The 57,368-nt window shown below is 53.9% G+C and carries 51 protein-coding genes and 6 pseudogenes (1 of these 57 running past the window's edge); 12 read left to right on the plus strand and 45 right to left on the minus strand.

All coding sequences use genetic code 11. The features are described 5' to 3' along the window. Positions 1 to 365 precede the first annotated feature (365 nt). From DW082_RS11165 to DW082_RS11200, 10 genes are all read right to left on the minus strand, one after another. Entirely contained in the window at positions 366 to 728 is a 363-nt protein-coding gene (locus tag DW082_RS11165) for a hypothetical protein (RefSeq protein ID WP_002561010.1), read from the minus strand. A gap of 12 nt (positions 729 to 740) precedes the next feature. Further along, a complete protein-coding gene (locus DW082_RS11170) occupies positions 741 to 1,976 on the minus strand; it encodes a site-specific integrase (RefSeq protein ID WP_002561011.1) in 1,236 nt (411 codons plus the stop codon). Positions 1,977 to 2,363: 387 nt separating this feature from the next. Continuing rightward, a complete protein-coding gene (locus DW082_RS11175; RefSeq protein WP_118458672.1) occupies positions 2,364 to 3,965 on the minus strand; it encodes a DUF6850 family outer membrane beta-barrel protein in 1,602 nt (533 codons plus the stop codon). 21 nt (positions 3,966 to 3,986) lie between these two features. Next, on the minus strand, positions 3,987 to 5,237 hold the full coding sequence (locus DW082_RS11180; protein WP_172970775.1) for a DUF4876 domain-containing protein: 1,251 nt from the start codon (positions 5,235 to 5,237) through the stop codon (positions 3,987 to 3,989). Between the two features lie 32 nt (positions 5,238 to 5,269). Beyond that, on the minus strand, positions 5,270 to 5,467 hold the full coding sequence (locus DW082_RS14575) for a hypothetical protein (protein WP_182424157.1): 198 nt from the start codon (positions 5,465 to 5,467) through the stop codon (positions 5,270 to 5,272). Continuing rightward, positions 5,422 to 7,758, minus strand: coding sequence for a TonB-dependent receptor domain-containing protein (locus tag DW082_RS11185; protein WP_182424158.1), 2,337 nt, complete (start codon positions 7,756 to 7,758; stop codon positions 5,422 to 5,424). Before DW082_RS11185 ends, DW082_RS14575 begins: the two co-directional genes overlap by 46 nt. Further along, positions 7,731 to 8,009 (minus strand): hypothetical protein, encoded by a 279-nt coding sequence (locus DW082_RS14580; RefSeq protein ID WP_182424159.1) that lies wholly within the window; start codon positions 8,007 to 8,009, stop codon positions 7,731 to 7,733. Before DW082_RS14580 ends, DW082_RS11185 begins: the two co-directional genes overlap by 28 nt. A 47-nt stretch (positions 8,010 to 8,056) precedes the next feature. Next, positions 8,057 to 10,642: a zinc-dependent metalloprotease gene (locus DW082_RS11190; protein ID WP_182424160.1), complete on the minus strand. Its 2,586-nt coding sequence runs from the start codon at positions 10,640 to 10,642 to the stop codon at positions 8,057 to 8,059. Positions 10,643 to 11,368: 726 nt separating this feature from the next. Then, complete coding sequence (locus DW082_RS11195) at positions 11,369 to 11,566, minus strand: hypothetical protein (RefSeq protein ID WP_101573832.1); 198 nt, start codon at positions 11,564 to 11,566, stop codon at positions 11,369 to 11,371. A gap of 121 nt (positions 11,567 to 11,687) precedes the next feature. Next, positions 11,688 to 11,990 (minus strand): hypothetical protein, encoded by a 303-nt coding sequence (locus tag DW082_RS11200; protein WP_101573834.1) that lies wholly within the window; start codon positions 11,988 to 11,990, stop codon positions 11,688 to 11,690. Positions 11,991 to 12,186: 196 nt separating this feature from the next. Here DW082_RS11200 and DW082_RS11205 point away from each other — a divergent pair, with 196 nt between their 5' ends. Then, positions 12,187 to 12,609, plus strand: coding sequence for a DUF6047 family protein (locus DW082_RS11205; RefSeq protein WP_145996578.1), 423 nt, complete (start codon positions 12,187 to 12,189; stop codon positions 12,607 to 12,609). Positions 12,610 to 13,615: 1,006 nt separating this feature from the next. Then, positions 13,616 to 14,746: an ATP-binding protein gene (locus tag DW082_RS11210; protein WP_101573837.1), complete on the plus strand. Its 1,131-nt coding sequence runs from the start codon at positions 13,616 to 13,618 to the stop codon at positions 14,744 to 14,746. 194 nt (positions 14,747 to 14,940) lie between these two features. Here the strand turns inward: DW082_RS11210 and DW082_RS11215 are convergent, their stop codons facing one another. From DW082_RS11215 to DW082_RS11260, 10 genes are all read right to left on the minus strand, one after another. After that, positions 14,941 to 16,002: an alpha/beta fold hydrolase gene (locus tag DW082_RS11215; protein ID WP_101573839.1), complete on the minus strand. Its 1,062-nt coding sequence runs from the start codon at positions 16,000 to 16,002 to the stop codon at positions 14,941 to 14,943. Continuing rightward, positions 15,999 to 17,138: a carboxymuconolactone decarboxylase family protein gene (locus DW082_RS11220; protein ID WP_153498123.1), complete on the minus strand. Its 1,140-nt coding sequence runs from the start codon at positions 17,136 to 17,138 to the stop codon at positions 15,999 to 16,001. Before DW082_RS11220 ends, DW082_RS11215 begins: the two co-directional genes overlap by 4 nt. 17 nt (positions 17,139 to 17,155) lie before the next feature. Continuing rightward, on the minus strand, positions 17,156 to 17,608 hold the full coding sequence (locus tag DW082_RS11225; RefSeq protein ID WP_101573841.1) for a nuclear transport factor 2 family protein: 453 nt from the start codon (positions 17,606 to 17,608) through the stop codon (positions 17,156 to 17,158). A 120-nt stretch (positions 17,609 to 17,728) separates the two neighbouring features. Then, the gene (locus tag DW082_RS11230; RefSeq protein ID WP_310648314.1) at positions 17,729 to 18,166 is read right to left on the minus strand and encodes a DUF4405 domain-containing protein; all 438 of its coding nucleotides are present in this window, start codon (positions 18,164 to 18,166) and stop codon (positions 17,729 to 17,731) included. 63 nt (positions 18,167 to 18,229) lie between these two features. Further along, positions 18,230 to 18,754 carry a Crp/Fnr family transcriptional regulator gene (locus DW082_RS11235; RefSeq protein ID WP_055206262.1) on the minus strand — a complete coding sequence of 175 codons (525 nt, stop codon included), beginning with the start codon at positions 18,752 to 18,754 and terminating at the stop codon, positions 18,230 to 18,232. 2 nt (positions 18,755 to 18,756) lie between these two features. Next, positions 18,757 to 19,563 (minus strand): AraC family transcriptional regulator, encoded by an 807-nt coding sequence (locus DW082_RS11240; RefSeq protein WP_118458682.1) that lies wholly within the window; start codon positions 19,561 to 19,563, stop codon positions 18,757 to 18,759. Between the two features lie 109 nt (positions 19,564 to 19,672). Next, the gene (locus DW082_RS11245) at positions 19,673 to 20,230 is read right to left on the minus strand and encodes a flavodoxin (protein ID WP_118458684.1); all 558 of its coding nucleotides are present in this window, start codon (positions 20,228 to 20,230) and stop codon (positions 19,673 to 19,675) included. 2 nt (positions 20,231 to 20,232) lie between these two features. Next, the gene (locus tag DW082_RS11250; protein WP_118458686.1) at positions 20,233 to 21,348 is read right to left on the minus strand and encodes an alpha/beta hydrolase; all 1,116 of its coding nucleotides are present in this window, start codon (positions 21,346 to 21,348) and stop codon (positions 20,233 to 20,235) included. Continuing rightward, entirely contained in the window at positions 21,348 to 22,370 is a 1,023-nt protein-coding gene (locus DW082_RS11255) for an aldo/keto reductase (protein WP_118458688.1), read from the minus strand. Before DW082_RS11255 ends, DW082_RS11250 begins: the two co-directional genes overlap by 1 nt. An 8-nt stretch (positions 22,371 to 22,378) precedes the next feature. Further along, positions 22,379 to 23,626, minus strand: a complete 1,248-nt coding sequence (locus tag DW082_RS11260; RefSeq protein ID WP_118458735.1) for a DUF418 domain-containing protein — start codon at positions 23,624 to 23,626, stop codon at positions 22,379 to 22,381. A 268-nt stretch (positions 23,627 to 23,894) separates the two neighbouring features. On the opposite strand from DW082_RS11260, the gene DW082_RS11265 reads away from it, so the two are divergent. From DW082_RS11265 to DW082_RS11275, 3 genes are all read left to right on the plus strand, one after another. Further along, positions 23,895 to 24,734 (plus strand): aldo/keto reductase, encoded by an 840-nt coding sequence (locus DW082_RS11265; protein ID WP_101573853.1) that lies wholly within the window; start codon positions 23,895 to 23,897, stop codon positions 24,732 to 24,734. A gap of 107 nt (positions 24,735 to 24,841) precedes the next feature. Beyond that, entirely contained in the window at positions 24,842 to 25,192 is a 351-nt protein-coding gene (locus DW082_RS15160) for a hypothetical protein (protein ID WP_259335613.1), read from the plus strand. Beyond that, positions 25,192 to 25,557, plus strand: a complete 366-nt coding sequence (locus tag DW082_RS11275; RefSeq protein WP_118458689.1) for an outer membrane beta-barrel protein — start codon at positions 25,192 to 25,194, stop codon at positions 25,555 to 25,557. The genes DW082_RS15160 and DW082_RS11275 overlap by 1 nt, the downstream gene beginning before the upstream one ends. 124 nt (positions 25,558 to 25,681) lie before the next feature. Here the strand turns inward: DW082_RS11275 and DW082_RS11280 are convergent, their stop codons facing one another. The 3 genes and pseudogenes from DW082_RS11280 to DW082_RS11290 form a co-directional block, all read right to left on the minus strand. After that, positions 25,682 to 26,557, minus strand: a complete 876-nt coding sequence (locus DW082_RS11280) for a bifunctional 5,10-methylenetetrahydrofolate dehydrogenase/5,10-methenyltetrahydrofolate cyclohydrolase (RefSeq protein WP_055205227.1) — start codon at positions 26,555 to 26,557, stop codon at positions 25,682 to 25,684. Between the two features lie 18 nt (positions 26,558 to 26,575). Beyond that, positions 26,576 to 27,903: pseudogene (gene ffh, locus DW082_RS11285) on the minus strand (signal recognition particle protein). 211 nt (positions 27,904 to 28,114) lie between these two features. Beyond that, a complete protein-coding gene (locus DW082_RS11290) occupies positions 28,115 to 29,485 on the minus strand; it encodes an aldehyde dehydrogenase family protein (RefSeq protein WP_118458691.1) in 1,371 nt (456 codons plus the stop codon). Positions 29,486 to 29,706: 221 nt separating this feature from the next. On the opposite strand from DW082_RS11290, the gene DW082_RS11295 reads away from it, so the two are divergent. Continuing rightward, positions 29,707 to 29,937 carry a winged helix-turn-helix domain-containing protein gene (locus DW082_RS11295; protein WP_118458693.1) on the plus strand — a complete coding sequence of 77 codons (231 nt, stop codon included), beginning with the start codon at positions 29,707 to 29,709 and terminating at the stop codon, positions 29,935 to 29,937. 56 nt (positions 29,938 to 29,993) lie between these two features. Here the strand turns inward: DW082_RS11295 and DW082_RS11300 are convergent. Together DW082_RS11300 and DW082_RS11305 are read right to left on the minus strand one after the other, a co-directional pair. Continuing rightward, positions 29,994 to 31,189, minus strand: a pseudogene (locus tag DW082_RS11300) (MFS transporter). A 781-nt stretch (positions 31,190 to 31,970) separates the two neighbouring features. Further along, positions 31,971 to 33,503 (minus strand): hypothetical protein, encoded by a 1,533-nt coding sequence (locus DW082_RS11305; RefSeq protein WP_172970777.1) that lies wholly within the window; start codon positions 33,501 to 33,503, stop codon positions 31,971 to 31,973. Positions 33,504 to 33,653: 150 nt separating this feature from the next. Here DW082_RS11305 and DW082_RS15165 point away from each other — a divergent pair, with 150 nt between their 5' ends. Beyond that, entirely contained in the window at positions 33,654 to 34,487 is an 834-nt protein-coding gene (locus DW082_RS15165; protein ID WP_259335614.1) for an acetyl-CoA hydrolase/transferase family protein, read from the plus strand. Positions 34,488 to 34,541: 54 nt separating this feature from the next. Continuing rightward, positions 34,542 to 34,970 (plus strand): annotated as a pseudogene (locus tag DW082_RS15170) (acetyl-CoA hydrolase/transferase C-terminal domain-containing protein); the annotation flags it as partial. A gap of 101 nt (positions 34,971 to 35,071) precedes the next feature. Here the strand turns inward: DW082_RS15170 and DW082_RS11315 are convergent. Continuing rightward, the gene (locus tag DW082_RS11315; RefSeq protein ID WP_055205221.1) at positions 35,072 to 35,653 is read right to left on the minus strand and encodes a DUF4251 domain-containing protein; all 582 of its coding nucleotides are present in this window, start codon (positions 35,651 to 35,653) and stop codon (positions 35,072 to 35,074) included. A gap of 19 nt (positions 35,654 to 35,672) precedes the next feature. Next, entirely contained in the window at positions 35,673 to 36,209 is a 537-nt protein-coding gene (locus DW082_RS11320; protein ID WP_055205220.1) for a DUF4251 domain-containing protein, read from the minus strand. A gap of 254 nt (positions 36,210 to 36,463) precedes the next feature. On the opposite strand from DW082_RS11320, the gene DW082_RS11325 reads away from it, so the two are divergent. Continuing rightward, positions 36,464 to 38,833 carry a family 78 glycoside hydrolase catalytic domain gene (locus DW082_RS11325; protein WP_118458697.1) on the plus strand — a complete coding sequence of 790 codons (2,370 nt, stop codon included), beginning with the start codon at positions 36,464 to 36,466 and terminating at the stop codon, positions 38,831 to 38,833. Positions 38,834 to 38,912: 79 nt separating this feature from the next. On the opposite strand, the gene DW082_RS11330 is transcribed toward DW082_RS11325, so the two are convergent. Then, complete coding sequence (locus DW082_RS11330; RefSeq protein ID WP_118458699.1) at positions 38,913 to 39,776, minus strand: glycerophosphodiester phosphodiesterase family protein; 864 nt, start codon at positions 39,774 to 39,776, stop codon at positions 38,913 to 38,915. A 68-nt stretch (positions 39,777 to 39,844) separates the two neighbouring features. Next, on the minus strand, positions 39,845 to 40,609 hold the full coding sequence (locus tag DW082_RS11335) for a M48 family metalloprotease (protein WP_118458700.1): 765 nt from the start codon (positions 40,607 to 40,609) through the stop codon (positions 39,845 to 39,847). Between the two features lie 283 nt (positions 40,610 to 40,892). Here DW082_RS11335 and dnaK point away from each other — a divergent pair, with 283 nt between their 5' ends. Then, complete coding sequence (gene dnaK / locus DW082_RS11340; protein ID WP_081032614.1) at positions 40,893 to 42,839, plus strand: molecular chaperone DnaK; 1,947 nt, start codon at positions 40,893 to 40,895, stop codon at positions 42,837 to 42,839. Between the two features lie 207 nt (positions 42,840 to 43,046). Next, positions 43,047 to 43,178: a helix-turn-helix domain-containing protein gene (locus DW082_RS15520; RefSeq protein ID WP_118458702.1), complete on the plus strand. Its 132-nt coding sequence runs from the start codon at positions 43,047 to 43,049 to the stop codon at positions 43,176 to 43,178. A 255-nt stretch (positions 43,179 to 43,433) separates the two neighbouring features. Here the strand turns inward: DW082_RS15520 and DW082_RS15525 are convergent. From DW082_RS15525 to DW082_RS11370, 5 genes and pseudogenes are all read right to left on the minus strand, one after another. Further along, positions 43,434 to 44,444, minus strand: a pseudogene (locus DW082_RS15525) (TolC family protein). Between the two features lie 96 nt (positions 44,445 to 44,540). Then, positions 44,541 to 44,761, minus strand: a pseudogene (locus tag DW082_RS15530) (biotin/lipoyl-binding protein); the annotation flags it as partial. Between the two features lie 618 nt (positions 44,762 to 45,379). Further along, a pseudogene (groL, locus tag DW082_RS11360) lies at positions 45,380 to 47,013 on the minus strand (chaperonin GroEL). 41 nt (positions 47,014 to 47,054) lie between these two features. Beyond that, a complete protein-coding gene (gene groES / locus DW082_RS11365) occupies positions 47,055 to 47,324 on the minus strand; it encodes a co-chaperone GroES (RefSeq protein ID WP_055205230.1) in 270 nt (89 codons plus the stop codon). A gap of 213 nt (positions 47,325 to 47,537) precedes the next feature. After that, positions 47,538 to 49,361, minus strand: a complete 1,824-nt coding sequence (locus DW082_RS11370) for a DEAD/DEAH box helicase (protein ID WP_118458704.1) — start codon at positions 49,359 to 49,361, stop codon at positions 47,538 to 47,540. Positions 49,362 to 49,642: 281 nt separating this feature from the next. On the opposite strand from DW082_RS11370, the gene DW082_RS11375 reads away from it, so the two are divergent. Then, positions 49,643 to 50,197 (plus strand): NUDIX hydrolase, encoded by a 555-nt coding sequence (locus DW082_RS11375; RefSeq protein WP_101573914.1) that lies wholly within the window; start codon positions 49,643 to 49,645, stop codon positions 50,195 to 50,197. Positions 50,198 to 50,212: 15 nt separating this feature from the next. Here the strand turns inward: DW082_RS11375 and DW082_RS11380 are convergent, their stop codons facing one another. The 11 genes from DW082_RS11380 to DW082_RS11430 form a co-directional block, all read right to left on the minus strand. Beyond that, a complete protein-coding gene (locus tag DW082_RS11380; protein ID WP_118458706.1) occupies positions 50,213 to 50,704 on the minus strand; it encodes a hypothetical protein in 492 nt (163 codons plus the stop codon). Beyond that, positions 50,679 to 51,176, minus strand: coding sequence for a transglycosylase SLT domain-containing protein (locus DW082_RS11385; protein WP_118458708.1), 498 nt, complete (start codon positions 51,174 to 51,176; stop codon positions 50,679 to 50,681). Before DW082_RS11385 ends, DW082_RS11380 begins: the two co-directional genes overlap by 26 nt. Then, positions 51,173 to 51,592, minus strand: coding sequence for a phage holin family protein (locus DW082_RS11390; RefSeq protein ID WP_055205235.1), 420 nt, complete (start codon positions 51,590 to 51,592; stop codon positions 51,173 to 51,175). Before DW082_RS11390 ends, DW082_RS11385 begins: the two co-directional genes overlap by 4 nt. 11 nt (positions 51,593 to 51,603) lie before the next feature. After that, positions 51,604 to 52,071: a hypothetical protein gene (locus DW082_RS11395; protein WP_118458710.1), complete on the minus strand. Its 468-nt coding sequence runs from the start codon at positions 52,069 to 52,071 to the stop codon at positions 51,604 to 51,606. A gap of 12 nt (positions 52,072 to 52,083) precedes the next feature. Next, a complete protein-coding gene (locus DW082_RS11400; protein ID WP_118458712.1) occupies positions 52,084 to 53,307 on the minus strand; it encodes a phage portal protein in 1,224 nt (407 codons plus the stop codon). A 73-nt stretch (positions 53,308 to 53,380) separates the two neighbouring features. After that, on the minus strand, positions 53,381 to 53,917 hold the full coding sequence (locus DW082_RS11405; protein ID WP_055205238.1) for a hypothetical protein: 537 nt from the start codon (positions 53,915 to 53,917) through the stop codon (positions 53,381 to 53,383). 23 nt (positions 53,918 to 53,940) lie between these two features. Next, a complete protein-coding gene (locus tag DW082_RS11410) occupies positions 53,941 to 55,185 on the minus strand; it encodes a hypothetical protein (RefSeq protein ID WP_101573877.1) in 1,245 nt (414 codons plus the stop codon). Positions 55,186 to 55,255: 70 nt separating this feature from the next. Beyond that, positions 55,256 to 55,522 (minus strand): hypothetical protein, encoded by a 267-nt coding sequence (locus DW082_RS11415; RefSeq protein WP_118458714.1) that lies wholly within the window; start codon positions 55,520 to 55,522, stop codon positions 55,256 to 55,258. An 83-nt stretch (positions 55,523 to 55,605) separates the two neighbouring features. Beyond that, positions 55,606 to 55,872, minus strand: a complete 267-nt coding sequence (locus tag DW082_RS11420) for a hypothetical protein (RefSeq protein WP_118458716.1) — start codon at positions 55,870 to 55,872, stop codon at positions 55,606 to 55,608. Positions 55,873 to 55,892: 20 nt separating this feature from the next. Next, positions 55,893 to 56,501: a hypothetical protein gene (locus tag DW082_RS11425; protein ID WP_118458718.1), complete on the minus strand. Its 609-nt coding sequence runs from the start codon at positions 56,499 to 56,501 to the stop codon at positions 55,893 to 55,895. Between the two features lie 3 nt (positions 56,502 to 56,504). Continuing rightward, on the minus strand, positions 56,505 to 57,368 hold the 3' portion of the coding sequence (locus tag DW082_RS11430; protein ID WP_118458720.1) for a hypothetical protein. Its footprint extends 1,509 nt past the window's final position; only the last 864 of its 2,373 coding nucleotides appear in the window; the start codon falls outside the window, past its right edge — the gene reads right to left on this strand; the stop codon is at positions 56,505 to 56,507.

The following is a 57,368-nucleotide window of genomic DNA, read 5'->3' on the forward strand; positions in this document are numbered from 1 at the left end:
TGAAGACGATTCTAAAGAGATTACAATCGTTATACAGGAATTTAACACGATAGGAATTGAATACCTTGAACAAAAAATACCTAAATCTCCATTCATTTGACAAATATATATTAAAACATTTTATGAACGGAATTCGTTGCATAACGACAAATCAAAAGAATACCTTGAACAAAAAATACCTAAATCTCCATTCATTTGACAAATATATATTAAAACATTTTATGAACGGAATTCGTTGCATAACGACAAATCAAAAGAATTAAATAATAGCCATATTATTACCTCTATATTTTTTGAGATATGATATGGCTATTTAGATAAGGATCCATATAGAAATTCTTTCGTATAATTTTCATTTGATATCTTCAACAGTACGCAGTTTTTCCGTTCTGTATAAACATCACGTATGTTTGCCGCTTCTCTTGTGAGAGAACCTTTCCTACCAGCCACATGCGGAACAGGTAGGTGTTGTAGGTGTTCAGCCGAAAAGCAATCAGAATAATGATTTCAGGCGCGTACACGTCCGCGTACAGCCCGTTTTCAAGCTGCATGTAGCGGCACACCTTGTAGTCGTTCAGCACGTCAGACTTGCGGACGGCTTTGATGACGGCGTTCACTGCCGGGACGGTCGTATGGAACAGTCCGGCTATTTCGGTGGCGGTCATCCACACATCGTTACCGGTTACGCTGACCGCCTTGTCCTCTATGATGATTATGTCACGTTTCATGGCTCCTCTTTTTTAGATGGTGCAACCTGCAAATTCCTCGACGTTGTTTAACCTTGCGGCAAGGTTTTCCATATCCTGATTGAGTTTTTCTTTGGTTATCTTCGCGTAAATCTGCGTCGTCTTTATGCTCTTGTGTCCAAGCATGGAGCTGACCGTTTCGATGGGTACGCCGTTGGAAAGGAAAACTGTCGTGGCTGCCGTGTGGCGGCTTTGATGCCACGTGATATGCTTGGTGATGCCGCAACGCTTGGCGACGGCACGGATACCGGCAAGGCACGTGTTATAATGCGGAACGGGGAATATCCTGCCGTTCTCGCATAGCCCACGGTATTTGCCGATTATGCGGTTGGCGATGTCAAGCAGGCGGATGTTGGACACCACGCCCGTTTTCTTGCGGTTGATGTTTATCCACTCGTGTTCGTCGAAATAGGTACGGATATTCTCTTCCGTGAGGTTGCGCATATCCGCGAACGACAATCCGGTGAACGCACAGAACAGGTAGAGGTCGCGGTACAGTTCCTGTTTGGCGTTTTTCAGTTTCCCCTCCATCAGCAGGCGTATTTCGTCTTTGGTCAGGAAACTGCGTGTCGTTTCCTCCTTCTTGATTTCATACTCGCGGAACGGGTCGCGTGTCAGCCACTCGTTGTTGATGGCTATGAACACCATTGTCCGTAGCGGGCAGACGTACAGCCACACGGTATTGGTGCAGCAGTGCTTGTCCGTGCGCAGGAACATCTCGAAGTCGGAGATGAAAGCGGGAGTAAGCTCTTTTAGGGCGATGTCCTTCACATGGTAGCGGATGTCGAGGAACTCTTGCAGGTGCTTGTAAACGACACGGTACTTTTCCAGTGTACCTTTTGCTTTCATGCCTGCTTCCACCTGTTTCTCATAGTTCTCGTTGTGCCGACGGAACACCTGCATCAGCGTGTGGTAGCGGTGTTCCAGTCCGAGAAAGGCGTTCTTTACCTTCTCCGCCGTGACGAAGTTGTCACGCTCCATGATTTCCTGATAGTGTCTGTTGATGCGCACCCGCATCTTGTCAAGCATACGGTTCGTTTCGAGTGCCGCCGCGCTTCTGCCCGTGACACGTCCCCCTTTGGTGTCCCACAGCTTCGGATCGACACTCAACTTGCAACTGAACTGCGTCTGGCTGCCGTCCACCGTGATGCGTCCCATGACGGGAACCGTCCCGTCCTTTTTCACTACCTGACGCTTGAGGTAGTAGATTACTGAAAATGTACTCTTCATCGTTCTTAATTTTTGGATTTCAAAATTAGTTGGTGAAGAGTCCGGTGTCGGTACGCAAAACGGGGAGGAACGGCGCAATCTTTTTTCCGTAACCGTATTTGTTACGTGAGTTGTGGGTAACTCACTATAACATAGTGTCTTGTTTCGCCATTCGTACCCGTTTGTCGCATTTTCGGACATGGTTACGAACAAGTAACGTTGCGGCGTCAAGATTTGGCTTCGGCAAGGATTGTAATGGCTTCACGAATTATCGCCACTTTAACTAAAACCCTTGTAACTCAATTCTATCACTATATCTTTCCGCATTTCACTTTTTTGTAGTAACTTTGCGTAACTAAAAAACTTTTTCATGTTCGTGTTTTCAATTTCAATATTCGATTCTAATTTTTATCGGGCCTCCGGATACCGTCCGTATCCCGTCAGAATGCCGAGCGACAGCCCTGCGAAACAACGGTTGCCCGCTCCGCCGGCATGGATGAGTCGGAAAGCCCCGGCCACAAATCCCCTCAATCCGCTCGTCTTCCGCAGTGCGAAATCATAGTCTACCGTTATGCCGCAAATGGTCAGTGCTCGGCCGAAATAGGCATACTCCGGGTCGATAACCCCGGTTTGCAAATCGGACTTCCCTGCGGTGTTGACCGTGAGCGAACGGCTGGGAACTGCGGCATAGGCGGCTGCTATACTTGCTCGGAGCTGGTGCGCCGCGCCGCGAACGAGCGGCATACCGGCCGATAGTTCGGCGCCGGCACGCGACGCGGCCAATGAAGACGCGGGCAGCACGTAACGATTTTCAAAATCGCCGTACCGTAGTTCGGCACCGACATGCCACCGGTAGCCGTTACTGCCGTCCAGCCGGTAATAACGCCACCGGGCGCCCGCTTCGTCGCGCGAAGTCCGGTATTTGACCGCGCTAAAAATCGTTCTCCAGTAGCTCGTAAATGAACCGTTGGGATTTTGTACGGTGACCGATTCTTGTAAGAACTCGTTGGCCCGGCCCGTCTTCGAGACATAGTGCAATTCGAACGCATGAAGCCCCTGCGGGCGTTCCAGCAGGCCTTTGATAGCCCCGCTCCATATCGTTTCGCCGTAATCGCCCGGACTCGCCTGATTCTGTCCTTCGACGCGGTCGCGCCGAACGGTCGCCGACGCCCGCACTATCAGCGAAAATCCGCCGGAACCGTAACGGTACTGCGCTTCGCCTCCGTAATAATTCGCCATAAAGCGGCGGGAAAACGAAAGCAAGTCGGGCTCGTCGTATTCACCCATCCCTTTGAATGCGTAATAGGGATACTTATCGTAATTGTCCGACTCTTTGCAAACGGGCTTGAGCATCTTTTCTTTGGCAAAACGGTACGACCCGTTCACCCCGACCGTACTGCGCGGCGACAGTTCAACGGCTATGCCTGGGCGAACGGCCAAATCGAGCGACTGCGTCCGCGTCCGAGGGTCGGATGAACGGGAAAAGTCGCCGGTGCTGTAATCCAGTGCCGCGCCGACCCACCACCGCCGGCCAATCCGGTGCGATGAGGCCTTCACATGAAAATCGACTGTCTGCTCTTGGTAGCGACTTGCAACGGCACTGCCCGCCGAATAGGGATTGCCGTTATACGGATCGCGGATGTCGGCCCAGGCCCGGTTGCGGTGCCATTTCTGTGTGAAATCGAATGCGCCCCACAGGTGTAGTCCTTTCAGCGACAGATAGCTGTCGGAATGAAATCCGGCGGACAGCGCCTCTGCGGCCTGTTGCGGACGACGGTACGCACCCGACTCGGAAGTAGCTCCGAGCCGGGTTGTCCCGTAATCGGGCATCGGACGGACGCCCAAAGCCGCCGGATTGGTTGAACCGAGCCAAAGATTACGCTCCTCGAGCAGCATACGCTCGGGAGTCGTTCCCGACGGAACGCACCATGTCCCGTCGGGCCAAAGGGTCTGTCCCCCGAGGCTCAACGAAGCAACCAGCAACCATATGCACATTCCGATCCGTTTCATCCCATTCTTTTCGTTTGGATGCTACTTATTCAGTACGGGTTTGTCGTATTGCCTCGGCACGAGAAAAGCGGGTGTACCGTCTACCGACGTCGAAACGACGAAATCGGCTCCCGAGTTATTCGTATCCTGGAGCACTTTGCGGCCGTCGGTTGCGGTATAAGCCACCTTGCGCTCGGCAATCACCGGCACCTCACGACCGAGGACGGCGGCCGAAGCGTCGAGCTCCGCATGCATGACCGGATTAGCGTCTTCCGCCTTGTATTGCTGTACGGCATCGATGATGATGCCGTTAGGAATCTTTAGGAACACGTTCGACGACGAACTGCCCGGCTCCGGAAGCTTTTCCATAGATGCGATCTCGGCGTCCGTGGCGCGGAATAGGATGACCGACATGGTAGCCATACCGAATACGCGGGCGCCGGCAATTGCCTTGTAGACGATCTCCATGTTTGGAACTGCCGTATTGTCCTGCGACATGTCCGAATCGGCATAATAGGTTTCGAAATCGGCGCCTGTTAGATCGATGTCCATCGGACGCTCTTCGGTAACGAAATTAGCGGCGCTCTGGGCGACGACGACACTCTCACCGGGGGCGAGCGGGTGTTCGGAACCCGAGCCGGGGAAACGGGCTGCCGTATTGACGAACACGGCATCCTTATACTGTTCGTAGAACGGATTGGTTACGGCCGCAGTGTTCGTATTGCCCCACAGGTAGGCCAGGCAAAGGCCGTCGAGGTAAACCGTTTCGGACGAATTGTTGAAAATCTCCCAGTACCGGTCGTTGAGGAACGTTTTGCCGGCTGTCGTTTTCGTACCGTTCGAATAGATCTTGCTGATCACCAGGCTGCCCTTGACTGCCCAATTCAGCGTTACTTCGTGCGTTTTGGCCGCATCCTCGTCGGTGAGCAGGTTGACAGACAGCGACAGGCCGCTCAGCACGACCTCGTTCTTCAGATCGTCACCCAGTCCAGGGGCCAGTTCCTTGAACTGGGCGGCTGTCAGCGTTTTTGACACGGAAAGGTCGTACACGCCCTGCATGATGTAAGTGAACGTCGCTATGCCGTCTTTCGCCTCGGTTGTATAGATCGTACCGGAATTGCGGTCTTTGAGTGTTACCTCTCCCTCGAAACGAGCCGAGGAGGAGAAGCCATCCGGATAGTTTATCCGGAATTCAGTTGACTCGATGCCCTTGAAATCCTCGTCCTTCTTACAGGACGTAAATGCCGCGAAAACCGCGAGCAGCATCAACGTAATTTGGGGTAATCTTTTCATTTTCATTGTTTTTTTATTGTTAATTGTGATTTTCAGAAACTTGCATTTATTTCGAATCCGTATGAGAACAGGTTCGAATTGCGCTCGACGAGCGTCGTCGAGATCGAACTCTTGTGCCACGGTTGCTTGAAGAACACGTTGTTGACATAGAACGAGAAGCCAAGACCGTTGCCGACTTCTTTGGTCACGCGCAGATTGACCGACCACAGCGGCGGCCATGTTTCAGGCAAGTTGCTGATCTGCGATTTGTAGATCTGATCCTTGACCATAAACCCCTCGAAACGAGCCTCGGGATCGGCGAGCTGCGCCGCGGTAAAGGTACGTAGACCGTCGCCCCGGGATGATTCCGGTCGACCGTCACGTATCCCACCGGAATCTCGGGAATGTTGATCGTCCGGTTGTACTCGTAGAAAATGGCCTGCACGGTAGCCGATACGACGAAACGGATCGACGGAATGTGTTGCACGATCCGTAGTGCCGTGCTGTAACGCCGATCGACCGAGGTCGACGATCCTTCCGGGTAAACAACCATCGTCTTTTGCTCGATCGTCGTGCTACCGACGGGCGTATTGTAGATTTTGTTCGACGAGTTGTTTCGCGTGACGATATAAGAGCCGTTCAGGTAGAAGCTCGTGCCGGTCGCCTCAATCCGTCCCAGTTCGAAATCGTACTCGATCCCCCGGCTGACCGAACGACGGCAGTTGCCCGGACGATCGATACGGTGCAGTACCGTATCGATCGAAGTGGGATTTTGGGGATCGTATGCGAGCTTCCCGTCCTCAACGGACACCGCCGAAGAGGCCCAGCGTGCCACTGTCGGCGCGATCCACTCGTCGGTCAGTGTTCCGAACCCGTCGTTCACGCGTTCGTGGAAAGCCGTCACCGAGAACCGCATCCCGTTGTGCAGCGTTACGTCGGCACCTGCTTCGAACTTGCGGTTTTTCATCGGTTTCAGCTGCTTGTTGGTCAGATCGTAGACCCGGGTCGTATAAACGACATAGGGAGTCCCGTCGATCGTCGCACTGATATTCTGCATGTCAAGATATCCAGGATCGGGATAGAGGTACAGCAAACCCGGCATTTTGGCTGAAATGCCGTAACCGAAACGAAACCGCAGTCCCCTGGTAGGCAGGTAGGCGGCATTGATCCGGGGCATCACACTCGACAAACTTTCCGTTCTACCGGGTTGCGCCAGTGTCCAACGCAGACCCGCCTGTACTTTCAGCTGGGTTTTGCCGATTTTCAGATCGAATTGGTCCTCGCCGTAAAGCGAAAATTGCGTCAGGAACGGGATGTCGCGAAAGGAACGCGAACGCAGCTGTGCAAGGGGCAGATTCGGATTCTCGTTGTAGAATCCGCGTCCGAGATTCCCCTCGCTGCGTAGTTCGGCTCCGATGGCGATTCGATGGAGAAATCCTTCCTGTCCCAGGTAAAAATCGTCGCCGAGCTGAACATAAAAAGAGATCGGGCGTCCTTCGGTACCGCCTCTGCCGACGTACTGGGACGGCAGGATTGCCGCCTGCTGGGTCGAGTTGCCGGTCGCGTTGAACACCGGTGCGTTATGGGCCGCCGGTGCAAGCATCTTGACTTGGTAATCGTCGTCGCGGCTGTACGAAAATCCGATATCGTAATGGAGACTGCGCATCAGCAGCCTGTCCGCGCCGAACCGCCCCGAATGGCTGAACGTAATTCCGTACTGACGGCTCTGCGCGTACATGCCGCGTACCAGTTCCGGCTCGCCGGGGTCGGCTCCGCTCCAGTCGCGGATCAGCTTCAGCCCCAGCCGGGTCGTCACCGCCCAACGGCCGTCGGCGAGATTCTTCGAATGAATCAAGGAGAGCAGCCCCCGGTTATAAGTATCGGTCGCATAGCGCGGGTCGGACTTGCCGTGCGCGTAATCGGCGCTCAAATTCAGCGTTCCGGCGCGGCCCAGATCGAAACCTTTGTCGGCATAAAGTTGCTGGATCCCGGGCATGATCCGCGCGAGCACTCGACCGGGTGTCCGGCCTACTTTGCTTTTGATTAGCATGGTTCCGCTGCTCATATCGCCGTACCGGGCCGATGCGATGCCCCGGATCACCTCGATTGACTCGATGTTGTCGGTACCGATACCGCGCAAGTCGATCCCTTTGCCTGCAGTGCTGAACGCCCCTGCCTCGACATTCAGGTTCGCATTGTTGGATAACGGAATGCCGTCGACGACGATTGAACCGCCGAAAGCGTTGTTGTTATCTGCTTCGAGCGTCCGGTTACGGAACTGTCCGGTGCTGATCAGCGACGGATTGCTGCCCAGAAAATTACCAGGGAGCAACTGGAGTACATCCTTGAGGCTGGTCGCCTGTAGGTGATCAAGCGCCTGACGGCCGATCGACGACGAAGTCGAGAGGCCGCTCTTGTTGTTCTCGGCGACGACAACGACCTCTTTCATCGCGAACGAAGAAGGCATCATCGCGATCCGGACGCTGTCTTCGGTTTCCGCTTTCAGCTCGACGGTTAGCGAGACCGTTTCGTAACCAAGCAACGAGACTGACAATTCGGCTTTCCCGGGCGGAACATCGGCAAAAAGGCTTCGCCGTCCGTCCCAGCCACCGCCCATAAGCCATACGGAGCGAGGGTCGTCACGGCCGCCTGCAACGGTTTGCCGTCCTTCGCCGAAATGACGCGTACGCGAAACGGCGCGCTACGAGGCGAAGCGGCTCCTGTAAAAGCCGCCCCGACCATCGGGGGCAGACACAACGTCCCCAACCATATCACGAACAATCGGAATCCCATAACAGTCCTTCTTTTCACACTTCTTCGCCCTGCTGCTGAACGGTCGTTCAGAGGCCTTTCTCCAAAGCCTTCTCGATTTCGTAATTCAGATAGCGGTAATGCTCGGCCAGCTCGTCCGTCGAACTCTGAACCCGGGCGCGCAGCAACTTTCCGAGCTTGCGCAATTGATTATAACACAGAGAAGTCGCATACAACTGCACATCCGTGGCACGGGTCGAACCGGTCATCTGGTCTTCGAAACCGTTCCCGTGCCGGCCGCATTCGATGTGGCGGCAGGGCCAGAATGCGCCTTCGTCTTCCGCAGGATAATCAGTCAAGCCGCGTAACGATGACTCCTTGTCCAGCGCGTCGATCCCGCGCAGCATACTCTGCACGAACGCATATTGCATCATTCGCTCACTGTGCGAAAGCGGCTTGTTTTTTAGCGTCGAAGCCCACACTCGGTTGTAAATGTCATCAACGTACTCCGACGCGGAATAGGCATCTTCAGGCGTCAACTTGGCATTGGTTTCCATGCGCGCGATCCGTCCGGGGAGCAACAGCGTGCGAACGGTGGACATCTGGTAATCGGTCACGTCCTCGTTTTTCGGCCGCGTCAGTTTTTCCAGTTGCGGATTGACGTACCAGTCGGGCAGTTCGTACAACTTATCGAAAATAAAGTTCAGCGCCTCTTTTTGTTTCTGTTTGGAAACCATCTCGAACGCGGGTTGGTCGGAGCCGACCATCGGATAGTAGCGGTACGAACCTCCGAGATAGACCATGACATGCCCCAAATAGCGGCGCGCCTGCTTGAAGACCTCTTCGTAAAGTTTTTCGGTGCGGTTGTAATCTTTACCCGGATAGGCGGTCCACAGGTGCAGGCTGTCGACAACGATCTTCAGGTTCCGAATACCGTATTCGGTAGCCTTCATCGCGTCGTCGCCGAGCGATTCGGTCTGCGAAGCGGGATCCGTCGCACCGAAAATAGCCTGTTCGCCGTAAATATAGATCGGATCGTCGGCCTTTTCATCGATCCAGCGGTTCAGCACGGGCACTTCCTCTTCGGGAGTCTTTGCTTCGAATATCGGTTGATAGGCCCATTTGATCGCGTAATAGTCGTATAGGCCGAGATGGGGTGGCAGCAGTTGCGTCACTCCGTCACCCGGTTGAGCGACGTAGTTGTTGCGGGCATAGTCCATGATCGAGGCCGTCGTGCCGTATTTCTCCGTAAATGAAGGCGAGCGCAGGGAGTCGACCGGATAAGCGTACGACCCGCGCATGTTGTGCATCAGGCCGAGCGTATGCCCCACTTCGTGGGCTATTACATAGCGCAGCATCGGCCCCATCGTTTCGGTGTCATACACCTCAGCGCGGGCTTTCGGATCGACGGCGGCGGTCTGGACGAAACGCCAGTTGTGCACTAGTTCGATCACGTTATGGAAAAAGTAGACGGACGCCTGTAGGATTTCGCCGCTGCGTGGGTCGGTCCACGACGGTCCCATCGCGTTGGCCACGTTGGTCGACGAATAGACAATGCAGGTGTTCCTGATATCGTCCGGATTGAACTGTGGATCGTCTGGATAGTCGCGGGCGACGATGGCATTTTTGAAACCGATCGCCTCAAAGGCTTTCTGCCAGTCTTCAATCCCTGCCTTGATATAGGGACGCCACTTGTCGGGGAAAGCCGGATCGACATAATAGACGATCTGTTTGGCCGGTTCGACCAATTCGCCGCGCTTGTACTTTTCGAGGTCTTCGTCCCGAGGCGCGATGTTCCAACGCTCGAGATAGCGGACGGTTTCCAGGTAATCCTTATCGGTCGAATACTTCACTTTGCGGCTGTTGAACAGACCGATGCGCGGGCTACCGTAGCGCGGGCGCATCGGAGTCTCGGGAAGTCGGATCATCGACACGGTCATCTCGGCCGTGAAAGGATGGTCGTAAACCGTATAAACCATCCGCGTTCGAAAATTGACGTTTTCCGGAAATGCCTGCATGGACACGACGCCGGACATCTCTTTCTGGAATTTGCCCTGCATCGATTCTCTCAACCCGAACAACTTGGCCAATGGGGAAGCGTCCAGAAACGGGCGGAAAGGTTTCTGGTCGGAGGCGAAAAAACTTCCGACCTCGATCACAACGGCCGACGAGTCGGGCGACACGGCGGCGATCGGGAAAGCCTGCATCACGGGATCGATCTTATTCCGTTCGAATCCCGGAGCGATACTCTCGGCCGAATCGCATACGGCCGAACAGTCGACCGTATGCAGATACACCTTGTCATCGTCGGCCGACCAGCGAATCAAAAGCGGATCGTGCGGCATCCGTCCCGCAATGATGTCCCGGTTGTTGCTGATGCCCGATACGCGGGCGGCCAGCAGCATTTGGGCGTCCATGACCGAATAAGGCAATTCCATATAATATTTCGATTTGACCTTATGCAGGGTCACCAATCCGCGGACGGTTTCCGCATCTGGAGTAATTACGGATTCGTACGGCTTGCGGCTTTTGTTTCTCAGGGAGTCGACCGTCGTATCTTTCGCCGCCGTCTCAACGACGGCCTTGCGCCTGCCGGATTTTTTGTCTTTGGCAACCGCAGCGGCTGTTACCGTCGTTGCGAGCAATAGGCAAGCGAATGTTTTCAGCATTTTCATCGTATGTCGAATTTGGTTTTTTTCGTGCCACAAAAGTATGGGCGACGCTCTCGGCGACCAATACTGAAAAATAGGGATAATCACCCCGGGAATACCTAATGCTTCCATGCGGGGCGCTAGAGTCTTTCCCTGAAAAAGTCGGCGACTTCTGGCATTTCAATCCTCAAATGTTAAATCGACAAGATGAAATAGAGTTAAGATATTAATATCTGATTCAAAAATTGCAGCGTAATTTAAATGGAAGGCATTCATATCAATGAATCTGATTCCTGTGCCTCGAAGGACTGACCATGTGATTGGAGAAACGAAAACGAAGCCGCATTTGCGACCCCGTTTAATACAATTTCAATCAAAATAAATTTTACGTGCTCTAATTGATTTTCATCCAATAATTTTGACAGGAATCTTTACATGTGTAATGACAAGTCTCAGGGCATGTATTTCCTCATGTGTAATTGCAGCTGCCGTCGCATGTGCCATTGCATGAAACGAGACAAGTTTTATTATCTCCACAGGTTACGCCGCAAGTCTGATTGCAAACAGAATCAGAAATTCCTCCACGACCATTGGAATTCTAAATAAGTTTCTGCTCCTCTTCTCAATTGATTCATTTCGTCGTGCTCGATCCTCGCTATGACTTCTTTTTTCAATATAAGTTTTCTTATAAGGCATAAAGATTAGATAGTTTTCCTACTCTTTTACAGATTTTCGGAATCCTCTGATTTATCATTTAAACACCATATGCAGATTGTCCGTGTAGATATGTAAGAATCCATACCTCTTCTTACTGCACACATCGTATTCGATATCCAGCTTCTCCGGAATCTGAAAGTCGAGATTATCGGTGTATTCGATTAGGCCCACGCCCCAGTCCGTTTCGATCACTTTCACGTCGCAGTGCGTGTGTCGCGTGTACTTTACCATCGATTTTCAGACCGTGCCCACCCATGAACCGTCGGGATGATCTTCGTTTTGGGAGGCTTCGCAGTCGGGCAGGCAATCGTGGATCACGACAACTCCGCCTTCGTTCAGGTGCATCAGCGAATTACGGATATCGCGGTCGGCTTGCGCTTCGAGGTAATACGATATCGTACTTTTTATCCGGATAAGCGGCAAAGAAATCGTCCGAAGTCATCCGGTAAGTCAGGTAGGGGAGAAACCGGTTGAGGTCTTCCTGCGTCCATGCCGCACAGAAGTTGCTCGACGGATCGTAAGGATCGACCGATTCTTTGAGTTCGCACCGGATTTTCGTGAAATTCGGTTCCGGATCGTCGAGCCCGATCTCGAGGTACGAGCGGTATCCCTGTTTCCAGATCAGATAATTGATAATGTCGGTTCGCGTAATCATGACTTTATTCGGTTAGTGGAATATATCAACTCATCATTAAGCATTCGTCCCAATCGGGTTCCCGGCCGGATACGGCGGCCATCAGGGCGAGACCGATACCGGCCAGTCCTTCCGACAGTCCCATGTGCAAGCCGTATAATCCGTTGTATGTGCTTATATCCTTGACCTACTGATCGAGCAATACCGTTTTCCCTCCATGAAAGAAGTTCCATCCCCGGAAACGATGTCTCATGAGCAGTACATCCGGGAAAAATTGCTGCCGGATGTTCGTGAAAATGGTACCGGGCCTAAATGTCACGTCGGATTGCGCGATGCCATGTATGCCCGGAGCCGGGATTCGAAAATTGCATACGTGATGAATCAACAACATCCGCAAGTGGACGATCCGTTTGACTATGTTGACTTCGTGAATGAACAAAAGGCATTCCGGCAGGCCTATCGCAACTGTCCGATAACGGAATTGCCGATACATGCCGTACAGACCGGTCGGGAGGTGTTATTTTTCAGCAACAGTCCGCTTGGACTGCAGGGGCTTAAACAATTCTATCAGGAATTGGTTAACGGATATTTCTCGGTGCACAGCGAACGTGACCCCGTCTGCGAATATTCGGTATCCTAATAATTCATGGGATTTAAATGCTTTTACCGATCGGTACTACCAAAAGGGGGGGGGGAGACGGTATGTATCGTTTTCATTTTGAAGATGCCCTTTATGATCGCAACCAGATTCCGGCGCCGGAGACCTGGATAGTCTTATAGATGTGGTGGTTAATTGCTTGTGGATAAGTTAGATGTCTGTTCTGTTCTTTTGGGCGCGGAACACAGGAAAAACAAAATTGTCAATTAAAGCCATTTTCCGATTTTTTATTTTCATTGCGTTTCTTACCTTGCACTTACTTCTACTCTCGACATCCTTCATCCGTTTTCGATACCATTTTTACCCCGCCTGTTTGAACGTCGTATCGTCGAATGATCATTGCAGCCAAAAGAGAAAAGCAAGTTTTTCGTGTTCCTCTGCAATGGTAATCATTTTCATAAAGCCATAACCGTACAGGCAGGCAAATGCCTACCTACTTATTTAATTTAGTTTACTTTACTTTACTTTAGCATATATAGAGGCTAACGTACTAAATTAAATTGTTTTTCGTGTTATCACGGCATTTTGCTAACATGGAAAGCATGAATGTTTTAGTCTCTGCCGCTTGTTTGACACTTCAAACCTTTTTATTCCCCCTTTTCGCTTTAATACTATTATGTCAATCGTAGCACCGGTTGGCATATTTGTTTTCCTCTTCGCTATTCGCTTTGTATTGGATAAGCCCTTTGCCTCTGTTTGCAGATTACATGGCAGTTCTCTCGACGACGAATGTCGGTCGGGGTCACTCCCTTAGTTCCGTGGCAGACGGGCAAGCCCGAACAAAAATAGCTTTGGCAAATGACTAATACCTGCAACGATGCGAATTGCCGATAAGTGTCCAATCGTAACTATACAAATTGACGTATTGCGACAACAGCTAAAAACGAGTTTCGATCTAAATCCTCGTGCTCCTAATAATTTTATTACTAATAATATTGTTAGTAATAAATATATTACTTATTTTTGTGCGGAACAACAATTAAAGATTATGGAGAACAAACCTTTTATATTCGGCATTGCGACATCGGGCGATAACTTTACCGACCGTGAGAAAGAAACGGAGCGTTTATTGCTAAATTTCCGGCACGGTGTGAATACGGTGCTGATTTCGCCCCGTCGCTGGGGTAAAACATCTTTGGTGCAAAAAGCTTGTCGTCTGGCACAGTCCGACAAACTGAAAATCGTTTATCTCGATATTTTCTCATGCCGTAGCGACCGGGATTTTTACGATGCCTTTGCTTCCGCCGTTCTCAAACAAACATCCTCGAAGGTGGACGAATGGCTGGAGAATATCAAACTGTTTCTTTCCCGTATCAGCCCCAAAATCTCGATGGGTGCAGATCCGATGACAGATTTTTCCATATCGCTCGAAATAGATCCCAAGAGCAACGATAGTGATGAAATCCTGCAGCTCCCCGAAAAGATAGCGCAGAAGAAAGGTTGCAATATCGTCGTCTGCATCGACGAGTTCCAACAGATAGCCGAGTTCAAGGATTCCAAGACATTCCAGAAACGGCTGCGTTCCGTATGGCAGTTGCAAAAATCGGTGTCTTATTGTCTGTTCGGCAGCAAAAAACATTTGATGAACGAACTGTTCGAGAAAAAGAGCCTGCCGTTTTACAAGTTCGGCGATGCCATTTATTTACAGAAAATAGGAACGACGGATTGGATCGACTACATCTGCGGACGTTTCGAGGCTACGGGCAAACAGATCTCGAAAGAGCTGGCCGAAAAGATTTGTCAAAGGGTAGACAATCACTCTTCGTATGTGCAGCAGTTGGCATGGCTGGTATGGGTTCATACGGACAAAATCGCTACGGAACGGGATTTCGAGGAAGCGTATCAGGATATTATCGACCAGAACACGCCGCTGTTCGAGAAGCAGACCGAGAGCCTTACGACCTATCAGATGAATTTCCTGCGAGCCATTTTAGACGGGGTTCATAGTGAATTTACCACACAGGAGGTACTACGTAAATACCAACTCGGCTCGTCGGCCAATGTCAGCATCGTAAAACGGGCGTTGGTAAAAAAAGAGCTTATCGAGATCGAAAAACGTCAAGTTATCATTCCCGATCCTGTAATGACGGTATGGTTAAAACGGGAACTTGGGGCATAAGCTTTTTTTTCGGATGAATCAGCTTGCTTGTGTGGGAAAACGTTGGTTCTGTCCTGTGGCACGCACGGCAGCCGATGTCTGAATGCGTCCGGGGAACAAGTATAGGTTTTGTGGGACACAAAACCGCCGATAGTGTCGGAGAACTTCCGGACACCGTAGTTTTTATACTCTATAATATATGACTATAATACAAGTCATTGTGCCAGCAATTGCTCTTGCAGCCATCTATTGAGTAAATCGGCCAATTCGTCATTATTCAGATCTTGCATCAGAAAATGCGTATTGCCATGTATACCGATTTTGGGTAATTCCACCAACGTTGCATTGCCTCCGTGTCGATTGATCGTTTCCACGAACTTGCGGGCCATTTGGAGCCGCACGCGCCAGTTCTCATCGCCGAGATTCTCGGACGGCGTTTCGGGAATATAGTCGCCGAAATAGAGGACGACAGGGATTTCCGTGAGCCGCTCGAACTGTTCCGTCGGAACGGGCGTTCCGGCTACGCCTCCCGTCAGCCCGTCGATACGTTCCGGGACTTCTCTTTCGGGGAACACGAATCCGCCCGGCTCATACGAAACGACCGCCTTGACCTGTGGATTTTGCATGGCAGACATCCAGCCGGGAAAACCGCCCGCCGAGTGGGTGACGAGAATATGGTCGCCGATACGGTCAGCCAATGCACCGAGGGCAGGTACATCCTCTTTGTGGTCGCTCAAATCGGGCGTCATTTCACGGAAAAATTGAGAAAGCGACACGGAATCTTTCGGGAATTGCACGCCCTCGTTATAATTCGGCCAAATGCCGATGCGCCAAATATCGAACCAGAACATCTCGTCGGTGACGGGCTTTACCGTCGTTGTTGCGGATGTGCGTCCGGCACGCCCCCTGCCCGGAAGATCCGCCACATAGCTGCTCCAGCCACGGCGTAGCATCAACGTAGCAAAGCCTTCCCGTCCGTCGGGGGTCATCTGCCAGCAAACGCCTGAGCCTCCGTAGCCGTGCACATAGACCAACGGCAGCTTTTTCGCATCAGCGGGTATCTGGAAATCCACGAAGGCATGATCGGCGCGATAACTCTGGCCGGTCTCTTCCTGCTCCACCCAACCGACGAATTTACGGTTGTCGTATGCTCCCGGCCGCTGTGTGGTTGTACCTCCTACCGAGAAGTGACCTTGTTTGACTATTGCAACAGGTTCTTGCGCTCCGGCTATTGCTGTAACTGACAGCAACAATACCGATAAAATTATCTTCTTCATTTCTTTTCCGTTATTTGATTCAACACTTTGCGAAGCGGTTCCGAATAGTTCTTACCGAGATTCATTTCAACGATGTTCAGCAATGCCGAGAGTTGTTCGGGCGTAATACCGAGATGCAGGCAAATAGACATGTGGCCGACAGCCATCGGTTCCACGCCGCTCACTCCTGCAAGGATGGACACCGTAGCGAGTTCACGTTCCCGGCAGGTCAGCAAGTCTCGCTCGAAAAGATCGGTAAACAAATGTTCTTTTAGAAAACGCTCGATAGTAGGGGCGAATACGGCATATCCTGCTTTCGGAGCATCGGCCGGCGTACCCGATATTTCGGCAAGCACGTCGCGTCCCCGCTCGTAGCGATTTCTGTCGTCCTTGACTGCGGATGCTTCCCGACCGACCGGGTCGTTTATTCCGGCCGCTTTCCGTTCGTCCACTACCTGCATGAAAATCTGGATTGCCCGCAGGCTGCGCGGAAACCCGCAATAGGCGTAGGCGTGAATCAACACTTCGTTTATTTCGTTAATGGTCATACCGGTTTCCAATGCCTGCGTAAAAGCCGGCTTCAGGTGCTCCAAATCTCCTTTACCCGTATAAGATGCCACTGCGACGATGGCTTGCTCACGGACGGTCAGCACCTCGTTCGCTTCGGCATAGCGGCTTTCCGCTTCAGTCGTGGCCTTACGGTACTCTTCGTCACTTACCGGTTCGAGCCATGCCGCCGCGTTGGTTTGAGGATTGGCGGTAATGGCTATATGGGCGAACCAACTGTCCGGTGCGGCCCCATGCCAATGCTCGACATCCGGCGCTATTTCCACGATGTCGCCCGGAAACAACCGACGGGCGGGCTCTCCTTTTTCCTGATAGTAACCGATGCCTGCGGTGGCTATCAACAACTGGCCGGCTTTGTGCGAGTGCCAACTGTTGCGGCAACCAGGTTCGAAGGTTACATTTGCCATCGGGACGTTCAATTCTTCCTTTTCGGTCAAAGGCGCAAGCCATACTTCGCCCGTAAAATTGGGGTTCGGGGATATTTTTTCGCCGAGCGGATAAGGCTGCCGGAAGGTTTCCGCAGTTTGCGCATAAATTATAACCGATGATATGGATAACATAGCTGTTAAAAATAAATTCTTAATTCTCATATCCGTTTTTTGTTTGATTATTTTCCTAATGTTCGTGTAAAGGCAAGCGTAGATAGCTGCCACTTGCCGTTCTCCATTACATATACCTCCGTAACGATAAACGGAAAGCGCACGGCGTTGCCGCCGACTACCGAGTGCAGATGAATCCGGCTGTAAACGGTAGCCGTTCCGGCCGCAAACTTCACCTGTACGTCGTGTATCTCGGTTTTCTTGTACCAGATGCCACCCGTGCGGATGGTGTTCAGCTCTTCCTGTTTGCCCCAATAGCCGCCCATGTGGACGAACTGCGAGTTTTCGTGAAACAGTTCCGCCAGCTTCTCCACGTTCTTCTCTGCCATCCATTCCCACTTACTGTTCGATAAATCAACTATCGCCTGTTCTTCGGCTGTAAATATTCTCTGATTCTCTTGCGCTTTTGCTCCGACCGTTAAGGTCAGAAACATAAATACCATAATGGCTATTGATTTCATATCTTTCCGATGTTAAGTTCCTACTACTCGCAAAAATAGCGGGAAGCCCGAAACTGGTCGATACAAAAAATCGGAAAAAACTGCAGTTTTTTCCGATTAAGCGACACCGTCTATCCTGAATTATCTTCTCAAAGAGTTGCGTAAGGCAGGAATGCGTTTAAAGACATGTCCGATGGAAAGGACCGATGTGATAATTCCAACCCTATAATGCCATAATCCTATTCGAGAGTTCGCCCCATTAATATTAAGCAAAACAATTCCCGTAACGGATACGAATAAAAATACGATAGATAGCGCCATCGTAACTCTGCTTTTTCTGCCTATCCCGTTTTTTACAACTCCTCTATACCAACTCCAATGTGTAATTATATGGAATATTACAGTTATAAGGAACAAAAAACTTGTTAAAACGTGAAATACGGCCCAATTATGCCACACCTCGTGGGCATTCCCGTGTCCGGCAATATGTAATCCTATTCCCGAACATGCAGACAGAGCGAATGTGAAAATTAGAATCCAATCTATTACAAAAATCTTTTTCATCTGTTTCCGATTCATACTATGTGACAAAGGTCGCCACTCCGATCGGACGCAGACGATAACAATTGTAAAGATCGAAGCCTAACGGCGATTTCTGATACGGGACAGGGAGACGGGGGTAATGCCGAGATAAGAGGCTATGTAATGTTGCGGAACCCGCTGAATGATATTCGGGTATTCCTTGAGCAATTCTTCATATCGTTGTTGCGGCGTATTTTTTATCCGCGACAGGAATAGTTGCTGATAGGAGTGGAACCGGTCGATGAGCTTTTCTTCATACGCTTGCCTCCACCGTGGGTCGTCTTTGATAATGGCGTAAAAATCATTCCTTTTTATCGCAGCGACTTCGGCAGGCTCAATGCTCTCTAAGTAGAAAAGGCTCGGCGTGCGCTTATATAGGCTATCAAACGAAGCGACAAAATCCCCCTCAAAAAAGAATTGGAAAGTAATGTCTTTCCCGTCGTTATAGAAAAACAGCCGTAGACAACCCTTACGGATCAAATAGAGTTTATCCGCAACTTTACCCTCTTCCAATAATATGGTTTTCGGGGGAATCGTCAACTGTTTTGCAACTGCGTAAAAATTAGACAGATAATCCGATGCCATAACTATTCCCTGTAATCCGTAGGTTTCATACCCAGATGTTGCTGCACGTAGCGGCTGAAATAGGCTGGCGACGAGAAGCCGAACAGATCGGAGATCTGCACGAACGTCAGCGATTTGTCCCGCAGCAGACGCGTGATGTCGAGGATCGTATAGCGGTTGATCCAGTAGTTGGCGGCATATCCGCTTACCTTTTTCGACACTTCCGACAGATATTTGGATGTAACGCACAGACGGTCGGCGTAATAGGTCACTTCCCGGTGCTCGCGGTACGTTCCTTCTTCCAGCATCTTAAGGAAACGGCTCATAACGGAAGCGTTCTGCGTGGAGATGTCGCTTTCGCCATAGATGCGGGCATGGAAATCGAAAAAGTCGAGGATGGCCGCCTGCATAGCATTAATCAATACCTCGCGGTAGAACCGGTGCTCCGTGTCTTTGATGCGCAGTTCCAGTAGGTCGAAATCGCGGCGACATACGATTTGTTGTTCGGGAGTCAGGTGCATGACGGGATTGAGAAAGAGCGCCAACGAACCTTTTATTCCGTAATTGCTCTGCGGCGTACACAAATTTATGAAACCGGGAGTCGCATAGATTATCTTGCACCGGAAGTCGTCCGACGGTTCTATCTTCTCCAACATTTTCCGTTTACGTACGATGGACACGTCTCCGGCATGCAGTTCAAAATCACGTCCGTTGAAACGATAGCGGCACGTTCCTCCCAGACAGAGCAAATGAGCCAGATACTCCTCTTCGCAATCCGTCCTTATGATGCCGAGCCTGTCTGCGACGATTATATCTTTCTGATCTTCCATGCCCTATCCGTTTATCCTCAAATACAAAAATAGAAATAAATCCGAAATGAACTTGCAATCGTGCGAACCACGACTGCAAGTCCTGCCGTTTTTAACACTATCCGACGGACTATCGTATGACATTGATCGTCCGCAACCAACTTTCCACTCCGTTTGTATCCTTTCCGGTGGTTCCGAATCCTTTCAGGTGTTCGGCGGCAGGGGTCAACTCCCTGATCCGCGCCAGCGTTTCATCGCGGTAGGTGGCTGCATAGGTGCAGAACGGCACGACGGTCTTGTCCCCGAAGTCGTAGCTTTCGGCAAAAGTGCAAATAATCATCGGGGCCGTCCACCACCAAACGGGACAACCGATGAATACGGTGTCGTATTGGTCCCAGTTATCCACTTTGGATTTGATGGCAGGCCGGGCATCGGCTTCCTTTTCGGCTTTCGCCACCTCGGTGCAGGGGCGGTATTCGGTGGGATAAGGTTTCATGGGTTCAATGCGGAACAGCGTGCCGCCGGTGAGCGAAGCGATGCGTTCGGCAACGTGCTGCGTATTGCCGCCCCAACTGAAATAGGCGACAAGGATTTTCTTCGCCGGTCGGGCATTCTCGGATGCGGTTTGCGCATCGGCTCCCGCCCAGCACAGCAGGACGGCGAGCAGGGTTATCAATTTCGTTTTCATACCTATTCCGATAATCCAAGGTTTTTACCGAAAAATTCCGTCAGTTTGCCCACTGCTTGATTCACATATTCCGGTACATAGTAGGTCTTGATATGCGTCGCACCGGGGATAAGGAACAGTTCTTTGTGCTGCGTGCCGGTCGCCTTGCTGTAACATTGCTCGGTCATGTAAAACGTATCGGCGATGCTGCCGGCAATCATCAGCAAAGGTTGTTCGATCAGATACATTCCCTCGCTGGCATCGAACGCCATCAGGTCGATCAGACTGCTCTTGGTGTAACGGAACGTGGAGTTGGGATGCGCATGGCTTTGCAGGTAATATTCGTAGCCGTCGCGGTAGAGGTCGAAAGGCAATGCGGCCGCCTGTTCCGGCGTCACGCCGCTCATATCGCCGACGTATTCGATTTCGCCGCTTTCGGCTTCTTTTTGGCGGGCAGCGCAGGCATCGGCGAGTCTTTCCTGCACGCTATTTATCTGTGAGTCGAGAAACCCGTTACGGCGTACCAGTCCCGTGTTGAACATGCTGAGTGTAGCCACCGCTTTGAACCGTTTGTCGGTCTGCGCGGCTTTCAGCGTGTAGCCGCCACCGCCGCAGATGCCGAGGATACCCACCCGCTGCGGGTCTACGCCCGGATATTGCAGTAGGATGTCGGCGGCCCGGCGGATGTCCTCGATGCGGTTGGCCGGCTTGTCCGCGTTGCGCGGTTCGCCCTCGCTGGCTCCCTGATAGGCGGCGTCGAATGCCAGACAGATATAACCCTGTTCAGCCATGCGCTGGCTGTAAAGTCCTGCTACTTGTTCTTTAACGCCTCCGTTCGGATGCGCCACGACGAGGGCCGGATAACTTTTCGCCGGATCGTAGCCCGCAGGAGTATAGACGTTGGCGGCGATTTTCAGGCCGTTCAGGTCGTAAGTAATGGGATGAATATTTACCGCTCCCGCTTTATTCTCTGTAATGGCGTCGGCATACACCAAGCCGAACGGGTTGCTGTTGTGGCTCTCGAAATTCGACATATCGGCCGCAGCGAATGCTTTGTTCTTTTTCATAGTTTCCTGTGCGTTTAATGTGCCGGACAGCAGGCTCGCCATGCTCAGCACGCAGATACATACTTTTTTCATTATTCTCCTTCTGTTTTTGGTTTCTCTATAATGGGTGAACCTCCGAACACCTCGCTCATTTCGATCGTATCGAGTTCGGCGTCGATGGCCCGTACCTCTTCCGCAGACAAGCGTATATCCGTTGCGCCTATGTTCTCTTTCAGGCGACAGAGGCAACGCGTTCCGGGAATGGGAACGATCCACGAACGTTTGTTCATCATCCATGCCAGCGAGATCTGCGAGGCGGTGGCGCGGTGTTCGTCCGCCAACCGTTCGAGCAGGGCGAACAGCGGACGGTTCTTCACGAAACTTTCCCTACGGTATTGCGGCATCGAGGCACGGTAGTCGGTTGCCGGATCAAACGTAGTTTCGGCTGTATAACGGTTGCTCAACAATCCGTTGGCAAGCGGCGAGAATGCGACGAACCCCACGCCCAGCTCTTCGAGTACGGGAAACGACGTTTCGTGTCGGCGGACCATCATCGAGTAGCGGTTTTGTATCGCCGTTACAGGACAGACACGGTGGGCGCGGCGCAGGTATTCTTCGGTCGTTTCCGATATGCCCCAGTGCAGGATTTTTCCCTCCCGGATAAGGTCTGCCATTACTTCCGCCACCGCCTCCGGTTCGATAGCCGGGTCGATACGGTGTTGGTAATAGAGGTCGATACGGTCGGTGTGCAAACGGCGGAGAGACCCTTCGAGCGAACAACGAATGGCTGCCGGACGCGAATCGGGGATCACGGCGTGCGTGCCGCTTGCTTCGGGACGGTCGAACGATATGCCGAATTTGGTGGCGATGACAACACGGTCGCGGAACGGACGCAGGGCCTCGCCCAGCAACTCTTCGTTATCGTGCGGTCGGTCGGCCGTGCCATACGCCTCGGCGGTATCGAAGAAGGTGTAACCCATTTCCACGGCATCGGCAAGGAGTTCCATCATTTCCCGTTTGTCGGCGGGAGCGCCGTAGGCGTGGCTCATGCCCATGCAGCCCAGCCCGACGGCCGATACCCTCAGCCCGCTCAATCCTAATGTTCTGTATTCCATATTTTCTATTATTTACGAAACGGTTGCCATTTAAGATAGGTCGCCGAACGCCAGAACCATTCCAGCGGGCCGTATTTGAAATAAGTGAGCCATATTCTACTGAATACGACTTGTACTATATAAAATGCAATTCCCAAACAAAATAATTCGGTAGCATGCCAACGGCCGAATATGGAGCCGAAACCCCAAAGCGAGAATATGATGGAGCCTATAATGCCTTGCGCTTCGTAATTTGTAAGTCCCATGCGCCCGTAAGGAGTCAATAGATTCAGGCATTTTCCTATACCTTTCATATGATACAGAATAACGAATCCCATCGTTATGGCTGCCGAGAAAAGAACCATATTCACATCGTTCAACGTCATGCGGAAAAGCGCTGTCGCAGAGGGGGTAATACCTTGCATGAAAGAGGTGTGTTCTTGCGGCAGGAGTCCGTTCATTCGACCGATAATCCACGCTCCGGCAGCAAACAATACGAATAGTGAGATGTTGCGGCGAGTGTGCAGGTGTACCGTTTCGAAAAAGCGGATACGCCCGACGACGAGTCCCAAAATAAAGAGGGCAAAAGTCAGATAACCACGACCGCCCCAATTGAACTGGTAATTTAATGTCCGCATTCGACCATCCGTGAGGTTGCTTTTGATGGTATTGGCAAGTGACGGAGTTTCTTGTGCGACGTCGGCCATTTGGCGCGGACGCTCGGCACGCACGCGTTCCGTTTCGGGGGCATTGGCAACTACGGTCGTTTCCCGAGGAGCCGCGATTTTATCGTAACCGAAAGATATCCAACGAGGAGCGCCTATCAGAATCAAGGATGCGACTACGACAAGTACTCTGGTCTTCAATGGATACAATAATACCAACACCAATCCGAATAGGGCATAAAACGATAGGATATCTCCCGAATAAAATGCGCTTCCGACTACGCCTATCAAAAAGAGTATTACCATACGCCAGATAAAACGCCGTCTGAAATCCACTCCTTTTCTCGCAGCACGATCCATTTGTATGAAAAAGCTCATACCGAAAAGAAATGCGAAAATATTTATAAAACGTCCCATGAGTACGTTGCGGGTCAACCAACCGATCCACTCGTCTAAAACAGGGAAAGCAGGTTCGGTTGGCGTAAATGCACCGAAATTAAAAATGCTGTAATGTTGCTGCATGTGTACCAGTACCACACCGAGTAAGGCGAATCCTCGCAGGGCATCGATTACGGTAATACGATTGTCTTTTACTGTTTGGTTCTGTCCCATAAATATAGCTAATGCGAATTTCAATTATTTGTCTTTAACCACGTTGTCCATGTTCGACATTGCAAAGTTAGAGAAGAACCTCAAACCGTAATTACAATAAATTCGGTTGGAACTACACTTATCTCGGTTTTTGTATCGTCCGATCCTGGACGATTGAATTTCAATGTAATTTACCGCAAAAAATGCAATCCAAACCGTATTTTTTATACTGGCAACATATGTGAATATGCCTACATTTACACAACTGTAAAAACAAAATAATTAGCGTATGGACACAGTAAAATTGAACAATGGCGTCGAAATGCCGCAGATGGGTTACGGCGTCTATCAGGTATCGCCCGCCGAATGCGAACGTTGCGTAAGCGATGCATTGAAAGTGGGTTACCGGATGATCGACACGGCGCAGGCATACCACAACGAAGAAGGCGTAGGAAATGCCGTCGGCAAAAGCGGTATCGACCGCAAGGAGATTTTCCTCGTGTCGAAAGTGTGGATATCGAACTACGGGTATGAAAAAGCGAAAGCTTCCATCGACGAGAGCCTGCGTAAATTGCAAACGGACTATATCGACCTGATGCTCCTGCACCAGCCGTTCTGCGACCGTTACGGGGCATATCGCGCATTAGAAGAGGCATATAAGGATGGTAAACTACGTGCCATCGGCGTTTCGAATTTCTATCCCGACCACTTTATCGACCTGGCCAGCAACGTGGAGATCGTGCCGGCGGTAAATCAAGTGGAAACGCACGTATTCGACCAACAGACCGAGCCGCAGAAAATCATGGAGGAGTTCGGTACGCGCATCATGTCGTGGGGACCGTTCGCCGAAGGTCGCAACGGTTTCTTTACGAATCCGCTGTTGGCCGGAATCGGCGGCAAATACGGCAAAAGCGTAGCTCAGGTCGCCCTGCGCTGGCTTATCCAGCGCGGCGTAATTATCATTCCCAAATCGACCCATATCGAACGGATGCGGCAGAATATCGACATCTTCGACTTTTCGCTTTCCGACGAAGATATGGCAGTCATCGCCACGCTCGATACGGGCAGGAGCCTCTTCTTCGACCACCACGACGCGGAAACGACTCGAATGTTCATGGGATGGAAATAAAATGGTACTGGCTCCGCTGCCGGTATTGATTGTAGCAACCTACGACGAACAAAGTACGCCCCGCTATAAATGTAGGAGGCGTTCAGTGCGGTTATCATCACGTAGCATTGAACCTCTCTAATCATAAGACGACCGAGAATCTGGAACTTGAAAGGGCATTCTTTAAAGGGCTACTGGTCTTCGCCACGGTCGCCACGGCGCAACAGTACCGCACGAATATCTTCGGCATACGGGCCGGTTACAGCCTGTCGGATATGACGGGCAACTACCTGGAAGGGGAAAAAATCTCCGACCCGCGGTCGAGTTTCCACGTGGGAGTATCCGACCGGATCCTGCTGTCGCGCCGGTATCCGCTCTACCTGGAGACGGGGCTCTATCTCTCGAACAAAGGCGCCAACCGGATATCGCCTACGAAGACGTTCCGGGCACCTCGCAGATACGCCCGAGGATCGAACTGATGTACCTGCAACTGCCTGTGATGATCGCCTACCATTTCCGGCTGGGACGCGCGACGACCCTGCAACCGTTCGTGGGCGGTTACCACTCCGTAGGCCTCAGCTGCAAGCTGAAAGAAGAGTACAGCGGCCAGATCACCGGTACGGCCACGACCGACCTGCTGCACGGAACCGACCGGAACGGGGAAGCCCCGCAGCGAATGAAACGATCGGACGCAGGTATCCGCTTGGGCGTAGGGCTTACCCTGCGGAACGTATACCTCGGCGTGGGTTACGAACTCGGACTGATGAACGTGTCGAAATACCCCGACCGATTCGGCAAAACGGAAAACAACGCGCTGACCGTATCGGCTGGCTACAACTTCTGACGACACCGCGCCCACCCGGTTTCCGGGAAAACGCCCGTCGAAACACGAAAAATCCCCTCCGGAATCCGGAGGGGATTTTTACGATCGCGCGGCGGCGGCATCGAACGGCGCCTGCCGCCGCAATCTATTTGTAAACTTCCCTACGGGCGGCTTTCAGCGTATTCTTCATCAGCGAGATGATCGTCATCGGCCCGACGCCGCCGGGAACCGGCGTAATGTAACTGCATTTCGGGGCCACCTCGTCGAACTTGACGTCGCCGAGCAGCTTCCAGCCCGATTTGGTCTTGTCGCTCGGAACGCGCGTAATGCCTACGTCGACGACCACCGCCCCGTCTTTCACCATGTCTGCGGTGACGAATTCGGCCTTGCCGAGCGCCGCGATCACGATGTCGCCGCCGCGCACCACCTCTTTAAGATCTTTCGTCCGGCTGTGGCACAGCGTCACCGTACAGTCCCAGCCTTTCTGCGACAGCAGGTTGGCGATCGGACGGCCGACGATGTTGCTGCGGCCGATCACGACGCAATGCCGTCCGGCGGTTTCGATCCCGTAATATTTCAGCAATTCGAGAATCCCGTCCGGCGTGGCCGGCAGGTAGGACGGCAGTCCGGAGATCATCCGCCCGGTATTGACCGGATGAAAACCGTCGACGTCCTTTCTCGGATCGATCGCTTCGATCACCCGTTGTTCCGAGATATGTTTCGGCAGCGGCAACTGGACGATGAAACCGTCCACTTGCGGATCGGCGTTCAGCCGGGCGATCTCGCCGAGCAACGCCTCTTCGGACGTCTCCTCCGGCAGCCGCAGCACGGTCGAACGGAACCCCACCTCGCCGCAGCACTTCTCTTTATGTCCCACATACGTTTGGCTCGCCCCGTCGTTGCCGACCAGAATGGCCACCAGATGCGGCGTCCGTTTCCCGCCGGCGACCCAAGCCGCCACTTCGGCCGCAATCTCCCGGCGCAGGCTGGCCGCCACCTCTTTTCCGTCTATTATCTGCATCGTATACGTGTTTAGTCGTTATCGTTTCATCCGTCCGGCCATCTTGGCCATCTGCGGCATACCGCCGGCTACGGTCTTCATCATTTTGCGCGTATCGTCGAACTGTTTGAGCAGGCGGTTCACCTCCTGCACGGTCGTCCCGCTACCCGCCGCGATCCGCTGCTTGCGACTGCCGTTGATCAACGCGGGATTCTCGCGCTCCTTCGGCGTCATCGAATGAATAATCGCCTCGGTCTGCTTGAACACGTCGTCGTTGATCTCGACGTTTTTCAGCGCCTTGCCGACGCCGGGAATCATCGACGCCAGATCCTTCAGGTTGCCCATCTTCTTGATCTGCGTGATCTGCGTCAGGAAGTCGTTGAAATTGAACTGATCCTTGACCAGCTTTTTCTTCAGCCTGCGGGCTTCCTCCTCGTCGTACTGCTCCTGCGCCCGTTCGACCAGCGACACGATGTCGCCCATGCCGAGAATACGGTCGGCCATACGTTCCGGATGAAACACCTGCAACGCGTCCATCTTTTCGCCCGAACTGATGAATTTCAGCGGTTTGTTGACCACCGCACGGATCGAAATCGCCGCGCCGCCGCGGGTATCGCCGTCGAGTTTGGTAAGCACTACGCCGTCGAAATCGAGCCGGTCATTGAACTCCCTGGCGGTATTCACCGCATCCTGACCGGTCATCGCATCGACTACGAACAGGATTTCGCTCGGCGAAACGGCCTTTTTGATCGCAGCGATCTCCTGCATCATCTGCTCGTCGACCGCCAGACGCCCCGCCGTATCGACGATTACCGTATTGATGTGATTGGCCCGCGCGTATTTAACGGCATTTTCGGCGATCTGCACCGGATTCTTGCTACCCTCTTCGGTATAAACCTCCACGCCGACCTGATCCCCTAGTATCTTCAACTGGTCGATGGCGGCCGGACGGTAAACGTCGCCCGCCACCAGCAGTACCTGGCGGCCTTTCTTGCTCTTGATCAGGTTGGCCAACTTGCCGGAAAAGGTCGTCTTACCCGACCCCTGCAACCCGGCGATCAGCACTACGGCCGGCGAACCTTCCAGGTGGATATCGCTCATCGTCCCGCCCATCAGTTCGGCCAGTTCGTCGCGGACGATCTTCGTCATCATCTGTCCGGGCTTGACCGCCGTCAGGACATTCTGTCCCAGTGCTTGGCTTTCACTTCGTCGGTGAACGTCTTAGCCACTTTATAGTTGACGTCGGCGTCGATCAGCGCGCGCCGGATCTCTTTCAGGCTCTCGGCGACGTTGATTTCGGTGATGCGTCCCTCTCCTTTCAGGATCTTAAACGACCGTTCGAGTTTATCGGTAAGATTTTCAAACATATTTCGAAGATTTTTTCAGATTCAGCACAAGTCGGAAACGGGCTTCCGCCTCCGGCCTACAAAAATACGATATAATTTTTAAAAAACAGACAATCCGCGCCAAACACCGCCGCAATTATCCGTCCGACGGCAGCGTCCCCTGCAAACGGATCGGCAAACAACCGGTTCCGTCGTTTCCCAAGCCGTTCCCCCGGAAACACTCCGCCTCACTCTATTTTAAAAACTTTTTAAACAACCGGATACTGCGGTACGGAGCGTACCGCAACGGAATATCGATCCACCGGGGCGAACGCACGACGGCCCGCAGGTTGCTGAACAGTTCGAACGAGAACCGTCCGTGATACTTTCCGATGCCGCTGCGCCCGACGCCGCCGAACGGCAGCCGGCCGTTGGCCAGTTGCACGACCGTATCGTTGACGCAGGCCCCGCCCGACGAAGTGGAGCGCAACACCCGGTCGGCTTCCCGACGTCCGCCGAAATAATAGAGCGCCAGCGGTTTGTCGCGCTCGTTCACGTAGCGGATCACCGTTTCGATATCGTGAAACCCTTTGACCGGCAGCAGCGGCCCGAAAATCTCCTGTCGCATGACCGGGCTGTCGTCGTCCGGCTCGTCGATCAGCGTCGGGGCCACGTAACGCTGCTGCGGATCGCAGGTTCCGCCGAAAAGGATCTTTCCCGAACCATGCATCATCCGCTGCAGCCGTTCGGCAGCCTGCACCGAAACGATCCGCGGATAATCGTCGCTGAGGCGCGGATCGTCGCCGAAAAAACGACGGACGGCCCGCTCCATCTCGACGCACAATTGTCGCTTACGGTCAGCGTGTACGAACAGGTAATCGGGAGCCACGCAGGTCTGTCCGGCATTCAGCAATTTTCCCCAAACGATCCGTCGGGCGGCCAGCGGGATATCCGCATCCCGTCCGACGATGCAAGGGCTTTTTCCGCCAAGCTCCAGCGTCAGCGGCGTCAGATGTTCGGCCGCGGCCCGCATCACCGTCTGTCCGAACGCCGATCCGCCCGTAAAAAAAATAGAATCGAAACGCTGTTTCAGCACCTCTTCGACGACCTCGGGCCCTCCCTCCAGAAACGACACGTAACCGGGCGGAAAAACCTCGCCGATCAGTCGTTTCAGCAGCGCCTCGGTATGCGGAACCAGCGGCGAGGACTTCAGCACGGCGCAGTTGCCGGCCGACAAGGCGCCGACCAGCGGATTCAGCAGCAACTGCACCGGGTAGTTCCACGGCGCGACGATCAGCACCACGCCCAGCGGCTCGGGCACGATGCGGCTGCGCGACGGCAGAATCGTCAGCGGCGACGGCACCCGCCTTCCGGCCGCCCAGCGATTTAGCCGGCGAAGATGACAGGCGATCTCCTGCAGGACGATCCCGATCTCGGTCAGGTAACTTTCCGACGCCGACTTATGCAGATCCAGCCGCAACGCCTCGCACAAAGCGTCCGTATGATCCCGCAGCGCTTTCCGCAGCCGGCACAGCGCATCCGCCCGGAACCGGACGTCGCGCGTACGGCCTTCGGCGAAATAACGACGGTGCTCACGAAGGAGCGATTCCATATTTTCCGACATATCCTCCAGTTTATTTTATTACCGGCGAAGTTAGCATTTTCCGCGGAACGGAGCGTCGCCCCCGAAAAACCGCACCGGCGGAAAAACGCCGGGCTCCGGGTCACATCGGACATTTAGGACATCAATCCTGTAAATCAGAACACTATCTCACGTCAATTTTGCCGATTTTTGTAAAAAAGATAGGACGTATTCACTACTAATCTGGTTGCCAAATGTCTGAAATGAGCAAAAAGAACATCGGGACGCACGCCGGTATGGTGTGGGGTCTGTTGAGCGACGGACGGAAATGGAACTACGGCGAACTGCGCGACAAGCTGCGGCTTCGCGACCGGGATCTGAACGCCGCGCTGGGCTGGCTGGCCCGCGAAGACAAGATCGGATTCGAACACGAGGGAGGCAGTACGCAGGTTTACCTGAAGGAGGCCGTCGGAGCCAACAACTTCTTTTTTTAATCCCCGACGGACACGACCGTCTATTCCGGACTGCGCAGGACAGGAACTCTTCCCGGTCAGCGCAGTTTGTTTTTCTCGAAATGCGGGGCCACCCGCAGTTTGAAATAGAGCGCCGAGACGACGGTCAGGCAAGCGCCGAACAGATAGGCTTTGTCGAACGACCCGATCTGGGCGATATACCCGCCCAGCAACAGTCCGGCGCCGATACCGACGTCCCACGACGTCAGGTAAGTCGAAGTGGCGGTTCCGCGCTGGCCGTTCGGCGCCAGGTTGACGAACAGCGTATTGAACGCCGGAAACATCGTCCCGAAACCGACGCCGAGAAACAGCGCCACGGCGAAAAACAGGTATTTGCACAACACGGGATTCCACACCGCGATCGCAGCGCAGGAGGAGAGCACGAAGAAGCAGACGCAAACCAGATACATTCCCAAAGCGATCACCTGCGTCACGCGCCCTTTATCGACCTGGCGTCCCGAAAAGATCCTCGAAATCGCCATCCCCACGGCCATCAGCGTAAAGAAGATCCCGACTTTCGACGTAATCCCGATCTCCGCGGCATACATCGCCACGTACGTCGTGGTCATTCCGTAGGGGATCGAAAGCAACAGCAAATCCAGACCGGCCGGTAGCCCCTTGAGCAGGATAAACCGATCGAGCGAAACCGGTTCGCGTTTGACCGGTTCTTTGGCCGGAGTCCGCACCAGGCAAGCCATCGCGAATCCCAACGCGCAGGATGCGAGCGAACAGAGGAAAATCGTCTCGAACGAGCAGGACTCGTGCATGAACAACCCGACCATCGGCCCCACCGACATCGCGATGTTGTTGGCCAAACCGTAATAGCCGATCCCCTCGCCGCGGCGCGACGAGGGCATGATATCGATTACCACGGTATTCCCGGACACCGTAACCGCCCCGAACGCAAAGCCGTGCACCACGCGGAAAATCATGAACAGCGTCAGGGTTCCGGCTACCAGGTAGCCCGCGAAAATAGCGGTAAACACAAAATAGGCCAGTAGATAAAGCGGTTTGCGGGCAAACGTATCGAGCAAATAACCCGAGAACGGCCGGATCGAAAGCGCAGCGATCACATAACAGGAGAGCGCAACGCCCACCGTAGCGCGCCCGGCCCCGACACTTCGGTCAGGTAGAACGGCATCACCGGCATCAGCAGGTAAAAGCCGAAAAACAGCAGGAAATTAGCCAGCAGGATGCAGCAGTAACTCGGCGTGACGAGGCGGTCTCTATTCATAGATCGATGGATTTGAAACTGCGCAAAGGTAGCGATGTTTTCCGAATTCCCGCACGCCGAGAAACCGACGCATTCGCCGCGAAACGGAATACGGACCGAGCCGTCCGTTTCGCGGCGACCGAAACGGCAAAATACCGCCTTGCAAAATAAACACGTCATTTTCAAACGGTTATTCCGCCTCCGTTTCCAATCGGGAAAACAAACGACAAAACATTAATAATCAATACATTACCAAATATTCACAACATTAAATCAAAATGCTACATCGAAAGGATCTTAAAATTATTTAAGAAAATGAAATAACCGTTATATTTGCATTCAAGTTTTAGGTTCATTTAGATAAGTAGTTTTTAGGTTAGTAGGGAAGAAAAACGGTAGACGGATCCATTCCGCCGGCTGTTTTTCTTTTTTTATACCCGTTACAAACCGTTCCGGCCGAAAAAAACGGAATCGGAAACCGAACATTAAACAACTGATAAAATGGATATTAACACAACAGGAGAAAAGCGAAACGCAAATATTATTAAAAAAATTTAATAAAAATTTGGAAAAGCGGCCGATTTATCTTTATCTTTGCAGTGAAGTTTTAGGTTAGTAGTTTTAGGTTAGTAGGAGAGAAAAGCGGTAGAGGAGATCATTCTCCCTGCTGTCTTTTCTTTATTTTTTTGTAGCCGGTTCCATTTTCATACCGCACGACGCCACGCAACCAGCTCAAATACGGTCGGTCCGCCACGCGAACGCCTCCGCCCGCGGCAAAACGCCCCCTTTATGTAAAAAAAGATTATTTTTCGCCGGCCGACGCGCCGACTTTGTAGAGGTTTTTACGCCGGATACTAAGGCTGACCCAGTCGTTGAAATTGAAATAGCGGATAATCCACTTCGGATAAGGATTCCAGGCGACTTTCTCCACCGGCAGCGCAGTGTGCTCGGGCAGGCGCTCGTCGCCGGACAAGATAAACACGTCGGGGCAGGTTCTGCGCAATCGCCGGGCCTCGCGTTCCAGTTCCGATATGGAACCGGCCAAGCGAAGCTCCATATTGCGCGGCATGTAAAAACGGGCAGTGACCACGCGGGGGCCGATCATGAATTCGCCGTAGCTGTAATAAGTGGGTTCGTCCTTCACGTTCAGCACGCACACCCGCTCTTTGCCGCGGCAGTAGTCGTCCATCATCCGGTAGAAAAAGATATCCGTATTTTTGATCGGAATGACATTATAAACGATCAGCGCGAAGTTCAGAACGACGGCGAGCACGCCGACCAACCGGACGATCCGGTTTCGCAGCAACCGCTGCGGCAGGTCGCGCGCCAGCAAAACGGCGAAAAAGGGAATAAACGGCAGCACGGGGAACAAAAAGCGGAGCTCCTTGTGGCCGACCAACTGGTGCGCCAGCAGGAAAGGCACCATCGTCCAGGTGATGACGTGTTTGGGATTCCGAACGAAAAACCAGCACGTCGCCGCAAGAATCGCCAGGCCGTAAACGACGAATCCCTTGCTGACCGTATCGCTCAGGTAGAAATACCACGGTTTGATGCCGAACTTATCGATGTGGGAATTCAGGATATTTTCCCTCACGTAATTGACCGGCGAGCAGGTCCAGGTCCCGTACAGCCAGTAATCGACCAACACGCCGACGCCCAGCATCGCGGCTCCTCCCAAAGCCAGGCCGGCGAGCAGTCGCCAGCGCCGGGCGAACACCAGCAGCCAGAGCCCGAATCCGAACAACGCGAATCCCACTTGGTAGCGCGAAATAAAGGCCGCGCCCGCCAACAATCCCATCCCTGCGCCCCACACGAAAGGGCGCTTCCGCTCCCGCTGCCCGTATGACAAATAGACCGAGACCAGCAACAACAGCAGATTCCCCGAGAACGTTTCGGAACTGAACCGCACATGGAGATACACCATGAACCACAGGAAAAAACTCAGCAACAACAGCCACTTCTCCTCGCTCGGTCCGGACAGCGTCCCGCGAACGGCGCGGTAAAATGCGAGTACGGACACGATGGACAGCGCCCCGCTCAATACGTGCAGCAGCGAGAACAACAGGTACGGAGAATAGATTCCTCCGGCATCCAACAGCCATCCGAGTCCGTAGGCGATCATCGGTTGCAGTCCAGGGCGCATCATCAGGACGTATTCCCACGGCAGTTCGGCCGGAACGGGCGTTCCGAAAAGCTTCATGTGCGCGTATTCGAGAATCTGGAAATGCTCGTCCGGATGATATACCTCGTTGCTGAAAAACGCGAACAGAAGCGTAAACAGACACCCCGTCAGAATGATGTATTTCGGTGTGATTCCCCGGAAAAAAGAAGCCATATCCTCTGAAAATAAGCAAATGCGCCGTACCATAAAGGTTGCAAAGTAAATCAAAAATCCTCAAAAGGCCTTTTTTATCCATTAATTAATGCTTAAATTTGCACCGTTTTATTCAAAAGTCCCGAGTCTAACTAACTACGATAATTTATAATGACCAAACAAATCAAATTCATTCCGGCCGCCGAAGCGGTGAAAGTGATCAAAACCGGCGATCACATTCACCTGAGCAGCGTGGCCAGCGCGCCGCAGTGCCTGATCAACGCCATGTGCGACCGCGGACGCAACAAAGAATTCGAACACGTGCACGTGCACCATCTGCACACCGAAGGGCCCGCTCCCTACGCGGCTCCGGAGTTCGAAGGCATTTTCCAGCTCGACTCGTTTTTCGTAGGCGGCAACGTCCGCAAGGTGACCCAATCGGGCTACGCCGACTACATCCCGGTATTCCTCAGCGAAACCCAGAAACTGTACCGCAGCGGCACGTTGCCGTGCGACGTGGCGATGATTCAGGTATCGCCCCCGGACGCGCACGGCTACGTATCGCTGGGCACTTCGGTCGACGCCACGCTGGCCGCCGTCGAGTGCGCCCGTACGGTGATCGCCGTCATCAATAAACACGTTCCGCGCTCGTTCGGAGACGCGTTCATCCACGTTGACGACATCGACCTGTTCGTACAGGACGACAAGCCGCTCGAAGAGGCTCACTTCTCGACCCCGAACGAGACCGAAACGGCGATCGGCAAGCACTGCGCCGCGCTGATCGAGGACGGCGCCTGCCTGCAAATGGGCATCGGCGCGATCCCGAACGCCGTGCTCGCCCAACTGACCGGGCACAAAGACCTCGGTATCCACACCGAGATGTTCGCCGACGGCGTGCTGCCGCTGGTCGAAAGCGGCGTGATCAACGGACGCAACAAAGCCATCGACAAAGGCAAGATGGTCTCCACGTTCCTGATGGGTTCGCAGAAGTATACGACTTTATAGACAACAACCCGGGCGTCGCATGATGGACGTCGGCTATACGAACGACCCGTTCGTCATCGCCAAGAATCCGAGGTGACGGCGATCAACTCGGCCCTGCAGGTCGATCTGACCGGCCAGATCTGCGCCGATTCGCTCGGCACGAAATTCTACTCCGGCGTAGGCGGCCAGATCGACTTCATTTACGGCGCATCGCGTTCGGAGGGGGGTAAGGCGATCCTCGCGATGCCTTCGGTAACGAACAAGGGAATCAGCAAGATCGCCCCGGAACTGACCCTCGGCGCCGGCGTGGTGACCACCCGCTCGCACGTGCATTGGTTCGTCACCGAATACGGCGCGGTCAACCTGTACGGGAAATCGCTGCAGGAGCGTGCGCGGCTGATTATCAGCGTCGCGCATCCGGATCACCGCGAAGCGCTCGACCGCGCGGCTTTCGACCGCTACGGAGCGCACCACCATTACATCAAAGCTACGACGAAAATCTGATCGTTCCCCGTTTCGATCCGCAAAAAACAGCGGAGGCTTATAAAAGCCTCCGCTGTTTTTATATCGGCGGTCCGCATCGGTACGTTCCGGCACGCCCCCGGTCAAATATCTTCGGGAACCAGTTTCCCGTCCGGCCCCCTTTTCATCGGCGGCGCGGGATCGGTAGATTCCGGCAGTTTGTCGTTCGCGACGATCGTACCCGAATACTGCATCAGGTTCCGGTTCGAAACCATATCCAGTATGGCCTGTCCGGTCTGGTCGTAAATCGTAAAGACGAACGTATAGGCCGTCCCGGTATTATCCGTAGCCGCGAACGACACTTTCCATCCGGAGTCGTTGCGCTGCGTCCGGAAGCCGGTCATCTTGTCGGTGTCGAAATTGACGACCGCATTATAGGTCATTGCCCTGCCGATCACCACCGGAATATGCACCTGCAAACGGTTTTTGAAAATCCCGATGTAATAATAAAAGTCGTTGATGATCTGCGAGCCGCCCCGCGGCCCCCACTCCATGCTCACCGGCAGAAACTGGAAATCTCCGGACGCCACCATCGAATCCAGTCGCTCCATGAAACGCTGCTGGCGCAACTGGCGTTCGGCGGCGCTGCGCTGGCGCCGGTCGGGCTGTTGCGCGGCGGCCGTCAGCGCGGCGGCGAGCATCGTAAAAAGCAACCATTTTTTCATGACGTCTTTTCGCCGAAGTTTAATAGATCTGCTGGATCGAACCGTAGTAGGTCACCGTCGGATAGAGGGTCGAAGCGATGTTCAGCACGGCCTCGCGGGTGATCGAGTAGATTTTGAACGTAAACGTATAGGTATTGTCCGAATAGAGATTCGACGAGAAAGAAATCGTCCACCCGTCCTCGTTCTGAACGGCGGTATACTTCTGGATGTCGAACGTAATGTAGTTCATGATCGTCAAATGATAAGGAGCGACCACGCCTACGATGTACGGGATATCGATGTCCACGTAGTCCTTGTACATCGCCAACGAATACATGATCGAATAGATCTGGTGCATGTTCCCGGCCGGTTCCTGCTGGAAGCTGGTCGGCATGAACTTGTAGTAACGGTTCAGGACGATCGAATCCATCTGTTTGATCTCGGTCTGATGACGCGCATCGCGCATTTGTACTCGTTCCTGGTGACGACTTTCCATCTGTTCCCGGGTCATTCCCGTTTGGGCCGAGGCCGACGTCGCCAACAACGCAGCGGCCAGAATTAAATAAACGTACTTCATAACATTAATAGATTAAAGTGACATGAATTTTGATAAATTTGCTTACCGTAGCAATTTCGGAAAGGCTCATGCCATCCCCGCAATGATGCTTTCTCCGTGTAAAATCAAATTCCCTGCCTAAATATTGGAAAGCGAATAAATTAGACCGTTTAGACTACAAATATCCCGAAGTGTACGACCGAATCGCCGTTTAATCCCTATATTTGTTAGTCTCAACCCGTTTGAGGGTTTATCCGAATTTAACCGAACTTCTTATGAAAAACACTCGCTTGTTACTTACCTTCCTGATGACTGTCGGCTGCTGGTCGGCCGGAGCGTCGCTGCCGTCGGCACAGCCCGGCGAACGGCAGCTCACCGGCACCTGGAGCGCCCAATGGATCTGTGACGGAGGCTTTTCTCCGTACGATTACGGCGTCTACCGCTTCCGCAAACGTCTCGACCTGCCGAAAAAACCGGAGCGGTTCGTTATCAACATCTCGGCCGATAACCGCTACCGGCTGCTGGTCAACGGACAAGAAGCGTGCTGGGGCCCGGCGCGCGGCGATCTGAACCGCTGGTATTACGAAACGGTCGACATCGCTCCGCTGCTGCGACCGGGCCAAAACGTGCTGGCCGTCACGGTATGGAACCTGGGAACCCGTAGCCCCGGAGCGCAGATCAGCCGGCAGACCGGTCTGATCGTACAGGGCAATTCGTCCGTCGAAGACGATGTCAACACCGACGGTAGCTGGCTCGTCCTGCGAGACGAATCCTTCTCGCCGCTGTTCAACTGTCCGGAAGCCGGCTACATCGGCGGCCACGACCGAATCGACGGCACGAAATACCCGTGGGGATGGGAAACCGTCGGCTTCGACGATTCGAAATGGTATGCGGCCACCGGCTTTTCGCCCGGTAAAACCTACGGCGCGCCCGGTTACGGCGAAAGCGACTGGATTCTGACCCCGCGCGACATCCCGATGATGGAACTGACCGAACAACGCCTGACCGCCGTGCGCCGGCAACAGGGACTCGCATCGCTGCCGACGTTCATCGACGGCCGGTCGCCGCTGAAAATCCCGGCCCGCACGAAATGCACCGTGCTGCTCGACCAGGGATTCCTGACCACCGCCTACCCGGAACTGAAAGTATCCGGAGGCAAAGGCAGCAAAATCAAACTGACCTATTCCGAAGCGCTGTTCGACGAACGGGGCAAAGGAAACCGCAACGAAATCGACGGCCGCGAGTGCCGCGGATTCGCGGACGAGTTCCTGCCCGACGGAGCCGACGGACGGTTGTTCCGCCCGCTGTGGTTCAAAACCTATCGTTATATCCAACTCGACATCGAAACCGGAGCGGCGCCGCTCGTCGTCGAAGATCTGTACGGCATCTACACGGGCTATCCGTTCGAAGTGCGCGGCTCTTTCGAATCGGACGACCCTGCATTGGAGAAAATTTGGGAAACGGGCTGGCGCACCGCCCGACTCTGCGCCCACGAGACCTATTTCGACTGCCCCTATTACGAACAATTGCAGTATGCCGGCGACACGCGGATCCAGGCGCTGATCTCGCTGTACGTCTCCGGCGACGACCGGCTGGTGCGCAAGGCGATCCGGATGTACGACCTTTCGCGCTCGTACGAGGGAATCACCTGCAGCCGTTACCCGAGTCACATCCCGCAGTACATTCCGCCTTTTTCGCTCTACTGGATCGGCATGATCCACGACTATTGGATGCACCGCAGCGACGACGCTTTCGTGCGAAGCTTCCTACCCGGCATCCGCACCGTGCTGTCGTGGTTCACCGAAAAGATCGATCCGCGCACAGGTCTGCTGAAAAACGGTCTTCCGCACTGGAACTTCACCGACTGGGCCACCTCGTGGGAACGGGGTATCGCACCCGAAAGCGACTCGTCCGGTTCGGCGATCACCACGCTGCAACTGGCCGCCGCGCTGGACGACGCAGCCGACCTGATGCGCCGCTACGACCGGCCCGCCGAAGCGAAAGAGTATGCGGCGACCTCCGCCGGACTGAAGAAAAACGTTTACGAAAAGTGCTGGGACGCATCGAAAGGATTGCTGCGGGATTATATCGGCAGCCCGACCTACAGCCAGCACGTCAATATCATGGGCATCCTGACCGACGCGATTCCGCACAAAGACCAGCGCGCCGTATTCGAACGGATCGACAGCGATCCGTCGCTCACGCAAACCACGTTCTATTACAAATTCTATTTGATCCGCGCACTGAAAAAGGTCGGTCTGGCAGACCGTTATACCGAAATGCTCGGGCCGTGGCAGCAGATGATCGACATCGGCCTCACCACCTTCGCCGAGACCCCCGAACCAACCCGTTCGGACTGCCACGCCTGGAGTTCGAGCCCGAATTACGACCTGCTGGCAACGGTCTGCGGCGTAGAACCCGCTTCGCCGGGATTCGCTACGGTGCGGATCGCCCCGCATCCGGGACGCCTGAAACAAATCAAAGGCATCGTACCGCATTCCGAGGGCGACATCACGGTCGAACTGCAACGCGACGGGAATAAATTATCCGGACAAGTCGCTCTGCCGGGGCAATTGACCGGCGATTTCGTCTGGAACGGCAAAACCGTCAAACTGCATCCGGGCGTCAATCCGATCCGGTTCTAACGACAAACGATATCTGCCGAAAACAACGCAGGGAGCGGAAAATTTTCCGCTCCCTGCCTTTTATCACCTTCGAAAACAATCAGTGCTGTCCGCGCGATACGAGGTAACGGATCAGAAACCCCGGCCGGTCGGTCTGGATGATCCGCGCGTTCAGCGAATCGATCAGGTAACCGTACACCCGGTCGGGATCATCGACCGCCCGGTCGTCATAACGGCTGCCGGACATCCCGTTCCACATCGTATTGTACCAGATCAACGATTTCCCGGCCAACTGATTTTTGACCCTGAGCGGCGTCTGGCAGGTATCGCTTTTATACAACAACTCATAAGCTACCGGACGGATTTTCTCCTGAAAATCGGCAATCGCTTCCTCTGCACCCTCTTTGTTCAGATTGACGATCGGCATATAAAAAACCCTGTCGAGGTAACGCCCGAAACTTTCGAGCACCTGATCGGCCGCCTGATCCCCTTTCATAATAATCTGGCGGGTGGTGCCGGCCTTTTCGGCCAGCGCGTAAACATCGTCGAATATCCAGTACCCTTTGTCGATATTGAGCATGATCCGGTCTCTGCTTATCTCGAAAACTTCATCGAGCGTCGGAACCCGCAGATCGGTCAGCGTACTGTCGGCGGCTTTCAGATAACAGTTCCGGATCGAATCGAGCGTCAGTTCCGAAACCTTGCCGCTGCCGTTGGTCGTCCGGTCGATCGTCGCGTCGTGCATCAGGACCAGACGGCCGTCGGCAGTCTTGCGGACATCGATTTCGACTACATCCACCTGCATATCGATCGCATTTTGAACGGCCTGAAGCGAATTTTCGACGCTGTGCCTCCAATCGCCCCGATGGGCCACCACGATTACCGACCGAGTATCCGGATCTTCCAATCTCGAAACGATGCTGTCCACCCGGTCGGTACGGCACTTTCCCCACTCCTGGCGCACGAAAAGCCCAAGATGCAGATAAGAAAAATTCCCGAAAGTTTTTTCATAGTTTTATCCGTTTACGCCGATCAATGCTGCAGTGCGTCGGCCTTTTCCTTCATGCGCTGAGCGCGTTTGTAGCTGTCCGGATGCGTCGCAAACGCCTTCACGATCGCCGAAGCGTTGTTGCGGTTCGTCTTCGACATATCGGCCAGTTTATCGAGCGCATGGTACATCGCATACGGATCGACATTATTTTTCAGGCAGAACTCGAATCCGTACTCGTCGGCGTCGTATTCCTGCTTCTGCGAATACTGGGCCTGCGCCAGCGAGTTCGCCAACTCGGCCAATTGCGATTCGGACAGTCTGGCGGCGACGCTGCCGCTGACCGAACTGGCCGCATTCTGGGCCGCCGAACGCAGGTAAGCGTTTTTCAGCGCATCTTTCGTATCGGTGCGGGCCACGTGACCGATTTCGTGACCGATGATCGCCATCAGTTCGCTGTCGGACATCGTATCCATCAGCGCGCTATACACCCGCACGCTGCCGTCGCCGCAGGCAAACGCATTGACGTCCTTGGTCAGGTAGACCTTGAAATTCAGCTTCAGGCCGTCGACGGAGATGTTCTCGGTCAACCGCTGCAACCGCCGGTGGTAATCCGACGTATCGACCTGATTCTCCTGATCCATCTTCTCAACCGCGCTCTTACTCATCTCGGCGATGTCCGCATCGGTCAGCGTAACGGCGCTGATCAGATTGCCGCCCGCCTTGAGCAGCTTGCCCACCTTGAGCTGCGCCGAAGCCCCCGTACCGAAGAGCGTCAGCAGCAATACAAAAACAAGATTCCTTTTCATAATATCGTTGTATTTATCCTGCGCAAATGTAGAACTTTATATAGAAAAAACGGACGTTCCGTTTCATAAAAAATACCGGCGGCCCAAAATTTGCAACGAACCCTTTTATTCGGGTATTTTTTCAGACGAAATGGCAGACTCCGTGCCAGCATGTCCGACAATCGAAACCTCTTTGGCAGTCGGCAGCGGCCAAACCGCCCGTTTTGCCGCTTGGCATAAAGATTGATAAATCAAGTTCGAAAACAAAAAATTCAGCATAAAACAACTAAACGAGATAACGACTATGGGAAAGATTATTGGAATTGACTTAGGTACTACGAACTCCTGCGTTGCCGTGATGGAGGGTAACGAACCCGTGGTGATCCCCAACAGCGAGGGACGCCGCACGACACCTTCGATCGTAGCGTTCGTGGACAACAACGAACGGAAAGTGGGCGACCCCGCCAAACGGCAGGCGATCACCAACCCGCAGCGTACGATCACGTCGATCAAGCGTTTCATGGGCGAGACTTACGATCAGGTCGGCAAAGACATTGAACGGGCGGCTTACAAAGTGGTCAAAGGCGACAACAACACCCCGCGCATCGATATCGACGGCAGACTCTATACCCCGCAGGAAATCTCCGCGATCGTCCTGCAAAAAATGAAAAAGACCGCCGAGGATTACCTCGGCACCGAAGTATCCGAAGCCGTCATCACCGTTCCGGCCTACTTCTCCGACTCGCAACGCCAGGCTACCAAGGAAGCGGGCGAAATCGCCGGTCTGAAAGTGCGCCGTATCATCAACGAACCGACGGCCGCAGCGCTGGCCTACGGCCTGGATAAGGCGAACAAGGATATGAAGATCGCCGTATACGACCTCGGAGGCGGCACGTTCGATATTTCGATTCTGGAACTGGGCGACGGCGTATTCGAAGTGAAATCGACCAACGGCGACACGCACCTCGGAGGCGACGACTTCGACCACGTGATTATCGACTGGATGGCCGACGAGTTCAAAAAACAGCATAACATCGACCTGCGCAAAGATCCGATGGCCCTGCAGCGTCTGAAGGAGGCCGCCGAGAAGGCGAAGATCGAACTGTCGAGCTCGACCTCGACCGAGATCAACCTGCCGTACATCATGCCGGTGGACGGGATTCCGCAGCACCTGGTAATGACCCTGACGCGCGCCAAATTCGAACAACTGGCCGACAGATTGATCCGCGCGACGATCGAGCCGTGCAAAAAAGCGATGGCCGACGCCGGACTGAGCAACAGTCAGATCGACGAAGTGATCCTGGTAGGCGGTTCGACCCGTATCCCGGCGATCCAGAAAGTGGTCGAAGAGTTCTTCGGTAAAACGCCGTCCAAAGGCGTCAACCCGGACGAAGTGGTCGCTATCGGCGCCGCCATTCAGGGTGGCGTGCTGACCGGCGAAGTGAAAGACGTGCTGCTGCTCGACGTGACCCCGCTGTCGCTGGGAATCGAAACGCTCGGCGGCGTATTCACCCGCCTGATCGACGCGAACACCACGATCCCGACGCGCAAGAGCGAAGTCTTCTCGACCGCAGCCGACAACCAGCCGTCGGTGGAGATCCACGTGTTGCAAGGCGAACGCCAGATGGCCCGCGACAACAAGACGATCGGACGGTTCCACCTGGACGGCATTCCGGCCGCACCGCGCGGAGTACCCCAGATCGAGGTGACGTTCGACATCGACGCGAACGGCATTCTGAACGTATCGGCCAAAGACAAAGGCACCGGCAAGGAACAGAAGATCCGGATCGAAGCGTCGTCCGGCCTGACCGAACAGGAGATCCAGAAGATGCGCGACGAGGCGAAAGCCAACGAGGAGAAAGATAAGGCCGAACGCGAACGCGTCGACAAGGTCAACGCCGCCGACAGCATGATTTTCTCGACCGAAAAGCAGCTCAAGGAGTACGGCGACAAGATCCCGGCTGACAAGAAGGGCGCCATCGAAGCCGCCCTCGGCAAGTTGAAAGACGCGCACAAATCGCAGGACATTGCCGCCATTGACTCGGCGACGACCGAACTGAACAACGCATGGCAGGCCGCTTCGCAGGACATCTACAACGCACAGCAGGCCGCCGGAGCATCGCAGGCGAACCCGGGCGCCGACGCAGGCGCGGATGCGGGCGCAGGCTCCGCTTCGGGCAGCGCGGGCGCCGGAGCCGGACAAACCTCGAACGACAACGTGACCGACGTGGATTTCGAAGAAGTGAAGTAAGGTCAAACAATCATCAATAACGAAGTGGAGCGTATCTCAACGAGTTACGCTCCACTTTTTTTATTCGGATTAACCGTGGGGATACTTATTTTGACGTGATTTATCTACCTGATTCATGAATTGATGTTAAAGTGATAAAAAAGATGAAACATTCCGCAGTAAAAAACATGCTTTGAAAAAAGGAAGCAAGACGACAAGCCATTGTTAATGGAGCCGAGGGGGCGTCAGTTCTTATCGGTGATTCAGGTTTACAACAAATACAATATTTCCAAGCCCACGTTATATAGATGGATTAGGCAGGGGAAGATCAAGGTGCGCGTAATCTCGGAGAGAGAATGACACTGATAGATGTCACGTAAATAAAGGCTCCTTGGGATATTCGTAAGAGCCCATTTGAAGAAGAAATGCCTCCAAACTCATTTATGACTTCAAAAACTTTCTGTTGACAGCTCCGCAAGGAGGCGATAAAAAGGGGTAACGTAGTCTCAAAATTCGGCGGCAACACATTTTGAACTACATCCCAAAAGTTTTGTGTCTAACTTTTGGGATGTAGTTTCTTTATGAAATGTATATTTGAGGATAGACTTAAAACAGTCACTCTTCACATCCTCCACCCAGTGCCTGATAGAGACTGATAAGCCCCTGTATCTCAGTGATGCGGTTGGCTACTTGTGTCAGTTGGGCGCTCAGGAGGCTTTGCTGTGCCGTCAGTACCTCCAGATAGGTCGTATTGCCGTACTGCATGGTAAGGGAAGTGCTCTTATATGCTGTCTGCAAGGATTCCACCTGTTTCTCGTACAGTGCCGACTTGTCACGCGCCGTCTGATATTGTGTCAAGGCGTTGTTCACCTCGGTTCCGGCTTGCAAAAGTGCCTGCTGGAAACTGAGCTGAGCTTCTTCCTGCTGGGCCTTGGCTGGCTATTTTCAACTGTTCGGTAAGTTGCCCTCGTGCAAAGAGCGGTTGTGGGAGCGAACCTACCGCCGAGGCGAGGAACTTTCCGGGATTGACAATCGTACTCCCTGCCGAATTTGCCCCCCCCCCGCGCTTCCGCTCAGTGTTATGGATGGATAAAAAGCGGAACGCGCCTGGTTTGCGGCATAAAATGCCTGTTCCAAGGAGCGTTTCGCAGCCCGGACATCCGGACGGTTTGACAACAGTTGGACTGGAATGCCGGTAGAAAAGCTTGTAGGTATATTTAAGGTGTCTAACTTGCCACGTTCTATGGTATGAGGAGTGGAAGCCAACAACAACGACATACTGTTTTCGACTTGATTGATTTGTTCTTTCAGGTCAAGTACGGAGGCGCACACGCTGTAATAAGCGGCTTCCATCTGCGACACGGCAGAGTTATCCGCTCTTCCGGCGTTCATCAGGGCGCGGGTGGCATCAGCCGATTCCTTCCACGATATTTTCGTCTGCTCTGATATTTCGAGCTGGGCGTCGAGCATCAGCAACGTGTAATATGTATTGGCGATTCCGGCTATTACCTGCGTGCGTACGGCTTGTCTGTAATCCTGGCTCTGTGCATACAATGCTTGCGACTGTCGCTTGGCGTTACGTAACTTACCGAAAATATCTATCTCCCAACTGGCGGTAACAGGCACCGAGTAGGTTTTGGCAGCCTTGCCGCCGTCGAAGCTGCTTATTGTCCTTGCGGGGAGAGATACAGAGAGGGGAGATATGCCAACTTCGCTGACAATCTCCAGATTGACCTGTGAGATGACTTTCTGCGCATAGAGTTCCTTGCTGCTGTTGAAGTTCAGTTCTACTGTTTTCAGGTTCGCTCTGGCTGCCGCCACGTCCGCCGTTGCTGTCCGCAGGGCCGCTTTATAGGGCACTTGGTCGATGATGAAGAGAACTTGTCCCGGCGCACTTTCTCGCCTTCGCTTACGCACAGACGTTCGATAGTGCCTGATACTTGACGCCATCAGCATTGCACAACCGGTCAAGCCGATTAATTTTAGCCATTTTTTGTCCATTTTCTGATTTTGTGTGCGAAATTATCAAATGTACAGTAGACAACAGTGTTCCGAAATGCTTATGTTGTGTTCTGTATATTCGAATAAGCCAGCGAATAAGAATAATAATCAGTCAGGAACTACGAGACAGTTATTCATCAAGATTTTGCATTATTATATCTGATAAGTTTGACCGATCCGGAGAAAAAGGACTATCGGTAGAAAAAACAACCTTTTTACATATTTCACATGGTTTTAAAAAGGTTGCCATAGGCAAGAGGCGTTCTCGTATGTCTATTCCGCTTTTTGCTCAGTTCTTTGTTCATGTCACGGCTGCCCGTCATGGAAAAAGGAAACCTTTCCGCCGCCATAAGGCATGATGAAACGAATATGGGGATATTCGTGGTATCCTGTTGAATGTCAAATCGCAGATGGTTTTGGTAACATCTGCGATCATCCCGTAATCGGTAAGGGGAAATTTTTCCGTCCGGTCGAAAAAGTTGAAGCGTACGCGGTTCCGGAGGCAGACATAAAAAAATCCCCGGCTGCAAAGCCGGGGATTTTTCCGTTTCGCCGGGCGATTACATCATTCCGCCCATACCGCCCATGCCCTGCGGCATCGCTGCCGGAGCTTCGGGTTCTTTCTTGTTGACCAGTACGCATTCGGTCGTCAGGAACATGGCTGCGATCGAAGCTGCATTTTCCAGCGCGACGCGGGCCACTTTCGTCGGGTCGATGATACCGGCCTTGAACATATCTTCGTATTTGTCGGCGCGGGCGTTGTAGCCGTAAGCTCCCTTGCCTTCTTTGACGTTGGCGACCACTACCGAGCCTTCGCCGCCGGCGTTGGCTACAATCTGGCGCAGCGGTTCTTCGATCGCGCGTTTCACGATCTGGATACCGGTCGTTTCGTCGTCGTTGTCGCCCTTCATCTTTTCGAGAGCTGCTACGGCGCGGATGTAGCTACGCCGCCGCCCGGGATGATGCCCTCTTCTACGGCGGCGCGGGTTGCGGCCAGCGCATCGTCCACGCGGTCTTTCTTCTCTTTCATTTCCACCTCGCTGGCAGCGCCGACATACAGTACGGCCACGCCGCCGGCCAGTTTGGCCAGACGCTCGGCGAGTTTTTCCTTATCGTAATCCGAAGTCGAGATTTCCATCTGCTTGCGGATCTGTGCGACGCGGTTGGCGATGGCTTCCTTGTTGCCAACGCCGTCTACGACGGTCGTGTTTTCTTTGGTGACGATCACCTTGTCGGCCGAACCCAGCATGTCGAGCGTAGCCTGATCCAGGCGGATGCCGCGTTCTTCGGAGATCACCGTACCGCCGGTCAGGATGGCGATGTCTTCGAGCATCTCTTTACGACGGTCGCCGAAACCCGGAGCTTTCACGGCGGCGATCTTCAGCGTGCCGCGCAGTTTGTTGACAACCAAGGCTGCCAGCGCTTCGCCGTCGACGTCTTCGGCGATGATCACCAGCGAACGTCCGTTCTGTGCGGCGGGTTCGAGCACGCCCATCAGCTCTTTCATCGTCGAAACCTTCTTGTCGGTAATCAGGATCAGCGGCTTTTCGAGCACTGCTTCCATTTTTTCGGAATCGGTGATGAAGTACGGAGAGATGTATCCGCGGTCGAACTGCATCCCTTCTACTACGTCTACGTGCGTTTCGGTGCCTTTGGCTTCCTCTACGGTGATGACGCCTTCTTTATTCACCTTGCCCATCGCTTCGGCGATCAGCTTGCCGATCGCGTTGTCGTTGTTGGCCGAAATCGTGGCTACCTGTTCGATCTTGCTAATGTCGCCGCCCACTTCCTGGCTCTGCTTGCGCAGGTTTTCGACGACGGTTCCGACCGCTTTGTCGATACCGCGTTTCAGATCCATCGGGTTCGCGCCTGCGGTTACGTTCTTCACGCCTACGCCGACAATGGCCTGCGCCAGCACGGTAGCCGTCGTGGTGCCGTCGCCGGCATCGTCGGCCGTCTTCGAGGCCACTTCCTTGACCATCTGGGCGCCCATGTTGGCGATCGGGTCTTCGAGTTCGATCTCTTTGGCTACGGTCACGCCGTCCTTGGTCACCTGCGGAGCGCCGAATTTCTTATCGATTACAACGTTACGTCCTTTCGGGCCGAGCGTTACCTTCACAGCGTTTGCCAGCGCGTCGACGCCTTCCTTGAGTTGTTCGCGCGCTTCGGTATTGTATTTAATCTCTTTTGCCATAATCTTGATTGTTTGAATTGGGTTTATACTGAGTTGAACGATTAGATGATGGCGAGGATGTCGCCCTGTTTCATGATCAGGTAGTCTTTACCGTCGATGTTGATCTCGGTGCCGGCGTATTTGCCGTAAAGTACCTGGTCGCCCGTCTTCACTTCCATCTTCACATCGGCCGTTCCGGGGCCTACGGCGATCACTTTACCTGCGAGGGGTTTTTCTTTGGCTGTGTCGGGGATGAACAATCCGCCGGCCGTTTTCTCTTCTGCGGGATTGGGTTCGATCAGAACCCGGTCTGCTAATGGTTTAACTTTCATAACGTCGTTATTTTTTTAAGTTTGTTAATGTTTGGTTTTCATTTGCCGTTTCCGGTGGACATTCCTTTTACGGAAACGTTCCATTCTTTTACACATAATATGCCAAACGGGAAATGTCAGGTTTTCGAACGAAAAAACTGACAAAGGAGTCCTTTCTCTGTCAGTTTGCCCTGTCACTTTGACATGAATGGCCGTGTGTTTTCGGTATGCGCGTTACCGTTTGCCGCGTTTCTTACCGCCGGCCCGTTTGTCGAAGCCCGCTTTGCCGCCCCAGCCGGCTGCCGGATTGACCGCATCCCACTGGACGTTGTTCCAGTCGAAGTCGTTTTTTCTCGGATTTCCGCCGGATTTGCGGGCGGCGTCCCTGCGTTCCGTTTTCCGATCCTCTTTCCGCGCGCCTTTGCGCTTCTCTTTCCGGAAGTCCCGTCCCGAACGTTCCCTGTTTTCGCCGGAATCGCCGTCTTTGGCGAGTTCTGCGATCGGGCGTCCTCCGCGGTTGATGTCGTTGAGCTGGCGGATCGCCTGCCGGGCGTCCGAGAACGGCACGGTTACGAACGAATAGCTATCCATCACCCGTACGTCGTCGATCTTGTTGTCCGGCAGCCGACACTCGCGTTTCAGCATGTCGGTCAGTTTGCGGGCGTCGAAACCGTCCATTTTGCCGATCGAGATGAACAGCCGCGCCGTTCCTTTGCGGTCGACGTTGATCGAACGGATTTCGGGGTAGCTGCTCTCTTCGAGTTCGTTTTTGAACGCCAGTTTCAGCAGGGCCGCCAGCGCCACTTCCGGGTCGAGGTTTTGCAGCACCTCGCCGGCCATTTCGGTATATTTGCGGTACGACTCGCTTTCGACGATTTCGATCAGGTCGTCCTTGATCTTGGTCTTTTTGATCTCGACGACGTCCTGCGCCGACGGCAGGGCGACTTTCTTGATGTCCACTTTGATTTCCCGTTTCAGCGAACTGAACTGCCGGTATTCCGAATGCGAGATGAACGTGATCGCCGTACCGGTATTGCCGGCGCGGCCCGTGCGGCCGATCCGATGCACGTAGGATTCAGTGTCCTGCGGCAGCGAATAATTGATCACGTGGGTCAGGTTGTTGATGTCGATCCCGCGCGCCGCCACGTCGGTGGCTACCAGTATATTGGCCAGCTTTTTTTTGAATCGTTTCAGGATTTTTTCGCGTTGTACCTGCGAAACGTCGCCGTGCAGTCCTTCGGCCGCATACCCGCGTTCGGTCAGCTTGTTGACCACTTCGTCTACGCCGATCTTGGTGCGGCAGAAGACGATCCCGTAAAATTCGGGTTCGACGTCGATGATTCGCGTTAGCGCGTCGAATTTGTCGCTGTCGCGCACTTCGAAGTAGATCTGGTCGGTCAGTTCGGTGGTGACTTCTTGTGCCGGTACGCGCAGGATTTCCACGTCGCGCATGTATTTTTTCGACAGGCGGATGATCCGTTCGGGCATGGTCGCCGAAAACAGCAGGATGCGGCGGTAGTCGTTCGTATTGGACAAGATTTCTTCGACGTCTTCGATAAAGCCCATATTGAGCATTTCGTCCGCTTCGTCGAGGATCAGGTATTTCAGGGCCTTGATGTCCAGCGTGCCGCGACGCAGGTGGTCGAGGATGCGGCCGGGCGTGCCGACTACGACATCGATGCCTTTGCCCAGACGCCGCAGTTGTTCGGTCATCGAAGCTCCTCCGTAGATCGGCGAAATGACGAGTTTGCGTTTGGCGTTGAACGACAGGATTTCTTCGGTAACCTGCAGGGCCAGTTCGCGGGTGGGAACCAGAATCAGCGCCTGGGTCGCTCCTTTCTGCGGGCGCAGTCGTTCGAGGATTGGCAGGCCGAAAGCGGCGGTTTTACCGGTGCCGGTCTGGGCCTGTGCGATGATATCGTTTGTTTTTTCGTCGTCGAGCAGAACGGGGATCGTGAGTTTCTGGATCGGAGACGGGGTTTCGAAGCCTTTCGCTTTAATGGCTTCGAGGGTGACGTCGGTCAGTCCGAGCGCTCCGAATTCTTCTAATTGAACCATGTATATGTATAGTTATTGTGGTGTAAAATATGACCGACATGTAAATTTTTTAGGTCATGGCGTCAGGGCGACGCAATTCCGATACAAGTGACAAATCATAAATTTGCGGCAAAGATACGTAAATAAATGGAAAACCGCGACAAATTTTGTTTTTGTCGCGGTTTTCCTCTCAGTATCACGTTTTTTGTTCCGGACTTACCGGTGTCTGTCCGATTTCTTGAAATCGTTTTGCGGCCCGGAAAATTTTGAGTAAACTTGCCGTTGCGTTTAAAGAGTGTAAAATGTCCGAAGAGAAAAAAGTGAAAGTATTGCAGAGCGAGTATCTTTTCAACCGTCCGTGGCTTACGGTGCGCAGGGAATCCATCGTGCTGCCTAACGGGAATCCGGTTCCCGAATACTACGTTCTCGAATATCCGGAATGGGTGAATACGATTGCGATTACCCGCGATCGGAAGTTCGTTTTCATTCGTCAGTACCGGCACGGTCTGGGGTGCGCCTTGATGGAACTGTGTGCCGGGGTTTGCGATCCGGAGGATGCCTCGCCGCTCGCCGCCGCCCGACGGGAGTTGCTTGAGGAGACCGGTTACGGCCGTGGAACGTGGCGCGAGCTGATGACCGTTTCGGCCAATCCGTCTACGCATACCAACCTGACCCATTGTTTTGTCGCCGAGGATGTCGAACCCGTTTCGGAGCAGCATCTCGAAGCGACCGAAGACCTGACCGTGCACTTGCTTTCACAGGACGAGGTCCGTGATCTGCTGTTGACCGACCGGGTCAAACAAGCGTTGCATGCGGCTCCGCTTTGGCGGTATTTTGCCGAGAATCGCTTGCTTTAGAATTTCGATCCGGTTTTACAATAACCGTTTTCCGATCGAACGGAGCGCCAGCCACAGTGCGACCAGCCCGATCGCATACAGTGCAATTCGTCCGGCGGAGGATTTTTTTACGGTTTTCGCAATCTCCGTTTGCGATTCCGTCCGGCGGAGTCGTACGGATTGCGCCGTTTTTTCCTGTTCTTCTTTTTTATTGACCGAGGTGCTGTGTCTGATACCTCGTACGCGGGTGACCCGTTTGATTCCCGCCGGTATCCGTCGCATCGTATCGGGGACGGTGTCGCGGCCTTTCAAAACGTATTCGGTACGGACGATCTCCCAGTTTTCCCAGTCGTCGGTCAGTTGTTCCGCAACCTTGTCTTTTTCCGATCGGACGGTCGCCGTCGTGTCGCGCAGCGACTGCCGGTCGTGCGATTGCAGGTTCCTGCTTGTCCTGCAGCCGCTCCCTGCGACCGTCGCCGTCAGCAGTACCGGCAGACCGCATTTAAAAAAGGTACGGATGCAGCGCATCGGGAATCAGCGATTTCAGTTTTGCTCGGAATTCGCCGACGGTGATCCTATCGTCTCCGTCAGTGTCGAAAATCGGGTTCTGCCGGGCGATCACACGGGCCGGCAGCCGCCGGGTCTGTAGGACGTACCCGTCCGGTTTGCCGATGGCGGCCGGGAAAAAACAAGCCAGATAGAGGTCTGCGAACGTCCGGCAGTGTGCAGCATAGGGCCTGAAAAACAGTTCGACGTAATCGAGCTGTTCTTCCCCGGTCATTTTCAATAGTTTTTCTGCGGTCGTTCCGAGTCCTTCCGCCGTAGCCGGCATGAACTGGATCAACCCGACGGCCCCGCCGCGCGGATTCCGCGCCGAGGGATCGAGGCGGCTTTCGCTCCACATGATCGCCATCAGGTGATCCGGGTTGACGCCGAGTCGGGCCGCGATTTGTTTTACTTTACCGGCGAATGCCGGCGGGACTTTGTTTTCGTAGATCATAGCGAATCTTTTTCGAGTTTTCGGTCGATTTCCTGTTTCATGTATTTTTTTAGTTTCCGGAATAGCGGGTGTTCCGATATTTCGGCTGCATTCTCCAGGTAGCTCCACAGCTCCACGCCGCAGACGAATCCTGTGAACAGGTTGGCCAGGCGCAGCCCTGCGAACGGGAGGATGCAGGTGTCGATCAGCCACGTCATCGCGATGCCTACCGTGACGAAGACCAGCTTGTAGACGGTTCTCCATGCCTTGTCGCTTTCGAAGGCCCACGGGCGTTTCATGCGTCCGGCGCGTTTGTAGCTCGCCGCGACGCCCGTTGCGAAATCGACGCATACGAATGCCAGCGCGCAGCATACCAGCGGTTGCACCGGCGCGAACAGGGCCGCGACCGAAGAGATCGTTCCGATCATTTGTTTCATACGAGGCGTTTTTACAGAATGAATCCGCCTTTTATCAAGACCCGGCGGCGGATATTTTCTTTCGGGTCGTATTCCGGGAACATCGCCGGATTGTTTTCCACGTAGTCGATCGCCTTGTCCAGCAGCGTGTCGGCATCGTTGCGCGCCTGCCTGCGCAGCCGGTGCAGCCGGCTGTCCGGGACGGCTTCCGTGTAGGCGGATTTGTTCTGCCGGACGCCGGCCGCACCGATCGCGGCGCACTGTTCGTCTACCATCAGGTAGCGTACGTAGTAAGCCAGCGCGGGCTTTATATACGTCCGGCAAAAAGCCGCGTACGGTTCTTCGCCCAGTTTGTCGTACAGTTTGCCGAATACCGGGCGCAGGAATCCCAGTTGCGCCGTTTCGATTCGGGCCGGGACGATCATCCCTTCCGGAACGTATTCGTTCGACGGGAAGGCCGTTTCCAGCACTTCGGCGGCGGTAATCAGTAAGTCGGTCATGTCTTTGCGTGTTTAGTCGATGTTGCGGAGCGCGTATTTGGTGATTTGCGCCAGGTAGAGGTTCTGTTCCGGATCGTCCGGGTCGTAGTTCAGCCCGTCGTTTTTGCGGGCTTCCCACACTTTCATGTACAGCGGTTTCGATCGGGTGGGAGGGCGGTTGATGACTTGCAACGACGACGCCTCGCAGTGCAGACAGCGTTCGATGACCGTCCGGATCGGTTCCAGCAGTTCCTGCTGTTCTCCGAGAATCAGCGTGTTCAGGGCGATTTCATATTCGTGCAGGATGCGTTCGGCGTTGAATCCGGTCGTATAGTCCAGTCCGCTCAGCGACCGGAACCACGAATGTGCGACCACGATGTCCGACGTAGCCTGGTCGTGCAGCAGTTTCCAGTCTCCCTCGTTGGCCGAGGCGATGGGTACGAATTTCGAGTTGTCCGTCTCTTCGGTGTTTTTGACCATGAACATCACCTGTCCCGGTTTTCCGGCGAATCGTTTTTCTGCGGCCGAGATGATGTCGTAAGCGTCCTGTTCGTTATCCACGTCTCCGTCCAGCACCATGATGCCCGACAGTTGGAACGAGTTGTCCAACCGGCTGATGTTCCATTGGTCGGTCTTGTAGGCGATCGCCGATACGTTCAGTCCGGCGATGTAGGCCGGCAGTCCGTAGTGTTCGAACATCGGTTCGTAGTCTTTATAATGAACGATCGACCGCAGCGTCCCGTCCGGGGCCGGTTCGAATGCCGGGTAGAGCGGCAGCGATTTGGCCTGCTGCAATGTGAATGTGGTCCAGTCGTGGTGCAGCAAGATGTGCGTTCCGTCCCGTGCGACCCGGCACCGCGAGGCGTCCTGGTGGAACAGCGACAGGGATGTTTCGTCCGGGTCGGTCGCTATTTCGAGAAATGCGTTTCCGAACAGCGATTTGTCGAATGCCAGTTTATTGAGGATCACGCGCAGCGATTCTCCGGCCCCGTTCGCCCGTTCCGCGATGGCCGCCAGCGTTCGGCGTTCCGGATCGCAGGTGAATCCTTTGCCCGAGATGTAATCCGCTTTGTCGTTGATGATTCTCCGGTGTGTGGGCGACCGGCGCGACATCAGCGCCAGGGCATTCGGGAACAGGTTGTCCGATCCCCATCGCCAGTAACGTTCGTTTCCCGCCTTGTCGGGGCCGGCCGCTGCGAACGGATTGACCGTATTCCCGCGCACATACAGGTTTCTGGATGTATTTTTCGTTTTCATCGGAATGAGTTTTTTTCAACGGGAAACAGGAGAGCGTTCGTTGCCGGCTCCCGTTTCCCGTTGGTTTCGATTGCTATCCGGCTGCGGAGAACAGCGTTTCCATATCCCCGAAGAACGGTTTGGCTTTCGAAACGTCTTGGCTGCGCAGCGTGATGACTTCGTTCGTTCCTTCGGCAAGCTGTTTTCCGGTCGTTCCGTTGGCCGAAACGAGTCTCAGTGGCCGTTCTTTTTCGAACTCGACGGAGTAGCCCACCAAGAACGAATCCCCGTTCGGAGTCGTCAGCAGGGCGATCAGCCCGTTGCGTGCGGCGTCGGCGATCGAGGTGATCGCCGGGGAGCTGTCGTTGCCCATCTTATCGAGCGTGAAGATCAGCTCGTGGGTGACGACCTGCGCCCCGTTGACGACCGAAACGGTCTCCCGGTATTCGGCTTCATCTTCCCGGAATTCGTATTTCGAAAAATAACAGTCTTCGTCGAGCCGGATCGCGGAGTATCCTTTCTCCGCGCTCGCGTAGGTCACTTCGGCCACGTCGCTCTGTTCGACCAGTCCGATCAGGCGGATCCCTCCGTTTCGTCGGCTTCTGGATCGGGCGTAATTTGACAATGACATAATCGGTCTGTTTTATCGGTTGATTACTGGATGATGAATTCTCCGCTCTCCCCGTTGAGGTAGGTGACGGTGCAGCGGATTTTGACAATACCGCTTCCGGTCAGCGTTCCGCCGAAAACGCCCTGTTCCCCGGTCAGCGGGACGGCTTCTCCTACCGGGCTGTCGTCGTTTGCGAGTCCCTGCGCCGTTAGGCTGTTCACGGCGCGGTATCCTTTTACGGTGATGCTGACCGCTCCGCCCGAAGCGTCGATGCCGTCCGAGGACAGTGTCGCGGAGATGCCTCCGACCGCCATCGAAACCATTTCGGGGAGCAGGTAGTCGCATCCGGCCATAAAGATGGCCCGTTGTCGGTTTTCCATCTGATCGGGATTGTACCACATCCGGATTTCGGTTCCCGGGAAGTCGGCCGTGTTGACCGCGATCGCCAGATTTCTACGGTCGGTGAGCAGCGCGAACGTCTGCGGCATGTCCCCGCACGTTTTCAGGTAAGGCGTTACTTGGATGTCGATTACCGGTATCCCTCGGTATGAGAGCGCTTCGCGTCCGTTTTGCTTGGCGAGATAAGCCGATTCGAGTACCACGTTATCGAGTTCTTCCTCGTATCTGGCATAGATATCCGACGTTACCAGATAAACCAGATTGCCTTGCGGTTTGAACGCTTTCAGAACTTCCGGCGCATCTTCCCACAGCTTCTTGAACACTTTTTCGGCAGCGTCGGTGTCGCTGTTGCCGGCAAAATTTTCCGGCAGGTAGAAGCAGGGTACGTCGTTTTCACCGGGCCCGCTGTCCGCGAGCAGGCGTTTGACGAATCCGTCGAAGGTTGCCAACTGCCCGTTGCGTTCGGTGTCCCCGAGCCACATCGTCGCACGGATGCTTTCCGCGACGGCTTCCCGGAACAGGGACGTTTCGGCGGCTTCCAGTTCCGTCCCGGACAGGTCGTCCAGGTTGACGTCGCTGCGTCCGGCAATCGTTTCGTAAACCATGTTGAAGTAGTCGTCGGCCGAGTATCCGACTTCCGCCTTTACTTTCGACAGTTGGATCTGCTTTTGAAATTTGGTTGCGCTTTCTCCTCCGTTCCAGCCGCTCGCCGTGTATTTTTGCAGGATGTCCCCCGCCCGTTTCCAGAATTGGAGCGTCGTCGGAACGGGGGTGTTGTACAGGATTTTGATGCCCAGGTCGACGGCGTCCGACCCGCTCAGCATCGGCCGAAAAAAGATCGTTTCGAGGTCGCGTCCGGTGTAGTTTTTAGGGTTTTCGATTTTTGCCATAATTTTTATAGTTTACAAAAATGTTTTAGTGTTCTTTTATAAAGTAAATATTACTTTACGCAGTCCGGCCTTATCGTCTGAAATTGCGTAGATCGCTGTCGTAGGCCGCCTGGTTGGCCGAACGGGGTGTTTCCGTCGGGGATGGGTCTTCGTGCGGAAGCGTTCGGGTCGCCGTTACCGTTTGTCCGGCGGCCGTCTCTTCGGCCGGCGTGTCGGCTGGTTTCGCCAACGCTTCGTTCAGCGTTTCCAGTTGTTTGTCGCTCACCCCGTTCTCCGTGTCGGAAGCGAGGCCGAGCCTGCCCAGTAGGGCGTTCCATTGTTCTCGGATCGTTGTCATGGTTGATTGTTTGGTGGTTTGTATGGTGCTGCGAAGGTACGCGGTTCGTCACGGAAATTTTTTCTACGAAAACCGACTTTTCGTTACAGGTTTACGTCGGTATAGTAGTACATGCATTTGCGCACGTATTCGTAGGTGCAGGCGAATTGTTCGGACGCCATCCACATCGCGTCGATCTTTTTCATCCCGTTCTTTTGCAGTGCGGCTACGAATTCCCGGATCGTCAGTACTTTGCACAGCGTGATGTCGATCACGCCGATTCTGGCCAGTTTCTCGACCAATTGTTGCGGAGCGAGCTCTCCGAACCGTATGCCGATCATGCGGATCAGTTCTTTTTCGTAACGTGTCATATTTTCCGGATTTATGGCTTTCAGAAAGATGCTTGTTCCACGACGCTTTTAACGGCCTGCTGCGCTTCGGTGATGTCCGATTCGAGCACGTACACTCTCAATTCCGACAACCGTTCGTTTACGGTTTCGCGGATTGCGCGGCGCGACTCTTCCGACAGCCGGGAGGAACCGCGCTCATCGTCGTTCCCGCTTCGTTGCGGGTACGGTGACGTTTCGTTTTGCGATCCGTATCCCGACCCGTTTTGCCGACGGGTCGGATCGACCGGTTTCTGGATTGCCGGAAACGGTTCGGTCGCAGGTGCGTAAGCCGCCGTCGCCTGTCCGTATCCGGAATGCTTCGTTTCGGGACCTGCGGGGTTGAAAGCCGTTTCCGTTTCGGGATCGGTTTGGCGGGAAATCGCTGCCGGGAGTCGCTTTTCACCGGGAACTTCCGTTCCGGCGAACGGCTGCGGAACGCGGCTTTCCCCGTTCGGAGATTTTCCGTCCGTTATCCGCGAGATGCCGCTGTCTTTTTTTCCGGATGCCGTTTGCCGTCGGTCTTCGCCGGCCGGGTCTGCCGACGCTTCCCGCAGCCGCCGGGCGAGCCACAGCTCGTCGTCCCAGAAGATTCGATAGGGTTCTGTGTTCATGGATTATACGTTTTTTAGAAAAATGCATTTCGTAGATTGTCCTCCAGCGGGATTGTAGTCGCAGATCTCTTCGAGCCGGCATAGCAGCGTTTCCCCGGCGATCGTCAGCCGGAACAGGGCTCTGAAATCGTGACACAGCGTATTCGGAACGATCAGCGGTTCGATGTCCTTCGGCTTCAGATACAGGTATAGCGTGATTCTCCGTCCCCGGTTGTATAGCTCCACCGCTTTGTCGTAATATCGGTGCAATCCGTCCGCTCCGTCCCGGTCTTCGAAACAGAGTGTGAACGGCTGTTCCCCCTGCGGATCGTGGAACGCGATTTTGGGGTACTGGCTGTCGTACGACGGCCATCCCCACGGATGTCCGTCCAGCGCGGTCATGCCGCAGTACCGGACGATTTTCGGTGGGAAATTCAGGTTTTCATTCTCTTCCGCGTTACCGCTGCGGTCGCGGTCGCCGACCTGGGCGAGCGAAGCTTCCGGCGCATCGGGATACTCGCCGGTTTTGTTCAGGGTCGGCGTGAAGATCGGGTTGCTGTAAATTTGTTCACCTTCTTTGGCGAACCGGTTCAGGATCGGTGCGCTCCAGCGTCCCAGGATCTCTTTGTGGGACTCGTCCCACCGGGCTGCGCTGCCGTCTCCTGGCTGGTAACGCAGCGTGAAGTGCTGCGCCAGGTCTGCGCCGGGTTCTTCGACCGCGACGGGCCGGCTGCGGTCGATTTTTTCGCTCCAATCCACGACGACGTCGTTCCGGTAGAATGTTTCGCGCGGTTCCACATAGAGCGTCCTGGTCAGCGTGTCGGAGTAGAAATAGAGATTGAACAACTGTTTCAATGCATTGATCAGCGCGATCTGCCGGATCTCGTG

The sequence above is a fragment of the Alistipes sp. AF48-12 genome (genome assembly GCF_003477565.1).
GTDB classification, from domain to species: domain Bacteria; phylum Bacteroidota; class Bacteroidia; order Bacteroidales; family Rikenellaceae; genus Alistipes_A; species Alistipes_A hominis.

What these genes read in the sequence shown, in the direction of transcription:
- DW082_RS11380 (WP_118458706.1), bottom strand. Translation starts at nt 50,704, where the DNA reads ATGCGCTGCATCCGTACCTTTTTTAAATGCGGTCTGCCGGTACTGCTG.
- DW082_RS11410 (WP_101573877.1), bottom strand. Translation starts at nt 55,185, where the DNA reads ATGGCAAAAATCGAAAACCCTAAAAACTACACCGGACGCGACCTCGAA.
- DW082_RS11190 (WP_182424160.1), bottom strand. Translation starts at nt 10,642, where the DNA reads ATGAAAATGCTGAAAACATTCGCTTGCCTATTGCTCGCAACGACGGTA.
- DW082_RS11280 (WP_055205227.1), bottom strand. Translation starts at nt 26,557, where the DNA reads ATGCAGATAATAGACGGAAAAGAGGTGGCGGCCAGCCTGCGCCGGGAG.
- DW082_RS11315 (WP_055205221.1), bottom strand. Translation starts at nt 35,653, where the DNA reads ATGAAAAAATGGTTGCTTTTTACGATGCTCGCCGCCGCGCTGACGGCC.
- DW082_RS11200 (WP_101573834.1), bottom strand. Translation starts at nt 11,990, where the DNA reads ATGATTACGCGAACCGACATTATCAATTATCTGATCTGGAAACAGGGA.
- dnaK (WP_081032614.1), top strand. Translation starts at nt 40,893, where the DNA reads ATGGGAAAGATTATTGGAATTGACTTAGGTACTACGAACTCCTGCGTT.
- DW082_RS11375 (WP_101573914.1), top strand. Translation starts at nt 49,643, where the DNA reads ATGTCCGAAGAGAAAAAAGTGAAAGTATTGCAGAGCGAGTATCTTTTC.
- DW082_RS11195 (WP_101573832.1), bottom strand. Translation starts at nt 11,566, where the DNA reads ATGGTAAAGTACACGCGACACACGCACTGCGACGTGAAAGTGATCGAA.
- DW082_RS11295 (WP_118458693.1), top strand. Translation starts at nt 29,707, where the DNA reads ATGAGCAAAAAGAACATCGGGACGCACGCCGGTATGGTGTGGGGTCTG.
- DW082_RS11245 (WP_118458684.1), bottom strand. Translation starts at nt 20,230, where the DNA reads ATGAAAACGAAATTGATAACCCTGCTCGCCGTCCTGCTGTGCTGGGCG.
- DW082_RS11250 (WP_118458686.1), bottom strand. Translation starts at nt 21,348, where the DNA reads ATGAAAAAAGTATGTATCTGCGTGCTGAGCATGGCGAGCCTGCTGTCC.
- DW082_RS11425 (WP_118458718.1), bottom strand. Translation starts at nt 56,501, where the DNA reads ATGAACACAGAACCCTATCGAATCTTCTGGGACGACGAGCTGTGGCTC.
- DW082_RS11390 (WP_055205235.1), bottom strand. Translation starts at nt 51,592, where the DNA reads ATGAAACAAATGATCGGAACGATCTCTTCGGTCGCGGCCCTGTTCGCG.
- DW082_RS11205 (WP_145996578.1), top strand. Translation starts at nt 12,187, where the DNA reads ATGAAAGAAGTTCCATCCCCGGAAACGATGTCTCATGAGCAGTACATC.
- DW082_RS11165 (WP_002561010.1), bottom strand. Translation starts at nt 728, where the DNA reads ATGAAACGTGACATAATCATCATAGAGGACAAGGCGGTCAGCGTAACC.
- DW082_RS11290 (WP_118458691.1), bottom strand. Translation starts at nt 29,485, where the DNA reads ATGTCGGAAAATATGGAATCGCTCCTTCGTGAGCACCGTCGTTATTTC.
- DW082_RS11225 (WP_101573841.1), bottom strand. Translation starts at nt 17,608, where the DNA reads ATGAAATCAATAGCCATTATGGTATTTATGTTTCTGACCTTAACGGTC.
- DW082_RS11275 (WP_118458689.1), top strand. Translation starts at nt 25,192, where the DNA reads ATGTACCTGCAACTGCCTGTGATGATCGCCTACCATTTCCGGCTGGGA.
- DW082_RS14580 (WP_182424159.1), bottom strand. Translation starts at nt 8,009, where the DNA reads ATGGGATTCCGATTGTTCGTGATATGGTTGGGGACGTTGTGTCTGCCC.
- DW082_RS11320 (WP_055205220.1), bottom strand. Translation starts at nt 36,209, where the DNA reads ATGAAGTACGTTTATTTAATTCTGGCCGCTGCGTTGTTGGCGACGTCG.
- DW082_RS11305 (WP_172970777.1), bottom strand. Translation starts at nt 33,503, where the DNA reads ATGGCTTCTTTTTTCCGGGGAATCACACCGAAATACATCATTCTGACG.
- DW082_RS11405 (WP_055205238.1), bottom strand. Translation starts at nt 53,917, where the DNA reads ATGTCATTGTCAAATTACGCCCGATCCAGAAGCCGACGAAACGGAGGG.
- groES (WP_055205230.1), bottom strand. Translation starts at nt 47,324, where the DNA reads ATGAAAGTTAAACCATTAGCAGACCGGGTTCTGATCGAACCCAATCCC.
- DW082_RS11235 (WP_055206262.1), bottom strand. Translation starts at nt 18,754, where the DNA reads ATGGCATCGGATTATCTGTCTAATTTTTACGCAGTTGCAAAACAGTTG.
- DW082_RS11180 (WP_172970775.1), bottom strand. Translation starts at nt 5,237, where the DNA reads ATGAAAAGATTACCCCAAATTACGTTGATGCTGCTCGCGGTTTTCGCG.
- DW082_RS11370 (WP_118458704.1), bottom strand. Translation starts at nt 49,361, where the DNA reads ATGGTTCAATTAGAAGAATTCGGAGCGCTCGGACTGACCGACGTCACC.
- DW082_RS11210 (WP_101573837.1), top strand. Translation starts at nt 13,616, where the DNA reads ATGGAGAACAAACCTTTTATATTCGGCATTGCGACATCGGGCGATAAC.
- DW082_RS11325 (WP_118458697.1), top strand. Translation starts at nt 36,464, where the DNA reads ATGAAAAACACTCGCTTGTTACTTACCTTCCTGATGACTGTCGGCTGC.
- DW082_RS11395 (WP_118458710.1), bottom strand. Translation starts at nt 52,071, where the DNA reads ATGACCGACTTACTGATTACCGCCGCCGAAGTGCTGGAAACGGCCTTC.
- DW082_RS11335 (WP_118458700.1), bottom strand. Translation starts at nt 40,609, where the DNA reads ATGAAAAGGAATCTTGTTTTTGTATTGCTGCTGACGCTCTTCGGTACG.
- DW082_RS11260 (WP_118458735.1), bottom strand. Translation starts at nt 23,626, where the DNA reads ATGGGACAGAACCAAACAGTAAAAGACAATCGTATTACCGTAATCGAT.
- DW082_RS11230 (WP_310648314.1), bottom strand. Translation starts at nt 18,166, where the DNA reads ATGAATCGGAAACAGATGAAAAAGATTTTTGTAATAGATTGGATTCTA.
- DW082_RS11240 (WP_118458682.1), bottom strand. Translation starts at nt 19,563, where the DNA reads ATGGAAGATCAGAAAGATATAATCGTCGCAGACAGGCTCGGCATCATA.
- DW082_RS11255 (WP_118458688.1), bottom strand. Translation starts at nt 22,370, where the DNA reads ATGGAATACAGAACATTAGGATTGAGCGGGCTGAGGGTATCGGCCGTC.
- DW082_RS11170 (WP_002561011.1), bottom strand. Translation starts at nt 1,976, where the DNA reads ATGAAGAGTACATTTTCAGTAATCTACTACCTCAAGCGTCAGGTAGTG.
- DW082_RS11420 (WP_118458716.1), bottom strand. Translation starts at nt 55,872, where the DNA reads ATGACACGTTACGAAAAAGAACTGATCCGCATGATCGGCATACGGTTC.
- DW082_RS11415 (WP_118458714.1), bottom strand. Translation starts at nt 55,522, where the DNA reads ATGACAACGATCCGAGAACAATGGAACGCCCTACTGGGCAGGCTCGGC.
- DW082_RS15520 (WP_118458702.1), top strand. Translation starts at nt 43,047, where the DNA reads ATGGAGCCGAGGGGGCGTCAGTTCTTATCGGTGATTCAGGTTTACAAC.
- DW082_RS11215 (WP_101573839.1), bottom strand. Translation starts at nt 16,002, where the DNA reads ATGAAGAAGATAATTTTATCGGTATTGTTGCTGTCAGTTACAGCAATA.
- DW082_RS11265 (WP_101573853.1), top strand. Translation starts at nt 23,895, where the DNA reads ATGGACACAGTAAAATTGAACAATGGCGTCGAAATGCCGCAGATGGGT.
- DW082_RS11220 (WP_153498123.1), bottom strand. Translation starts at nt 17,138, where the DNA reads ATGAGAATTAAGAATTTATTTTTAACAGCTATGTTATCCATATCATCG.
- DW082_RS11385 (WP_118458708.1), bottom strand. Translation starts at nt 51,176, where the DNA reads ATGATCTACGAAAACAAAGTCCCGCCGGCATTCGCCGGTAAAGTAAAA.
- DW082_RS11400 (WP_118458712.1), bottom strand. Translation starts at nt 53,307, where the DNA reads ATGAAAACGAAAAATACATCCAGAAACCTGTATGTGCGCGGGAATACG.
- DW082_RS15165 (WP_259335614.1), top strand. Translation starts at nt 33,654, where the DNA reads ATGACCAAACAAATCAAATTCATTCCGGCCGCCGAAGCGGTGAAAGTG.
- DW082_RS11175 (WP_118458672.1), bottom strand. Translation starts at nt 3,965, where the DNA reads ATGAAACGGATCGGAATGTGCATATGGTTGCTGGTTGCTTCGTTGAGC.